Annotated in this window: 37 protein-coding genes; 17 read left to right on the plus strand and 20 right to left on the minus strand. The window is 41.2% G+C overall.

Annotated elements, in window-relative coordinates; translation table 11 throughout:
* The 6 genes from H5200_RS15945 to H5200_RS15970 form a co-directional block, all read left to right on the plus strand.
* Nucleotides 1-3,161: DUF4132 domain-containing protein (locus H5200_RS15945; protein ID WP_182761834.1), on the plus strand; the 3,161-nt coding region annotated here is incomplete at its 5' end.
* Nucleotides 3,162-3,245: 84 nt separating this feature from the next.
* The gene (locus H5200_RS15950; RefSeq protein ID WP_182761835.1) at nt 3,246-4,301 is read left to right on the plus strand and encodes an AAA family ATPase; all 1,056 of its coding nucleotides are present in this window, start codon (nt 3,246-3,248) and stop codon (nt 4,299-4,301) included.
* On the plus strand, nt 4,289-6,520 hold the full coding sequence (locus H5200_RS15955; RefSeq protein ID WP_182761836.1) for a DUF5682 family protein: 2,232 nt from the start codon (nt 4,289-4,291) through the stop codon (nt 6,518-6,520). Before H5200_RS15950 ends, H5200_RS15955 begins: the two co-directional genes overlap by 13 nt.
* Entirely contained in the window at nt 6,505-7,614 is a 1,110-nt protein-coding gene (locus H5200_RS15960) for a VWA domain-containing protein (RefSeq protein WP_182761837.1), read from the plus strand. Before H5200_RS15955 ends, H5200_RS15960 begins: the two co-directional genes overlap by 16 nt.
* Nucleotides 7,615-7,636: 22 nt before the next feature.
* Nucleotides 7,637-9,442, plus strand: coding sequence for a hypothetical protein (locus H5200_RS15965; RefSeq protein ID WP_182761838.1), 1,806 nt, complete (start codon nt 7,637-7,639; stop codon nt 9,440-9,442).
* Nucleotides 9,443-9,563: 121 nt separating this feature from the next.
* Nucleotides 9,564-9,716: a hypothetical protein gene (locus H5200_RS15970; protein WP_179959234.1), complete on the plus strand. Its 153-nt coding sequence runs from the start codon at nt 9,564-9,566 to the stop codon at nt 9,714-9,716.
* A 65-nt stretch (nt 9,717-9,781) separates the two neighbouring features.
* Here H5200_RS15970 and H5200_RS15975 read toward each other — a convergent pair whose 3' ends face one another.
* The 7 genes from H5200_RS15975 to H5200_RS16005 all read right to left on the minus strand — a co-directional run bounded on the left by H5200_RS15975 (nt 9,782) and on the right by H5200_RS16005 (nt 15,930).
* A complete protein-coding gene (locus H5200_RS15975) occupies nt 9,782-10,858 on the minus strand; it encodes a DKNYY domain-containing protein (RefSeq protein WP_182761839.1) in 1,077 nt (358 codons plus the stop codon).
* A gap of 78 nt (nt 10,859-10,936) precedes the next feature.
* Nucleotides 10,937-11,860: a histone deacetylase family protein gene (locus tag H5200_RS15980; protein WP_182717223.1), complete on the minus strand. Its 924-nt coding sequence runs from the start codon at nt 11,858-11,860 to the stop codon at nt 10,937-10,939.
* 72 nt (nt 11,861-11,932) lie between these two features.
* Nucleotides 11,933-13,477: a serine hydrolase gene (locus H5200_RS15985; RefSeq protein ID WP_182717224.1), complete on the minus strand. Its 1,545-nt coding sequence runs from the start codon at nt 13,475-13,477 to the stop codon at nt 11,933-11,935.
* A gap of 29 nt (nt 13,478-13,506) precedes the next feature.
* Nucleotides 13,507-14,001 carry a gamma-glutamylcyclotransferase family protein gene (locus H5200_RS15990; protein ID WP_145234768.1) on the minus strand — a complete coding sequence of 165 codons (495 nt, stop codon included), beginning with the start codon at nt 13,999-14,001 and terminating at the stop codon, nt 13,507-13,509.
* Nucleotides 14,002-14,035: 34 nt separating this feature from the next.
* Nucleotides 14,036-14,659, minus strand: coding sequence for a LysE family transporter (locus H5200_RS15995; RefSeq protein ID WP_182739846.1), 624 nt, complete (start codon nt 14,657-14,659; stop codon nt 14,036-14,038).
* Between the two features lie 2 nt (nt 14,660-14,661).
* A complete protein-coding gene (locus H5200_RS16000) occupies nt 14,662-15,444 on the minus strand; it encodes a hypothetical protein (RefSeq protein ID WP_182761840.1) in 783 nt (260 codons plus the stop codon).
* 15 nt (nt 15,445-15,459) lie between these two features.
* On the minus strand, nt 15,460-15,930 hold the full coding sequence (locus tag H5200_RS16005) for a CreA family protein (protein WP_182717226.1): 471 nt from the start codon (nt 15,928-15,930) through the stop codon (nt 15,460-15,462).
* A 104-nt stretch (nt 15,931-16,034) separates the two neighbouring features.
* On the opposite strand from H5200_RS16005, the gene H5200_RS16010 reads away from it, so the two are divergent.
* Both H5200_RS16010 and H5200_RS16015 read left to right on the plus strand, forming a co-directional pair.
* A complete protein-coding gene (locus H5200_RS16010) occupies nt 16,035-16,622 on the plus strand; it encodes an outer membrane beta-barrel protein (protein ID WP_182761841.1) in 588 nt (195 codons plus the stop codon).
* A gap of 17 nt (nt 16,623-16,639) precedes the next feature.
* On the plus strand, nt 16,640-16,969 hold the full coding sequence (locus tag H5200_RS16015; protein WP_182761842.1) for a 5-carboxymethyl-2-hydroxymuconate Delta-isomerase: 330 nt from the start codon (nt 16,640-16,642) through the stop codon (nt 16,967-16,969).
* A gap of 203 nt (nt 16,970-17,172) precedes the next feature.
* Here H5200_RS16015 and H5200_RS16020 read toward each other — a convergent pair whose 3' ends face one another.
* From H5200_RS16020 to zapE, 4 genes are all read right to left on the minus strand, one after another.
* Entirely contained in the window at nt 17,173-19,398 is a 2,226-nt protein-coding gene (locus tag H5200_RS16020) for a DEAD/DEAH box helicase (protein ID WP_182761843.1), read from the minus strand.
* The gene (locus H5200_RS16025; RefSeq protein ID WP_039488422.1) at nt 19,395-20,702 is read right to left on the minus strand and encodes an ATP-binding protein; all 1,308 of its coding nucleotides are present in this window, start codon (nt 20,700-20,702) and stop codon (nt 19,395-19,397) included. Before H5200_RS16025 ends, H5200_RS16020 begins: the two co-directional genes overlap by 4 nt.
* 2 nt (nt 20,703-20,704) lie before the next feature.
* On the minus strand, nt 20,705-23,137 hold the full coding sequence (locus tag H5200_RS16030) for a TerB N-terminal domain-containing protein (RefSeq protein ID WP_182761844.1): 2,433 nt from the start codon (nt 23,135-23,137) through the stop codon (nt 20,705-20,707).
* A 317-nt stretch (nt 23,138-23,454) separates the two neighbouring features.
* On the minus strand, nt 23,455-24,564 hold the full coding sequence (gene zapE, locus H5200_RS16035; protein ID WP_182761845.1) for a cell division protein ZapE: 1,110 nt from the start codon (nt 24,562-24,564) through the stop codon (nt 23,455-23,457).
* A gap of 58 nt (nt 24,565-24,622) precedes the next feature.
* Here zapE and rsuA point away from each other — a divergent pair, with 58 nt between their 5' ends.
* Nucleotides 24,623-25,321 (plus strand): 16S rRNA pseudouridine(516) synthase RsuA, encoded by a 699-nt coding sequence (gene rsuA, locus H5200_RS16040; protein WP_182718326.1) that lies wholly within the window; start codon nt 24,623-24,625, stop codon nt 25,319-25,321.
* Nucleotides 25,322-25,404: 83 nt separating this feature from the next.
* Entirely contained in the window at nt 25,405-27,075 is a 1,671-nt protein-coding gene (locus H5200_RS16045; protein WP_182739842.1) for a methyl-accepting chemotaxis protein, read from the plus strand.
* A gap of 66 nt (nt 27,076-27,141) precedes the next feature.
* Here H5200_RS16045 and H5200_RS16050 read toward each other — a convergent pair whose 3' ends face one another.
* Nucleotides 27,142-27,915: a YggN family protein gene (locus H5200_RS16050; protein ID WP_149983146.1), complete on the minus strand. Its 774-nt coding sequence runs from the start codon at nt 27,913-27,915 to the stop codon at nt 27,142-27,144.
* Between the two features lie 104 nt (nt 27,916-28,019).
* A complete protein-coding gene (locus H5200_RS16055) occupies nt 28,020-30,449 on the minus strand; it encodes a zinc-dependent metalloprotease (RefSeq protein WP_182761846.1) in 2,430 nt (809 codons plus the stop codon).
* Between the two features lie 161 nt (nt 30,450-30,610).
* On the opposite strand from H5200_RS16055, the gene H5200_RS16060 reads away from it, so the two are divergent.
* Nucleotides 30,611-31,579, plus strand: a complete 969-nt coding sequence (locus H5200_RS16060) for a class 1 fructose-bisphosphatase (RefSeq protein ID WP_145234740.1) — start codon at nt 30,611-30,613, stop codon at nt 31,577-31,579.
* Between the two features lie 153 nt (nt 31,580-31,732).
* Here H5200_RS16060 and H5200_RS16065 read toward each other — a convergent pair whose 3' ends face one another.
* The gene (locus H5200_RS16065) at nt 31,733-32,059 is read right to left on the minus strand and encodes a hypothetical protein (RefSeq protein ID WP_182761847.1); all 327 of its coding nucleotides are present in this window, start codon (nt 32,057-32,059) and stop codon (nt 31,733-31,735) included.
* Between the two features lie 57 nt (nt 32,060-32,116).
* Between H5200_RS16065 and H5200_RS16070 the strand changes: the two genes are divergently transcribed.
* The 3 genes from H5200_RS16070 to H5200_RS16080 all read left to right on the plus strand — a co-directional run bounded on the left by H5200_RS16070 (nt 32,117) and on the right by H5200_RS16080 (nt 36,637).
* Nucleotides 32,117-32,473: a DUF5522 domain-containing protein gene (locus H5200_RS16070; RefSeq protein WP_182761848.1), complete on the plus strand. Its 357-nt coding sequence runs from the start codon at nt 32,117-32,119 to the stop codon at nt 32,471-32,473.
* A gap of 170 nt (nt 32,474-32,643) precedes the next feature.
* The gene (locus H5200_RS16075; protein WP_182761849.1) at nt 32,644-35,028 is read left to right on the plus strand and encodes a TonB-dependent receptor; all 2,385 of its coding nucleotides are present in this window, start codon (nt 32,644-32,646) and stop codon (nt 35,026-35,028) included.
* A 64-nt stretch (nt 35,029-35,092) separates the two neighbouring features.
* Nucleotides 35,093-36,637: a tetratricopeptide repeat-containing sulfotransferase family protein gene (locus H5200_RS16080; RefSeq protein WP_259398499.1), complete on the plus strand. Its 1,545-nt coding sequence runs from the start codon at nt 35,093-35,095 to the stop codon at nt 36,635-36,637.
* On the opposite strand, the gene H5200_RS16085 is transcribed toward H5200_RS16080, so the two are convergent.
* Nucleotides 36,606-37,460: a sulfurtransferase gene (locus H5200_RS16085; RefSeq protein WP_182718334.1), complete on the minus strand. Its 855-nt coding sequence runs from the start codon at nt 37,458-37,460 to the stop codon at nt 36,606-36,608. The two genes, H5200_RS16080 and H5200_RS16085, sit on opposite strands and share 32 nt — an antisense overlap.
* A gap of 257 nt (nt 37,461-37,717) precedes the next feature.
* Here H5200_RS16085 and H5200_RS16090 point away from each other — a divergent pair, with 257 nt between their 5' ends.
* Nucleotides 37,718-38,728 carry a glycosyltransferase family 9 protein gene (locus tag H5200_RS16090; RefSeq protein ID WP_182718335.1) on the plus strand — a complete coding sequence of 337 codons (1,011 nt, stop codon included), beginning with the start codon at nt 37,718-37,720 and terminating at the stop codon, nt 38,726-38,728.
* Here H5200_RS16090 and H5200_RS16095 read toward each other — a convergent pair.
* The 5 genes from H5200_RS16095 to H5200_RS16115 form a co-directional block, all read right to left on the minus strand.
* A complete protein-coding gene (locus H5200_RS16095) occupies nt 38,725-39,144 on the minus strand; it encodes a group 1 truncated hemoglobin (RefSeq protein WP_182718336.1) in 420 nt (139 codons plus the stop codon). The two genes, H5200_RS16090 and H5200_RS16095, sit on opposite strands and share 4 nt — an antisense overlap.
* On the minus strand, nt 39,144-39,977 hold the full coding sequence (locus H5200_RS16100) for a DUF3034 family protein (protein ID WP_182761850.1): 834 nt from the start codon (nt 39,975-39,977) through the stop codon (nt 39,144-39,146). Before H5200_RS16100 ends, H5200_RS16095 begins: the two co-directional genes overlap by 1 nt.
* Nucleotides 39,964-42,276, minus strand: coding sequence for an EAL domain-containing protein (locus tag H5200_RS16105; protein ID WP_182761851.1), 2,313 nt, complete (start codon nt 42,274-42,276; stop codon nt 39,964-39,966). Before H5200_RS16105 ends, H5200_RS16100 begins: the two co-directional genes overlap by 14 nt.
* Complete coding sequence (locus H5200_RS16110; RefSeq protein ID WP_182761852.1) at nt 42,269-42,928, minus strand: methylamine utilization protein; 660 nt, start codon at nt 42,926-42,928, stop codon at nt 42,269-42,271. The genes H5200_RS16105 and H5200_RS16110 overlap by 8 nt, the downstream gene beginning before the upstream one ends.
* 163 nt (nt 42,929-43,091) lie before the next feature.
* A complete protein-coding gene (locus H5200_RS16115; RefSeq protein WP_182761853.1) occupies nt 43,092-44,198 on the minus strand; it encodes a phosphoribosylaminoimidazolesuccinocarboxamide synthase in 1,107 nt (368 codons plus the stop codon).
* Between the two features lie 184 nt (nt 44,199-44,382).
* Here H5200_RS16115 and H5200_RS16120 point away from each other — a divergent pair, with 184 nt between their 5' ends.
* Nucleotides 44,383-45,072 (plus strand): ABC transporter ATP-binding protein, encoded by a 690-nt coding sequence (locus H5200_RS16120; RefSeq protein ID WP_149983162.1) that lies wholly within the window; start codon nt 44,383-44,385, stop codon nt 45,070-45,072.
* The coding region (locus H5200_RS16125; protein ID WP_182761854.1) for an ABC transporter permease at nt 45,069-45,718 on the plus strand (650 nt) is incomplete at its 3' end. The genes H5200_RS16120 and H5200_RS16125, both read left to right, overlap by 4 nt.

Raw genomic sequence — 45,718 nt, forward strand, 5'->3', positions numbered from 1 at the left:
GCAACGAGCCTAATATCGATCAACAGCTACAACAACTTCATAGCGAAGGTCGTTACATTTTCTGTTGTCAACTGACGCAGTACTGTGAACTACCCAACACCTTACTACCGCTAGTAATGACATTAGCGGATGATTCCACCAGCAAAGTACGTCAGGCGGCGGCGCTTGCCTTCACACGCCTTGATACAGCAATGTGGGTCAACTACCTTAAAAAACACTATCAAAGTGCTAACACCACCACCCAAGCCCATTGGATTACGCTTATTAGCCGTTATGATGCAGCGCAACCACTTTTAACTCAATGGCTAAGTGAAACAAAAAGTAACGTGTTGCAGCAACAGATCACACAAGCACAGCATGACTATCAGCTGATACAAAAAAGTCAGTATTTTGATTGGCCACTGCCAAGCCTCCCCCCCCTTTCTATCAGCCATGATTTTCCAGAGCGTTGGCTTGATGTTTGCCAGCAAGTGTTAAGCACTGAAATAGCCAAAGCGGAACAAAAAATTGCAACGGCGCAGCAAGCACTTTTGGATTATCCGCAAAATTGTCACCAAAGGCAGCAACGTTTGGCATCTGATCGTGACGACTTACAAGGGCTGCGCTCACTTACGCCAGAACAACTTGCCCAAGCGCTTGCGCAACTACAGCAACGCCAAATACAAACACAGCCCGGCTACGATATTATTTATAGGCTAGTTGATAATAAATACGCAGCCCAAATTATTGGCGAAGCTAAACTGATGAACCAAAGTGATGCTCAACTAGTGCACTTTTTCCTATTAGCTACTGGTTTATTTTATGGGCTTTCAACGGTACTCGAAGAGCCTCACCCTAGTAAATTGATCCAACGTGATATCAAAGATATACGCCAGTTACAGCCAGTACTGCACCCTTTTGGTATTAGCCCTAGCGATTTAACTAATTACATCCTTGATATTAGACATGAACCTAGTGGCAGCCTCCCGATAGCTTTAGAGTCATTTGAAATATGGCCGCTATTTGCGCACTATCCACAAACGATGACGCTAGCACTTGATGGCCAACTGAGCAGCGCAACATTTAGTTCAAGTACCGACTCATGGATCATTGAGTCACTTCTCAATGATCGTATCGATAGCACGCGCATTACTGAACAAGCCTTGGCTTTATTAGCTGATTTTCCAGCGATACCCCCCTATTGGCTCGAACGCATATATCAACTCGCCTTTGATAATCGCAAGCACGTACGCAAGTTAGCGCAATACGCCGTGCAGCAGCATGAATTGCTCATTGAAAAAATAACGACAGGTTTAGCATCAAGCAATAAAGAAACCCGCAGCCTCACTGCACAGTGGTTAACTCACCTGCAACACCCTGATGCGAAGCCCGCACTGCAAGACGCGATCACCACAGAAAAAGATACCACTACTCGTAACCAATTATTGGATGCGCTACAACAATGCGGCGGTGATATTAGCTATTTCATCACCCCCGCTATTTTAGCTGAAGAAGCAGCTACAGGGCTCAAAAAAGCAGCCCCTAAACATATGGCCTGGCTACAACAAGCGATGTTACCCACCTGCCACTTTCGTCATGGCGACCCTGTGGAGCCAAGCATTATCTATTGGTGGTGTGTGTTAGCCGTAAAGCTTAAACAACCCCAAGGGAGCAACCTATTAAGGTTATATTTATCACTACTCGATGATGACAGTCAGGCTCGCCTAGGCCACTTTTTATTATCAGCTTTTATAAGTCAAGATACGCTTGCCCCTTCTGATCAACAGGCGCATGACTATGCGCAAGCGAATAAGCAACGCGAGTACAACAGGTACCAAGATTTAGCGCAATATGATTGGGGCCAAGAATACGCTACACGCACATTACTCGATGCTTACAATGCATGTTACAACTTATATAAATCTCAATTGCATGGCTCGGCTATTAAAGAAAAAGGCTTACTGGCATTAATCAATGGTGGTAATCCCCAAGCGTTGCTAGCACTGATCCAGCCGTATATGAAAAAACACTATCTGCGCCGTACACAAATAGAGGCGATGATCAGCGCTCTTGCCCACATTAACGATACGGTGATTATTCAATTTATGCTGTCGATAGCCCGCCAACATCGTACCCAATCAATACAAGCGTTGGCGCGCGAGTTAGTTGGCAAAATTGCAAAGCGTAACAGCTGGACGAATGATGAATTGGCAGATCGCACCATCCAAACCGCTGGCTTAGAGCATATACAAGATCCAACACCGTTTAGCTTTGGCAATCGCGCTTTACAACTGCAACTGAGCGACTCACTTAAGCTGCAACTACTAAACGAAGAAGGCAAGGTGATTAAATCGCTGCCACAACCACGCAAAGAGGATAGCGAAGAGCAGATCAACCAAACTAAAAAATGGTTTAGTGGTTGTAAAAAAGAGCTAAAGCAAGTGATTGAACAACAACATGCCCGCCTATATGCTGCCATGATCACCGAGCGTCACTGGCCTGTTGATGAGTGGCATGAATATTTGCACCAACATCCGGTGATGTTTCGCTTACTACAACGCACCTTATGGCAAGTACAACTTGATAATGATTGGCATACCTTTCGCCCGACTGAAGATGGTAGTTTAGTCGATGTAAATGATGACGAGGTTACGCTAATATCGGGTGCAAATATTCGTTTGCTCAGTGCTAATCAGCTTGATAAAGCCGCCCTTAAAGCATGGCAGCTACACTTAAAAGATTACAAAATAAAGCCACTTTTTGAGCAGCTCAAATCCGCTGATATTAGTGTTACACCTAAGCAAATTTCATTGGAGCATCATTTGGGCCTTATGAGTGATGCTTTTACTCTGCGCGGTTTACTAACCAAACTCGGTTACCAACGCGGTGAAACAGAAGATGGGGCGTTTTTTAATTACTACGAAAAATCATTTGAGCAGGTAGGACTTCGCATTCAATTTGAGTTTAGTGGTAACTATTTACCAGAGGAAAATGAACCCGTTGCCATTTATGGCTGCAAAATATTGCAGCAAATTCAAGGTTCTAGCACGCGTAATCGCTATAAAACGATACCACTTGCGCAAGCGCCAGCAAATCTACTCAACGCTATCGCACTGGATTATCAACATGTTGCAAAAAAATGCCATGCAGATCCTAATTGGCTATCAAAACTACCGTGGTAATAAAGTTATTTATACTTCGTTGTTTGCCCTGACTCCGGTAAAGAACGCTATATACAGTCAGAACTGTAGTAAAGGACGTACCTAATGAATGAACAGATTATTCGTGCTCGCGCCGAACAACGCTATCAAGTTGAATTAGCACAGCTCATTGCCACTGATAGTGGTGCTCACCCGAGCGGCTGGCAGCTTTCAGCAAGTGCCGTAAAACGCTTTATTTGTGGCGATAAACAGCACAATATCAGCCGTAAATATTATGGTGATGATGCACTTGTTGAACGTGCGATTGTCAGCCTAATGGGCAACAATGGCCTAATGATGGTTGGCGAACCAGGTACTGCAAAATCAATGTTGTCAGAGCTACTCGCGGCGGCGATAAGTGGCACCAGCGAGTTATTGATCCAAGGTACTGCGGGGACGACTGAGGAGCAAGTTAAATATAGTTGGAATTTTGCCATGCTGCTAGCCAATGGCCCAAGCTTTGATGCGCTACTAAAAAGTCCTATTTATACTGCTATGGAGCAAGGTAAATTAGTGCGTATTGAAGAGATCACTCGCTGCCCGCAGGAAATCCAAGATGTGCTTATTTCCTTAATGTCGGAAAAAACACTCACGATCCCAGAGCTGGGGATCGCCATTCAAGCCAAACCGGGATTTAATGTAATTGCCACCGCCAACTTACTCGACCGCGGCGTAAATGAGATGTCGAGCGCCCTTAAACGTCGCTTTAATTTTGAAACAGTGCCAGTACTTAATGATGTAAAACTAGAGCAAGAGCTTATTTTATCTCAGGTCAATGCCCGCTTTATTAACGAAGCACAGCAACCACAAATTAATGAAGAGTTAGTACAGTTATTAGTACAGGTATTTCATGACTTGCGTAACAACCTTGGTGCACAATCTTTAGATGCTACTTTATCAACTGCCGAAGCGGTCAATATTGTGCATTCTTGTGCCTTACATAGCCTCTATTGGCATCAACCCATGAGTGCTGAGCAGTTAGTACAACAGATGCACGGCACCTTGATTAAAGATAAACCCGATGACATTAAAAAATTGGCTCACTATCTTGATGCTGTTGTACGTGAACGCAAAGAGTGGCGTGCTTTTTTTGATGCAGGTAAAGCGTTGTGGATGAAATAACACCAGATAACAACGGCTTTAGCCAAGCATTAGCAAAGTTCAGCCAACGTTATTTACATGATGAAAAAGTACGTTGGTTACCTGTGCGTCATCACAGCCCTGCTTGTGCGCATTTTGCTTTAGCTCAATTAAACGCTTGGCAACCAGATGTTGTATTGATTGAAGCACCGCACAGTTTTGGGCAACACCTTGGCCTATTGCAAAACAAGCATGTGGTGCCACCGATTGCAGTTTATCAACAGCAAAGCTATTTTCCTTTCGCTGAAAATAGCCCTGAGTGGCAAGCACTGCGCTGGGCTGGCGACAACCACGTGCCAGTACAATTTATTGACTTAGACAGCACTGACGAGCAGCAAGAAGAACCACTTGATCGCTACAGCGATGCCCGTATTTTAAGCTCAAGCTATAGTCGTCAGCTACAACAAACCATGGGTTGCCGTGATGCCGATGAGCTTTGGCTGCGCTTATTTGAGCTACAAAATTTTGAAAGTGCGAATGATTTTTTTGAGCAAGTATTACTATTTTGTGCTGCTAGCCGCCTTTATTATGATCAAAAAAGTTTGCAGCAACTAGGCGATCTAGACCGCGAGAAACAAATGCGTGCCTGCATTCGCGCAGCTAGTCATGATTATCAACGCATCGCGGTAATGACCGGCGGTTTCCATACCAGTGCACTGTTTGATTACGAGCAAGAATCAACTTCTATTCGTAAAAGTACTGAGGATAGTTTTGTGATCCGTTACAGCGATTCTTTACTTGATGCTCATCAAGGCTACCAGGCGGGAATGCCCTACCCTGCGTTTTGCCGTTGGCTGTTTGAACAACGTTCATTATCAGCCTGTGATTGGCTACTGTATTTATTAGCACAAATGCCTAAGTTAACGCTGATAGCTAAACAAAATGTTTTTGAGCATCTAAGTCAGCTCTGTCAGTTGCGGGGAATTGTGCGCGCTGGTTGCTATGATCTACTCGATTCTTTAGGAAGTTGCCAATTTAAACAACAAAGTAGCTCGCGCGACTATCGACCTTGGCAGCAGCTGTTGCGTGGCGAAAACATGGGACAACTACCAGCAAATCAACGTAATTTGCCATTAGTCGATGATGTATTAGCCCATTGCAAACATGTACAGCTGACAATTGGTACAATTAATCGTAGCCATTTTTCTTTATATGAATTAACCGAGCGGCAACGCCAGCGCCGCCAACTATTGAGCCAATTACTATTTTTAGACATCGGCTTTTGCCAATACGAACAAAGCATGCATGCCTTTTATAATATTCATACAGCCGCAAAGCATGAGAGCTGGCGCTACCATTGGACCCCTTCAGTAGAAGTGGCATTAATTGAATTAAGTACTTTAGGCGGCACTCTCAAAACAGTTGTACAGCATCGCTTGGCGCAACAAAGTGAAAGCGATTTGCCACAAATGCTTGATAAATTAATACTGTCACTTCAATTAGGCATGCAATATCAATTTAACTCGGTTGCAATAACCCGTGAAATAAACGATTGCAGTACCATAAAAATACTATCAGATAGCTTCATTAAGTTATATCGCACCAGTAAGCACCCGCTTTTCAATGACTACCACCAGCAACTCGACGCATTAATTACACCGTTGTGGCGTCAATTAAGCTTTCACTTGCCCTCGTTAAATCAACTACCTGAAGATGAAGCGCTACAAGTACTGTTGTCATTACAAGCTATTGCACGCCAACAAATGGATGTACTTAAACAACCTTGGCGTGAGCGTTTACACTGGCTAATAGAACACAATGAACACACCCCTACCCTTTGGTTTGCGCTTAAAGCGTTGGCTGTAGACTTAGATGAGTTAGACCCTGCCTCTTTATTAAATGAACTACAACGCTATAGCGGCGACCGTTTCACTATTTTGCGCACACTGCTGACGGTTGTGCCCCATTGGCTCAATTATCAAAACGGGTTATTGCCACTGCTCAATCACAGTATTGAGCAACTCGATGATGAGCAGTTTGTTGAGCAGTTACCACAATTACGTGGGCTATTTTGCGATAAAGATGCACGGGAAATTGATGGTATTAGCCAGCAACTCGGTACACTTAATCAATGGCAACAGCAATTAAATTGGCTCAATGAAGATATCAGCGAGCATGATGTAAACCAAGCAATGTTATTAGATAAACAATTACAACAGCAACTGCTTGAACAAGGATTAAGTGCATGGACTACTCGCTAAAACAGCGCTGGCGTTTAGTATTAGGGCGCTATGCTGAATCACTTGATACCAGTTTATCAAGTGAGCAAAATCAACAAGACCAAGTCCTTGAGCAACTCTACCAACAGGGTTTAAAAGAGCGAGGTTTTCAAATATCGGGGGGCTTAGAAGCAAGCCAGCCATCGGTAGTACAGTGGCTCGATAACGCTGAAAAGCTGTTTCCTAAAAGTGTTAATGACACCTTGCAACATCAAGCATTAGAGCGCTTTAATCTTAAGCAGCTGTTAGAAGAACCACGAGTACTACAAAATATTTCACCCTCTATGGGGTTGTTAAAGCAATTAATGAGTATTTCAGCGCATACTAACCCTAAATTACAGCAGCAAGTGCAACAAATCATTACAACTGTAGTAGAGGATTTGCTAAAGCAATTACGACCACTGTTTAATAACAAGCTCAATGGTAAGCTAAATCGCCAAGCGCACAGTCCACAAAAACGACTTGCTAACTTAGATTGGCAAACAAGTATTCGCAAGAACCTTAAACACTTTGATGGCAAACGCGTGCTATTTGAGCGCATTTACTTTCATGCTCGCCAGCAACCACAATTGCCTTGGCACGTTGTTTTATGTATCGACCAATCAGGCTCTATGTCCAGTTCTATGGTGTATTCAGCGGTGATCGCTGGTATTTTAAAACAACTACCGTGTATTAAACTCTCGCTGGTGGTGTTTGATACACAAGTTGTTGATCTTTCCGAGCAAGCTGATGATCCCGTAAAAGTATTACTATCAACTCAGCTTGGTGGTGGCACTTTAATTGCTAAAGCATGGCAATACTGTGAGCAGCTAATCGAGACTCCTTCGCGTACCATTATTGCTACCGTGTCTGATTTTTGTGAAGGTGGTCCTGAGCAAGCAATGTTTCAACAAGCTCAGCATCTTATTGATAGTGGGGTGACAATGTTAGGCATGACCGCATTGAGCCCTGAATCAATACCTTTTTATGATACTAACGCAACAGCCAAACTTAGCCGTATGAAAATGCAGATTGCTTCATTAACGCCTGACCACTTTGCAAATTGGCTAGCATCCACGATGGGATTACAAAAATGAGCAGCATGAGCATAAAACAATAATGGATATCAGTATTTTTGAAACCCTCGCCAGTGCGGGGTTAGTCCGCAGAGCACAAAAAGCGCTCGATAAATCCAGCCCACATATAAGTGACGCTTCGCCAATTCAGTTTACATTCGAAGGTCAGCAAGGTGTACTGGATTTACATAATCCTAATAATAGCCAATGTGATTGCGCCGCAAATGGTATTTGTAAGCATATCATTGCAGCCAGCATATTTGCTTGGCAACAAGCGCCAGTATCTGCAGCAACGATTGAAGAAAATGAAGTGCCGCAAATCGATACTAATACGTTATTAGCCAGTGCTGGCAAAGTAAAAATACGCCAGCTTTATCGTCAAGTTCAGCGTCGTTGGCAAGCTGACATCGTGCAACAAGGAGCGCAGGTTTGCATTACTATCAAGGAGCACACGCTCCATTTTACTAACGTAACCACAATTAATGATATTATCTGCAATGAAGATAGCCAAGCATACGCACTACTGGGCGTTTACTTGTGGCTTGAGCAACAAGGTGAAATGCTGCAATGGCCCGACTGGTTGCAACAAGAACAACAGCAGCAAAAAACACTATTAAACCAAACACAAACGCAGCTTAAGCAGGCATGCTACGCTGAGCTCATTATGCTTGCAGGAGTACCCTTAGCGCAGCTGCGCAGTGAATCACTGCTCACTATTGAATTACTGCAGATCCCGATGGAAAAGGCAGGCTTTAACATTGCACCACTAAAACGTTTATGCGGCACACTCGCACGCTATCTTAGTGGTGAACATCTGCGTGACAAACGCACTGTTTTGCTTGAACTAGCACACGTTTTGGTGATGCTTGAACGCCAAGAGCAAACACAAACGCAAGATGCTGAACATATTTTTCCTCCACAGCAGTTGTTATGTTTAGGCGGTTATCCGTGGCGTCGTAGCAGTGGCGCACATGGATTGACGTTGGTTTTACAAGACGAATACGGCCGCTTTATTACGCTTGCCGAAAGTCGCACAACAACCGAGCAAACGCTTAACTATAGCCAAATCTGGCAAGCAACCCAATTACTTGAAGGTGCGCCTTCTGGCTGCAGTTGGTTTGGACAAACTCAGCGTATTTCAAACGCTCAGCTCAATGGTTGGCAACGTCTTCGCCAACTTAAAAAGACCTATGTTGAACCAAGCGAACAGCCACTAAAGCCACAGGCTATTAGTGATATAACCGAAATTGATTGGCAAAGCGACTATATATGCTTTGCTCCTAGTCATGTTCACCAACACACATTTGATGAAGCCACGCAATGCATGTTGCTCAGTTACCAAGATACGCAACGCAATACGCTCTTTTTTAGCCAGCCCTACACTAAGCTGACACACCATGCGATCAATAATATGATGCTATTTAAGCAGCAATTACCACAACTTATTGTGGCACGTATTGAGCGCGATAGTACGCAGTGGCAGCTACGTCCGATTGCTGTAAAACTGGATCGTTGGATTAATCTCTATTTTGATGATTTAACCGACAACAAAACAACTAATATATTTAGCAACTGGCTTGCAAAACAATCTCCACAGCCGCAACTGTCATCGCCAAGACGAGATAAAGTGCAGCAATTTTTGCTAAAAGTGCTCGATGAATTAGCGCAAAGCCATAGCATGCCTCAGCAATCACACAGTGAAATGGCGCAAAAATTAGGACTGCGCACGTTGAGCCATTTTTTAAGTAACTCTGGGCCAGAACATCGTTTAAAAGCAGCTTACTGCGCCGAGCAGCTACTACAGTTAAGCAGTCTTAAACCTGTAAAGTTCAATGAGCTGCAAAACTAAGTGCTGATTAAAGTTCAGCTATATTATGCATTTTTTTAGGGAGTATTATTGAGTATAACAGTAAGCACTTTCGCGCTGCCAAAACGGTACGCATGCTTGTAATTGGAGTCGGGAGATCCGCATGGGTTTTGCCCCTACACGATTAAAACTGAGTAATGGTGAGCAGATCATCGCTAACGGGGAGCTTAATTTTATCGATATAAACCAAGTTGATGCAACGCAAACAAACGTAGGCAAGTTACCAAAGAGTATGAATAAACTTCCTTCTGTTTAATCATTTTCAACAGCAAATTACCTCGTTCATCGCAACGCCCTAACAGGTCCTATATTTTTCTAAACTTAGCGCGTTGCAACAATCTCACCGCGAAAATAATAATGATATTTATCGTAAGCATCCGAATGAGTTTGTTCATCATATTGAGTGACTTTAAAGCTGTCAGCATCGACTTGTGTCATCGGCTTTGCCGACTTATATTGAGTTACGTAATAAACAGTCTCACCACTGCGATAGTAGTCGCGTTGAAAAATTTCAAAATTGCTGGGATCAGCCCCCATCAATACATGACTATCTTCACCATTTAAGTAAAAAATATGCTGATTATCGCTAGCAAAGTTCTCGTCTAATCGTGTAAAACTAGCGGTATCTACATCAATGTCAGTTAAGATGGCTATATTTGCGTAAAAGATATGTTGCAGGTCTTTACCGTAACTATCATCGATAGGTTTAAATGACTGCGCATCTATTTCAGGCACTGGCTCATCGTTATGGTAAATGACTTGTCGGCCTTTCCTTCCAGAGATATTCCAAAAGCTATAAGAATAGGCCTTATAACTTTTAGGATCAGCTCCTGCAACAATACGCTCGCCTTTAACCACTTGCGAATCATTAATCCAATAAAGATCAGTACCAATAATCTTAGCCTTTAGATTATCAGAGTTAACACCGCTAATGGCGTTACCACAATAGTAAAGGTGCTGTTTATCTTTGGCGTATAATGCAGCGTCATAGGTATTCAAATTGGCTAAACTGTAAGTAGTAAAGCTTTCAGCGTCAGCGTTTTCTATTAACTTAGCATTAAAGTAAACATGCTGGTCAACAACGCAATAACCCGCATTGGCAATACCCCGAAGCAGATTACTGATCATACCCGTATAGCCAAATATCACAAAGAAAAACCCAATAACAACAGCACTTATCAGCGCCATTTTATAACTATCAATACCAAAATAACTGCCGCCAAATAAACCAATAAGCAAAAATAATGGTACTGGAAAACTTAATATGAGTATGGCAGAGAACACTTTTTGCTTATTATTCATCGCGCCAGGGGCACCGAACATCATCGGCGACATCATCATCATGCTTCCCCAAAAGCACAGTGCCAACGTGACTAAGATATTAATTACTACAGACATTATCTTCCTTGTTTAATTAGTGGTATTGGTATCATACAACAACCAATATTTTTACTTAATTGTAGAATGAATATAAAGCTACTCTTCTGCTTGTGTAAACACTCTAATATGTTCTATAGCACTGCGCCCTAGCGCTGATAAATTATATCCTCCTTCTAAATAAGAGATAATCCCTCTACAGCCAGTACTTTTTACCATGTCACACAGCTGTTGTGTCAACCAGGCATAATCGGCCTCAACAAATTTGAGACTTGCCATATCATCTTCAAAATGCGCATCAAACCCTGCGCTGATAAACAATAACTCTGGCTTAAACTCTGTTAATTTAGGTAACCACTGTTGGTTATACAACGTTTTTAAATCATTGCCATCGCTGGCTATGGGCAACGGTGAATTAACCAATGTATCGTTATTTTCAACGGCGGTATTAGGGTAAAAAGGATGCTGAAATAATGAGCAAAGCAACACATTGTCATCATCGATAAAAATGTCTTGCGTGCCATTACCGTGGTGAACATCAAAATCGACAATCGCAATGCGCTTAATCCCTTTACTTTGCGCGTACTTCACCGAGATTGCTAAGTTATTAAACACACAAAAGCCGGCAGAGGTTGTACGGTTTGCATGATGACCCGGTGGCCGTACGGAGCAAAATGCGGCATCGAGATTATCCGCTAATATTTCATCGACGGCTAATAGCCCTGCCCCTACTGCCCGCTCAATTGCCAAAAATGACTCTGGGCATAACCAAGTGTCGCCATCAAGTGATACTAAACCTTGTTCCGGGAGGGTGTTTTCCACCAGCGATACAAGGGCCTCATCATGGGCTAATAAGTAATGCTCACGTAATGCTTTAGGCGCTTGCTTTTGCTGCACGGCAATATCCAAGCCACTGGCCAAAAGACGATCGGTAATAGCATCTAAGCGCTCAGGACACTCTGGATGATCCGCGATCATTTTGTGTTTACGGCAAAAAGGATGAGAAATAATCGCAGTACGCATAAATGCTCCAAATGAGTTAACGACTGTAACTATAACAAAGCCACCCTTTGGTGGCTTTGCGACTTTGGTTTACTATTTAGCTTGCAAATGAAGATTTCTAAAATCAAAACTGAAATCAGTCACCGCTGTTGATACTGCACGCATTGTCGCTTCATTCACACGATTTTTAGTGCTCATATCAAAGCTAATATACGCATCAGCTTCGAGTAGCTTTTCATCCCACTTGACGATAAATGTGTTGCCCGTGTAATGCTCAAGCTGCCCTTTTAAACGTTTAGTATGCGTGAAATCAATACGTAGCTTACCGTCCAGCTCTTCAATAATAACATCACCATACCAATCATCATGCAAAGTGCCGGTGTAGCTAATATTTGGTAACTGTGGTTGATAGTCTGCAGGAGCGTCCGGCTTAGCATTAGCATACGCTTTTTGCTTACCTTCAAAATGCTTTTTAGCCAACTCTGCTACCCAGTCTTTATCTTCAAGTTCAAGGGCGTCTTCAAGCACTTCATGAGTAATAGCAGAGAGCGCACCGAATGCTTGCTGATTAGATAAAATAACAATCCCGAGGTTTTTCTCAGGCAATAACGTCACCTGCGATACCATTCCTAAAATACCACCACCATGGCCTAATTTTTTAATACCGTGGTAGTCTTCAATGCTCCAACCTAAACCATAACCTCTAAATTGCTGATGATAAGCCTCATAAGCGCTTTTTGACGCCAGTGAGGTAATATGTGGATGCCACATTTGCTCTTGTTGTTTTTCACTAAACAACTGCTCGCCATTTGGCATTTTACCATGGGCTAATTGTGTACGTAGCCATTGGCTCATATCATTCACACTGGATGCAATCGCGCCGGCACCACGAAAATCCTCTAAGTAATTAACGAAAAATGGATGTAATTGACCATCCATAGGAATATGACCCGTTGCCCAGTTATTATTACTTTTTGGAATACGCGAAAAACCAGCGCGTGAGTTATCCATGTGCAAAGGCTGGAGAATATTCTTTTCAATATAATCATTCCAGCTCATACCTGAGACCCGCGCGACTACCTCGCCAGCGGTCACAAACATCAAGTTGTTATAAGCGTATGTGCTGCGAAAGCTACTAGCTGGTTTTAAATATTTAAGGCCTGCGAGAATTTCTTCGATTGATTTATCGGTGTCAGGCCAAATCATTAAATCCCCTTGGCCTAACCCTAAACCACTACGGTGACTTAATAAATCACGGATCGTCATTTCGCGGGTTACATAAGGGTCGTATAAACGAAATTCAGGAAGGTGATCAATTACCTTGTCATCCCAACTAAGCTTTTCTTCATCAACTAATTTTGCCAATGCCGCAACCGTAAATGCTTTAGTATTTGATGCAATACCAAATAAGGTGTCTTTATTCACCTTGCTACCAGTATCTAAGTTACTAACACCAAAGCCTTTAGCAAAAATAACCTTATCGTTTTCAACAATCGCCACGGCCATACCCGGCACATCAAAGCGCGCCATTGAATTTTCAATCACTTGATTGATGTGCTTGGTATCAATATCGGCATAGCTATTAAATGCACAGCCTGCTAATAAGGTGGCCGCAATCGCTAGTTTAGTTAATTTCATAACAATCCTTGGAGTTATCATTTTAGTTTTTATTTTTGATGTACAGCAAACTCAATGGCTGCACGCGCACTGTCACTATCTTGGCAGGTTGGCCGAGACTTTATGGCATCACTGTACGCATTTGGCACACCAGCTTCAAGCGCACCGCGATGAACGTGCTGCATATACCAATCGTAAGGCAGTATCTGCGCATCAGTGGTGTTGGCAATATAACAATGCGCCGCTACTTGTTGCCCATCAAGTAATGTTACTTGAATATCCACGCAGTCATAACGGGGCCCTTCGATGGCGTCTAAAATCGTTTTTTCTGCGTCATTGAGTTGATATACCACGCCATATACTTGCGCGTTCTTATCATTTGATGGGCGTACATTGCCTTTTCCTGAGCCATCAGTACTTACCATATCAAAGGTTAACTCGTAACCGGCTAGTATTGCCGTACCAATACGAGTAGCGTTTGGTAAACGCGCCAATAAACGACTCGACGACATATTTGAACCAAACGAAAAATTATATACAGCCATATTCACCTACTACAGATTTCTGTTAAAACAACACTTACACTACAATTCTTATTGCTAGAGCGATCAAAATCACGCCAATACCACGGTCAAACCAATAGCCACTTTTTTGAAAAAAACCGCGAACACTAGGCTTTGATAGCACCAAGGATAGAAACGAAAACCACGCCCACGTTGCCAATGCCATATACAGCCCATAGCCTGCTTGCACAATTAATGGCGTTGACTGGCTGATCACTAAAGTAAACAACGACATAAAAAATAACGTGGCTTTTGGGTTTAACGCATTGGTTAAAAAGCCGCGACGAAATGCAATCCAACTGGATTCAACACCTTGAGATTGAAGAACAGTTTCTTGCTGCGCTGGCGCCGGTCTAGCACTTCTAAGCGCTTGCACACCAATGTAGGCCAAGTATGCACCCGCTAAATATTTTAATGCCATAAATACGTTTGGCGATTGCGTTAATAAAACCGCAACCCCGAGTAAGCAATAACTAACATGTAATAAAATAGCCAGGCCTACCCCAAAGCTGGTCCACAATGCATTACGACGCCCCTGCTGAACACTTTGTTTAAGCACAATGGCAAAATCTGGGCCAGGGCTTGCTACAGCAAAAAAGTGTGCCAGTGCAATCAATAAAAACTCATCTAAATAAGCCACGATTACCCCGCTTTTTTATCATCAAGCGCTAACAACAACGGATTAGCAGTACTATTAACTAAGGCTTTTATTTCTTTTTGCGCCTTTTTGAATTGGCTGCGTAAGTGCGGCTTTAAATGCTTTTTAGAATCTTTATAGCCTTTAAAGTGGCAAATAAGGGCATGCATAAATAAGGTTTGCGGTTCACTAAGTGCAGCTTGCCTGTTCGCATAAGGGTTGTAACACGAGCCACAGCCCCCTTTAAACTGATACACCGTATTGCTCATCATTACCCCAAAACCTAAAAAACATGCCAGGGCATCGGCGGCTTGTGGTAAAAACTCTTTACCGCCTGGTGGTAACACGCCCACATGGTGGATCATAATTGTCGCTAAAGTACCGGCAAAGCTGGCCACTAAATCTTGTGGCTGATTAATTTGATTTGGATTAAATGACACATTAACCGTATGGCTTGGCGGCACAATTAATTGGCTATTATCACCACGTAACTGATTGCTAAAAGCAAAATGAGGAAATACTTGCGGCTGCAATTGCTGTGGCGCCACCAGCGTAATTGGCCAAGCTTGCAGCCCCGCATAGCCAACCACTCGCTCAAACACTTTACTGGCCATTTCTTCAATGCTTGAAACCGCATCGGGAAAGCATTGGTGGTTTGGCAAAACTAATTGCGAGTTATTAATGAAATAATCGCTGTCAAAATTTTCCACCGCCCACACAAAAGTATCAATCAGCCATTGCTGCTCTTGTTCATCTAATAAAGGTTTGCTTTTAAATAACGCTAACATAGTTTGCTCTTTTGCTTATTCTTGCTCTTGTGCCCATGCCCATGCTTGGGTGTTATACAATGGCACAGTGGATAACGCATGATGATGACTGCCGGTTGACTCTTTAGTTGAATACGACAGATATAACAGAGTTCGCGTTTGCGCATCATAAATTCGACGCACTTTTAATGATTTAAATAAAATACTTTTTGATGATTTAAATACCACCTCACCCGACTTACTACGATCAATCGCTTGTAATTGGTCGGCAGTAATTGGTCCTGTTTGGCGACACGAAATAGACATATCAGAAGGATCAGCAAAATCTAAGTTTGCTTCGATATGGCTAATATGACAGGTTACGCCTTTTACTAACGGGTCTTGCTGCGAGTTAACTTTAATATCTTTAGTGGTAAATAATCCCAAACTAACTGATGCAACATCATCAGAGCAGCCCGCTAAGGTGATCAATAAACCTGTCAATACGCCTATCATTATAGGTTTCATATATTACTTGCTCCATGTAGGGGTAAACGATTCGTGGCTTACATTTAATATTCAGCTATGTTTCAATACTAACTTAAATTAATCACAACAACGAGCACGACACCATGAAAAAAGTATTTGTTTTACTGTGCTTACTGTTAGTAAGTCAGAGTGCGTTAGCTGGTTACTCACTGAGTATTTATACTGGTAAAAGCTTTAATCAATCATTAGAAACTAAAAACGGTTTAGCAATAGAGCTCAAAGATAGTAACCATCTTGCTTTTAGTATTGATAGAACAATTGACTCAGCTCGCTATGGTTTTTACTTTTCAAACACCGAAAGTGACTTTCAATCCTCCCCTGATAAAAACGTTGAAATGCAGTATTTTATGTTTCAAAGTGCTGTTGAAGTCCCTTTAAGCAACCACATTAATAGTTATGTCGGCGCACAAATTGGTGCAAATTACATAAGTCCTAACTTCACCAGCTCTGATACTTTCTTTGCCAGCGGCCTGTATGGCGGTTTAGAATACTTATTTAGCGATCAAGCTCGCATCTTATTTGAAACTCGCTGGCTTGCAACGATCGTCAATAATGCCAGTAACGTTTCATGTGCATTACCAACAGACGAAAACAAGCAATGCTTGTGGCATTTTGATGGTGATGTACTCAATCAGTTTCAAACCAGCTTAGGTTTCACATATCGTTTTTAGGGGAGCAAATAGATAACATGCCACATATCATCATTGAACATTCTGAAGATTTACCGGTATTACCGCAGGTATTGGTTGAAAAAATTCATCAAGCAACGTTTAACAGTGGCTTGTTTGAATTAGCAACGATTAAAACTCGCGCTATAGCCTATACACATTATCAATTGGGCGATGGTAAGGAAGGTTTTATCCATATTGGCGCACACATTATGCAAGGACATACGATTAAACAAAAGCAACAACTCAGCGAGCAGTTGTTAGACTGTTTAAAAATATACTGCCGAGAATCAGACAGCTTAAGCGTTAACGTTCACGATATGGAACACGAAATTTACCGAAAGTGTTAAATATTTAAAGTAAATTTCAATCTCTAATCAATTTGCAATAACAGCACCATCTTCGAAAGAAGGTGGTCTTAAATTTATTGGTCGCGTCAGATAAAAGTGAATAAGTCTTAACTTGATCTGTCAGATTCGATTAACAGGACTCAATCAAATCTGACAGTCGCATATGTGCCATTTCCGGACATTGATGAATATAATGTGTGAAGTCATAATTTAACCTCTTTGGCTTGTTTAAATCTTGCCATGAGCAATTCTTTGACTAATACTCGGGCCTTCTCTACATCAAATGCTCTAGCGGCATACCCTTTTGCAAGAATTTCTTGAGGTAAATATTCATCAAACTTATCTATGGCTTTTTCTGCAATAGCATCAGCTAAATCAATTGCTGATATGGTTTGAGCATCTCGAAAGCTTTTAAGAGCCCCGATGACATCATCAATTAAGGTATTCTCAACTTCTATAATTCCTGCAAATGCACCTGCTCCAAACCCTTTGTGTATAAGTACTGCAACGAGTGTATTTACAACTTTATCGCCGGCCCAGGGCAAAACAACGGCTGTATTGCCATACTGTAAGAAATGCGTACTTTCAAGTTTTGCAGTTTTAAAAAAGTCAGCACCTTCTTTGAAAAGTGCTTGAGCAACTGCATCACCAAATTCAATTCTTTGTTCACCAACTTGAACTCTGTAGTCACCTTCTTCCAGTATTTTAAGCATTTCTTGTCTCACTACATCATGTACAGCCATCCCTGAACCACCAAATTTAGGTGGTTTCCCTCCTTTTGCATGCTGTACTGAAATCACTTTTTTGTCTGTATCGACTAGCTCAACCACCCAACGTTTACCCGCAAATACAATATGTTGGCCCTCTAAAATAAGGCTATCTACGGGTAATGTCCCTAGTGTTTTACTACCCGTTATAATTCTAAATTCTTCAGGGGTTTTAAAAACGGCATAAAACGTATAATGATTTGTTATTTTTTCACCCATAAAACCTAAAACCAGTTCACCACTACCTAACTGGGTAATAAGATCTACCTTACCCATATGAGATAGCAAATCTTTAAAATGTGTAACAGTAACTTGTTGGAATGGACCGTCTTTACAAAGTAATACGTAGATTTGATCTGCTCTTATCCCCCCCCATTGCGCGATGAGAGCTAAAACTTGATGAAGTAATGTTGAAAAGTGATAGAGCGAAGTGTCTGCTGGTTCGTACCACTTACTTGCAACCAATAAACGTATCATCGCTAGCGATTGAACCAATTCAAGCCGCAGTTTATCTACAATACTCGATTTTTCTGTAAGGTCAGCCTCAGTTATCAGCATTCGCAAAATACTAGCGCCACCACGCCTACCTGAACGACCCATGCGCTGCCGTAAACTTGCAATAGAATGCGGCGCAGTAACTTGCACGACAGAGTTAACCTTGCCTATATCAATGCCTAACTCCAAAGTCATAGTACACACTGCTGTAGTAGGCATTTGATCTTGCTGAAGCCGAGCTTCAAGTGTTTCTCGCATTTCTTTGGCTAACGAGCCGTGATGTGGAAAAAACTCGTTAGGCACAGTGTTAATCTCACACATCTCAGCAAGAGTGGTCGCAATGCTTTCAGTGCGACTTCTGCTGTTTGCAAACACTAAGTGGTTCCCACCACGGCAAAGGCCATATAAATCGTTACATACGCTTTGCTCCGCAGTAACCGCCTCATCTATTACTACAGCGCTTTCAATGTATCCCTTCACTTGCATTTTTAACGTTGATGAAGACTGCGTTTGCTTTATTATTTTACAAGACAACGATTTATTGGGTCTTAAAGACGCCGGGACACTTTCTAAGTCACCTAAAGTGGCACTTAAAGCGGTTCTGGGTATTGGTGCGTTTACACGGCCAAGCAGATGCTCTAAGCGGTGCAGTAAGCTCAACAAGTGATGGCCACGCTCAGTACCAATAAATGCGTGAAATTCGTCTATAACTATATGCTTTAAATTCTGAAAAGCAGATTTTACCCAGCCACTGTCTCTTATTAATAATGACTCTAGGGACTCTGGCGTTATTAACATGATGCCAGATGGATTTCGTTTCAGCTTATTTTTTCGACCTTGAGGGCTATCACCATGCCAAGGTGTAACTTGTATGTCTAACAAGTCTGACAAGCTTTCTAGCCTTCGATCTTGATCGTTTATTAACGCCTTTAGCGGGCTGATATATAAAATACCTACACCGCTTACTTGATCTGCGATACTACTTATTGCAGGTAAAAAAAATGCTTCGGTTTTTCCTGCGGCAGTAGAGGCACTAATAAGCACATCAGTCTTTCCTGAGAGGATAGGGTCAATTGCTAAACATTGTATCTCTCTGAGTCGATCCCAGCCTTGTTTAAAAATCCACTGCTGAATGCGAAAATCAAGCCTTTCGTGTGCATCAATCATAATTTAAAATCAGCTAGCTCATCGTCCTCAGATTCAATTTCTAACTCTACATCGGAAGGCTTCTCCTCTGCAATATCAACATTTTTAATTAAGCTGTCCCAAGAAATACTTGGGTTTTGATCAATCACGGCAAGCATATCCAAAAACGCCTTAATCGTATTTCTTGGCGTTCTGAAGTAAGCGTCTCCAATTGTTTTACTGCAATGGACTAAAAATGCTTTAAGGGACTCGTCAGGAACTAAATATAGCGATTCATCACCTGATGCGAAAACATGCCTAAGGTTTTTAAGTAATATGAATAATTCTTCTGGCGTTAAACTTGCCAAATGCAATGCTGGAGATGAGTAATCAATAACACCAGCTTGCTTTGCAAACGTATTGCCAGCTAAACGAGATTGCAGCGCCTCATAGCTATATAACCCTTTTCTTGGATCAAGTAAAAACTCGGGTGTACCACCGAGTAAAAACCCTAAGTACTCAGCCGATCCTTGTAAGCAGTCGTTGAGTATTCTTAGAATTTGCTCGTAATTTGATAATCGTGCTTGGGTGCTATTGAGTTTGTATAAATTTACCATTTCATCGAGGTTAACTAATAACCCTTCATAGCCAGCTTGCCTTACAAATAAACTCATAAGCTTTAGAGAGTCATAAAACGACGCATCTGAGATAATACTTCTTATACCAAGATCTTTGCGAGCATCTGTTTTTGTTGCATACTCTGCTCTTAACCATTTTACAGCGTTGTTCTTAAGTTGCTCGTTATCTGTTTCATGGCCAGTCCAGTATGCTTCTATAACTTTTGCAAAGTCGTAACCACCTACAAGCTCAGAGAGAGACGCGAGCCTTTCGTGGATCACTGTGGTTATTTCCTTGCTTGTATTATCTGCTTCTTTTCGTGCCTCGGTAATAAACTTTTCAACAACACTGGTCAATGCATTACCATCAGGCTTATTACGAGTAGACATGTTTCTCATTAACTCAGAATACAAGTTTCTGGCTTGTCCAGATGATGCATGAATACGACGGTCAGGAGATAGATCTGCATTAACAGTAACTAACTTGCGCTCTAATGCTATCGCTCTTACTACACTTAAAAAGAATGTTTTACCTGAGCCGTATTCGCCAATAATTAACCGAAAAGCAGAGCCGCCCTCTGTCACTCTGTCGATATCTTTAATGAGCGCTTTAAGCTCATTACCACGACCTACTTGTATATGTTGTATGCCGACTTTTGGGGTAACACCCGATTTAAGAGACTGTATAATTGCATCGCGCTCTTTTGATCTGATTTTTTTTGCTGCCATTGTTATAACTCCCTTATCTCTTCGACTATTTCTTCATCAATGTATATATCACCGTCATCATCAATTACTGGTGCATCCACTAAATCAAATGACCAGTCATTAATGGTTTCTATAGCACCATCGACCATTAATTTTAGCTCACTACACATTTGAGCTACCTCTTCGCGACCCCATTGCGCTTTAGCACATAGCTTTTCAAACAACTGGCTATGAGCCTGATCTAATCCTTCAACTTCGTTTGTCAGCTCTGAGACTTCAATATAATCGCTTTCATCTTCATCTGAGGTAAAGATCTTTTCCAGCATATTTTTAGCTTCTGTTGTTTGGCTTTCATGAAGGGCTAAGATTGCTTCATCTAAGCTAAACTCTGATGAATTTTGACTTTTTGGCGCAAGCTGATGACTACTTGTAGTAAGCTGATGAATATCACTCGTGACAGACTCTTTATTCAACCCTAAATTCGTGTAGAGCTTCTCGATTTGTTTTACTTCTTTGTTATCGACGTTGCCATCAGCGAGCGCAATAGACAGAATAAACCGCTTCACAAATTCTATTTCTGTTTCACCTAAATTATTAAGTCTATTTTTTAAACCCGCATTATCCGATGGGGTAACTAATCGCCATGTAAGATAAGCCTTTAAAGAACGCTTTTCTGTATCCGTTAATTTCTCATCATGAGCAATTAGCTTTTCTAGCTCAGAACTTTCTGACTCATCTACAACCCCATCTATGTTTGCAACCATCGCACCTAAGCGAAGTGCGACACCCACTTGGTTAAATACATGACTAGGGACAAACTCTTCCCCATGCCCTGGAGTAAATAAGACAAGTTTGCCATCTAATCTAGGTTTTGCATGGTGGTAACGTAAGTCAGGCGCAATACCTATATCAGCAAGGCTCGCTAAGTTATAAATGAGGTCACTTTCCTTTTTATTTATCGCTTTTGGTACTGGTAAGTCTGTTTGCAACCAAAATTCAGATACATTTGTTACCCCACCATTTTCTAAAATAATAGCCTGAGCCCACCTCTTAAACTTTTCAATTAATGGTGATGGTTGACTACTAGCAATAGCGCGAGGCAGTAACATCAGTGCAGCTAAGTCATCTCTACTAGTGCCTGCTTTACCTAAGTAACGGCTACAACTAGCTAGTTCCTCAGCGACTTTATCAGCAATAGGTATTAGCTTTTTAATAGGGGCTTTTAATATGCTCGGGTCTGGTAAACTATCTAGTAAAATTTTAACGCTAGGAAGACTACCGCTGGCAGAGAAGTACTCAGCGTTTAATTTAGTTTTATTGGGCTTAACTTGCATTCCCTCAGGGAATTTTTGCTTGTAGTAAAGTTTAAAAAGTGAATCAAACTCTAAATCGCAGCGCCTAGCTGCGGTTTTTAAATTGTATTGGTCTGTATTTTTGATCCATTCAAGTGCCAACTCATCATCCACTTTTTCTGTGGCAACGATTTGCTCTGAAAGACGTAATTTAAAAAGTAGTGAATGACGTGTCTTAGGTAATATGTGTTTTTTACTTTTAAAAAATTCAGGTTTTAGTAAATACATAAATTCTAAAAAGTTTGCTGAGTAACCAGCAAAAGAGCGATTTGAAGCAAACACCTTGTGTAAACGAAGTACTTCATTAAAAATATCCTCGAATTGTTCATCTGCAACTTTATTGTCTTTGTTGTTCACAACAACAAATCTTTCAAATCCATAAAAGTACAAAAATACGAATCCTATTGGGGTATTAGCTGCGCTTCTGTCGGTTGCTAACCAGTCGAGATAGGCACCTCTACATTGCCTAGAAAGCCTGCTATAACTTGGCCAGTAACCAAGCGAATCATCAGTGTAATAACCCAGCTGATGCCCTAAAGGTGTTGATGCAGGTAAAATGGAGTTTATTAGCGCAGGGTCTGGGTCATAACTTCTCATAGACTCCATTTGCTCACCTATGTATATCAACCCCATTAGCTTACGCTTTTGTATAATAGTTTCTTTATTCTTATCAAGCCATTGGGCTTTTCTTGTGCTTTTAATGCTTATATTTTGAGGGGCTGCGCTCTCAAAAATATTAAATGTGGCGAGCTCATCTTCAGAATATGTCGCACTATCAGCACTTTCTATAATTGGGGAAGGTGTATTAACAGCAGTGATGCGTGGCTTTGGAGTTGTCTCCTTTGAGGTTGCTAATTCATTAGTTTGTTCGTGTAATTCAACGCTTACTGATGCTTTATCAATTTTAATAGATTTTATTGGGCTGATTGCATCATTGGATAGAGCAGATATAGAAGACTTAGAGGCTGACGTATCATGAGTGCCTTTTATGTCCGAGCTTGGATTATCTAATACTCGAGGCTTTGCTTTATTTGAATTTGAGCGTGAACTGGTAATTAACCAAATTATCAATATAACAACTGCAATTATAAAAATGAATTCCATGTAACATCCCTTTAAAAATGGTTGGTACCATTTTGGTATTTAAAACTCCATCGGCTACTAACATATTACTAAAAAAATCAGAAATGTATAATATTGCTGCTAGCTAATTGCAATTATTCTTAATCAAACAATAAAATCGTCTTTAATAAAGCTTAATCCATAGCTAGTGACTGACTGCTCATCGCTCATAGCTGCCTGTCAGATTAAATCTAAACCTATTCGTCAAAACTGCAAAATCAGATATGAGCTACTACAGATAAAGAGAATGCAACTCTCACTTATAAGTAGATAGTAAAGGTTTATAATTAATAGAGTGACTACCAGTTTTGCATTTCTATTAGCCGAGATTCTGTACGAGCATATTCAAATGCTAACTTTTGACCTTGATATAAATCAGCAATGCCAACCTCGCTACTCAGTATCAATAACTTGCCACGGTCGTAAAATTCATCCACTAAAGCAATAAAGCGTCGCGCTTCATCGTCTAGTGTATGTTCTTTTAAATCTTGTTTTTCACGCTGATAGCTATCTTCAATACCATGCACTATTTGCTTACCTGTCGCCGCAGCGCCCATTACTGGTACATTACAAATATATACACGCTGATAGTACTTTGCTAAATGAATATAATCAGCGGTACTACGCGGGCCTGAGCACAACGCCATAAAATCAAACATAATGGCATTATTGCTGAGTCTTAAACACGCTAGTTTACGCCCGTAAATAGTAATATCAGTTGCTGTTTGTAAGTTATCTGCAAAAGCCAAAAAATCAGCGTCCAGTTCAGAGTTAGCCGAGCTGTTAAAATAATGAGTCGCGTGCTTTCCAAAACGAAATCGGTGGTCAACAGGACCTGTGACATTAATAATATGACAATGCGCTTTAATTAACGCTATGGTGGGTAAAAAGCGCGCACGCTGCAAGCCGTTATAATAAAGCTGCTCAGGTTGACAATTTGACGTAGCAACCAAAACGATGCCTTTGGCAAACAAGGCTTTAAATAACCCAGCCATGATCATAGCATCGCCAATATCAGAGACAAAAAACTCATCAAAACAAATTAGTCTCAGCGTTTCTGACCACTCATTGGCTATTTTATCCAGCGGGTTTTTAACCCCTTGCAACTGTCCTAGGCGAGTATGTACTTGAGCAATAAAATGATGGAAGTGTAGCCGTGTTTTTTGTTTAATAGCTACAGTCTCAAAAAACACATCCATTAGCATCGATTTACCCCGTCCAACAGGTCCATACAAATAAATGCCCTGCAAAGATACCGATTTTTGCCACCAATGATGCGGTTTATCAATGGCAATTGCGAGATTGTCTAGTGCATTTACCGCTGCTAATTGGGCATCATCAAATTGCAATTTACCGGTGGCTATTTGCTGTTGATAATATGCTAATATTTGTCCGCTGTGTACTGTCATGCGTTATCACGATCCGTTATACTCGCCGCCATTGTAGTCGACTAGAAGTGTGAACCCAATGAAATTCCCTTGCCGCCTAGATAAATTTATTAGCCATCTAGCAGAAACGCCACGCACCAAAGCGAGGGCAGGAATAAAGCGTAAAGATGCCAGCGTAAATGGCGAGGTGATCTGCGCTTATGATCATCCAATCACAGCAACTGATGACGTATTGTGGCAAGGTAAGCCGCTAGTTTTTTTAGGTAAACGTTATTATATGCTGAATAAACCGGTCGGTTATGTATGCGCTAACAGTGACGAGTTACACCCAACGGTATTTGATTTACTCGATGAACCTAACATGAGTGATTTTCATGTTGCAGGTCGGCTTGATCTCGATACGACTGGACTTGTGATCATTACCAATGATGGAGATTGGTCACATAAAATCACCTCCCCAAAACATAACAAATTCAAGACTTACCTAATTGAAACGCAAGAACCTCTAACGGATGATGCGCTGGAAAAACTGCGCCAAGGGGTGCAATTACACAACGAAAAAGAGCTAACCAGACCCGCAATTGCTGAGCAACTTGCCACATACCGTATGCGTTTGTCGATCTGCGAAGGTAAATATCATCAGGTTAAACGTATGCTCGCCGCAGTCGGTAATAAGGTAGTTGAATTACATAGAGAAAAAGTAGCAAATATCGAGCTTGATGAGACCCTTGCCAGCGGAGAATATCGACTCTTAAGCGCAGCAGAAATTTTACTTTAAATTACCTACAGTGGAAACTTGAGTAAAAATCACGTCTAATTCCGTTATTATTGTTAATTAAAGCTAACATCTAGCCGACAAACATGGTAGAAAATCATGGTCATAACAATAATAAGGGGCTCGATGTGCTGTCAGGTTTAGCATTAAGAACTAAAATAATCTTGTTCGCTGGAGCAATGTTTATAGCACTCAATGCTATAGCATTACTGGGCTTACAATCTCTTCGTCACGCTAGTGAAAACGATAATATTGCCCGTATCAATCAACTCATGAAAAGCACGACAAATATTGTCGAGCAATTTGAGTTACTTGCTAAAAATGGGCAACTAACCGAGCAACAAGCGCGTGACTTTGCCACGCAAATGTTGCGTGAAAACAAATACCACGACAGTGAATATGTCTACGTAGTGAATGATAAACTCGACTTTATTGCTACACCTCACGATCCGCAGCTACACAACACCAGTTTTAATGATTTCAAAGATGCCAGCGGTAACAGTATTGGTCGTATGGTTGAACAATTAGTCGGTAATCAAACCAACAAAATTATTACCTATCATTGGGATTCTGTCCGTGATGGTGAAACCGTTGACCTAACCTCTGTGGTGCAAAAAACCCCTTACTTTGGTTGGTATGTTGGTACCGGGATCAGCGAAAAAGAAGTTGATCAGCGTTACTGGAATACCGCTAAGTGGTTACTAGGCTTGTCACTACTTATTGCCCTTGCTTTAACTGCTGCAATTGCTCGCTTTGGTATTTCTTTAAGCAACGCGTTAGGCGGTGAAGTCACTGAGGTAATTGGTATTGTTAAGCAAGTTTCTCGTGGTAACTTAAATTCGCATATTCGTACTGACGCCCAACCTGAAAGCATTATTGCTGCCATGCACTATATGCAACAAGGGCTACGGGGTGTAGTTGGCAGTATTAAAGATGTTACTGATAGTCTAAAAAATCAGAGTTTAGATAACGAATCCCGCTCAACTGAGCTTGATAAACTGACCCGCAGCCTAAACGAAGAAACCCATATGGTCGCATCAGCTATCACTGAGCTAACAGCCTCTGCGCAAACAGTGGTTGAGCATGCCGAGCAAGCCGCCTTTTCAGTACAAGAAGCCGAAAGCCAAGGACAAAATGCCAGTCATTTAACTGCTGAGGCAGCAAATACCATAGCTCTTTTAGAGCAACAAATTGACAGCGCTGGTAATAACATCCAACTCCTTGATGATGAAGTAAATAATATTGCAAATGTGCTTACTGTTATTCAAAGTATTGCCGAGCAAACTAACCTGTTAGCACTCAATGCAGCCATTGAAGCTGCCCGTGCTGGTGAACAAGGAAGAGGCTTTGCGGTCGTTGCGGATGAAGTACGTCAACTAGCGCAGCGCACGCAAACTAGCACAGAAGAAATTCGTACTATGATCGGTAAATTACAATCCGCCACGAAAGATGCAAAAACTTCAGTTAACTTAAGTATTGCCACCAGTGAACAAACCGTAGCGAAATCTAAAGATGCCAGTGAAGAGTTGCAGCGTGTTGCTGCATCTTTGAGTGCCATCGCACAAATGAGCCATCAAATAGCCATTGCAGCTAAAGAGCAGCTCGATGCAGGGGAAGACACAGCAAGACGCATTGTGACCATCTCTGACACCGCCTCACAGACCGCAGACCTATCGCATCAAGCCCATGCTGCAACGGACTTGATAAAAGGACTGACGAGCGATTTAGAAGCTGAAACAGGCAAGTTTAGATCCTAGTAATTGGTTACCTAAAATTAAAAAGCCCGCGTTAATTACGCGGGCTTTTTAATTGAATTGATTAAGTTAAGATTTAATTTGTACTAAATCAAAATCAGCCATACTTGGTACTATCATTTGTAATCGTGATTCGGTGACATCAAGCGAGTTTAAACATTCACAGTATTCTGAGGCTTTTAACTCTAACTGTTGAGCTTTTTTCTGCAGTGACTTATCGATTTCTTTTGAAATAATATCCATGCGCTGTCCCATGTCATTAATACGATCTTCAATATTACCTTCGCGGGACTTAAATGCATCACCTAGAGAAACTAAAATAGCGCCGAGAGAGCCATGAACGGCAGAGTGAATTTTTTGACTGATCTCTTCGGTAAAAAAATCATCAATTTTAGATAGTGATTGTGGGGCAATAAAAAAGAAATCATCACCGCGTTTAAATTTATCCATTAAAGCGCGCTCAACATATTGCAGTTGCGTTTTTAGCACTTCCGACTCTTTGTCCGACATACCTTCAACAACTTGCTCTATCGCACTTAAGCCAAGATTAACACCGTCAGTTGCCAACTCTACCAACTCAGGCACCGTATCGCGAATACCCGCGCTAAACTGTTTTAACACTAGGGTTTCATCTGACGTTAGATCAATCCAATAGCCACGGATAAATAGTTGATTATCATTATTTATTTGTACGCGGGTTTGGCCCTTATCAACAATACGAATGACATCATCAGTGATGATCAAACCATGCCTTAGCTCTACTTCACACACGGCTTTAGCGCTGACATTAAGACTTGATAGTGCTATGGACATCGCCAATATCGAACGAGATAAAAACGCCATAAACACCTCAAAAAGACTAAAAATGGAAGGCGGCTAGGTTAACAAAAAACCAGTTTTATGCAAGAGAAACTAGGCCCTAGCTTCTAGGGCCTTGTAGTTAACATTTAAATTGGTGATCCTGGTGGAATTGGTAATGCAGTAAAATTTGTAGGCCAATTGCCGGTAGCCAGAAACTGTTTAATTTGATCGGCTAAGTATTGCTTAAACGCACTTTCACCAACATCAGCACTGCTAAGTAAAGACTCTTGCTGATACGCCTTACTCAGTTTTACTAAGTAATAACGCAACTGAGCTTGCACCTCTGGAGCAACTTTATCACTGGCGACTAAATCAGCAAACTGCTTTGCTGTTAATAACTGCACCCGCTGAGTGATTTTACCTGCCATGCCTTTTTTGCTCTGAATCAAAAACACCTGCTGATAAACTTTTGCAAGCAGTTCATCTAAGCTAAAAAATGCATTACTGCGCGCTTGTTGCTGTGCTAAACGATTTAATCGTTGGCTATTTAGCAATAACGCTAAACTATGTTGTGCAGCCACTTCGGGTAGCGCCATTGCATCTAAGGTTAAGCCAGTGCGGCCAACAATGCTTTCTCGACTTTTAGATTCGCCATAGGCCTTGGGTGGAATTAGCGCTAACACTGATTCTGGTAATACTAAATTGTCAGCATTTAGGGTCGCTAAGATGGCCTTTAAAGCGAGCTGTTGAGTTGCCTTTGCAACAACTTGTGCACCTTTTACCATACCTTGACCACGTACTTCGTAATCATAATCAACACCTGCAATCAGTTTTACAGCAGACTCGACCTGATAACGATGGAATAAATACAGCGGCACCAGCATCTCTTCTAGCTGAGATAGTGAGGTTCCTTCTTTGATATTGTTAATACCAAATTTAGCGAGTGCTTGTTGTCTTACGTCAAGCACTCTTAATAGCTCTTCACTTGGCGAACTGCCGTTATCCCATAAATGTGCTGTTGGATGCGCGCCACCTTGCGCTCGTGCATCACTATCAGAAATAAACTCCAGCCCTTTAGCTTGGTTATCCGCTAAAATTGCACTTAGTTCTGCATCTTCATCAAGGTTACGAAAATCACTGTAACCGTACTTTATAACTTGCGTATCCCACTGCCCCATACCTTGTGCATAACCTCGGCTCACATCGAGTTCACCTTGGTCATTAAAGCCCACTAGTGGGTGCGGATAATCCATCACCGAAGCACGATCAGCCACTGATGCAGAGAAATTATGCGCTATACCAAGTGTGTGACCAATTTCGTGAGCACTGAGCTGGCGAATACGATCAAGTGCCATTGCTTGTAACGTTTTTGCCACTTCATTACCTTTTAAATAAGGCGCTGCAAGTGCTTCAGCAATTAAAATATCTTGGCGCACACGCAGTGAGCCTAATGTAACGTGACCTTTTAAAATCTCACCTGTACGCGGATCGATCACCGAGCTGCCATAAGACCAACCGCGCGTTGCACGATGCACCCACTGGATCACGTTATAACGCACATCCATAGGATCGGCGTTATCTGGTAACACTTTAACAATAAATGCATTTTTATAACCCGCTTGAGAAAACGCATCATCCCACCATTTTGCGCCATCGAGTAACGCTGTTTTTACCGGCTCTGGTACACCAGGATCTAAATAATAAATAATCGGCTCAACGGGTTCGCTAATAGGTAAGCTTGGGTCTTTTTTCGCTAGACGATGACGCGGGATATAACGTACCAACATTGATTCACTTAATGGCGCGGCATAATCTTTATGTTCAATACTCCAATAACCTGATTGCGGATGAAACGCACGTGGCGTGTAATTATCATCAGGTAACTGTATTAAAGAGTGATGCATATGCACGGTTAATGCGTAAGGGTCAGCACTGACCTGACGAATATACTCACCCGGTTGAGTGCCATTAAATGTCAGCACAGCTTCAAGTTCAGTATTTTTCATAAACGCTTTTGAGCGATCCATATTTACTGCACTGCGACTTTCATCAAGGCTAAAATTGCCTTGTTTACGTGCAGCAAGCGTTCGACCCACACCATGTACATCGCTCAGTAAATAGGGCGTGTAATCAATCAATACAGCTTGCGGGCTTTGTGCAACCACTTTAAAACCCGCTAAAATACTTGATGCAAAGGCTTCTTGAATACTTTTTTGTTCGGCTTTATTGCTGGTATTTGCACGGTAGTAGGTATTAATAGCCCGTAACATCACTTTATCGCCAAAGCGCTCAAACTGTACAAGATGCGTATTGCCTAACTGGCCGCGATCAAGGCCAATATCGTTAGAGCCGACACCATAAGGCAAGCTTTGCTGTAATAAAAATTGCTGCTTGAGTTTATCAACTTTTAAATAAATTTTACCGTTTTGAGTGTCGTAATAAAAAGAGAAGTAGCCCGGAAAATGATTCATTTGTTCAGTAAAATCATTAATAGACTTAATTGCTGCGTGCGCTTGGGTTATCATAGTTAGCAACACAGTAAAGAGTATGTAACGTATCAATGGTATTTTTTGCATAATCTTATCTTTGTTATTCGCGTTTTAAATACGGTTAAGGTGTGTCCAGTATAGGATGTTGCACCTAAAATACAGTTATTTAAGACGAAATTCAGCGCTTGCTGTGATGATCCCTCTCACCCTATGATTATCATGGCCCATAACGTTATCAGGAAAATAGAATGCGTAGACTACCTCCGGTATTACTTGAAGACGGTTGCCCTAGAGAGTTAATCTCATTGATCAGAACGATTTTAGCGGCCTGTAAAGAAATTTCATTCCGCGTCGGCCAAGGTGCCCTGTCCGGTGTACTAGGTTCAACGCTTGATGAAAACATTCAAGGCGAAACACAAAAGAAACTCGATGTTCTGACCAACCAACTACTTAAAGATATTTTACTGGAGTCAGGCTACGTAAAAGCGATAGCCTCAGAAGAAGAAGACTACACCGTAGCTGGCAACCCAAATGCAGAATATATCGTTGCGTTTGACCCACTTGATGGCTCATCAAATACCGATATCAATTCACTGGTTGGTACTATTTTCTCAGTAATGAAAGCGCCTGAAGGCTCAGATCCTGCAGATCAAAGTATCTTTATGCAGCCGGGTAAAAGCCAAGTCGCTGCGGGATATGTATTATATGGCCCATCTACAGTGCTTGCATTAACGACTGGCAAAGGTACACGTTTCTTCACGCTAGATAAAACACACGGCAGCTTCTTATTAACTCAAGATTTTGCCCAAGTACCAGAAGAGACCAACGAATACGCCATCAATGCGTCAAATCAACGCCATTGGCAGCCTGCGATGCAAAACTACATAAATGACTTAATGGCTGGCGAAACAGGCCCACGAGCGCGTAACTTTAACATGCGCTGGATTGCCGCCATGGTCGGTGATGTTCATCGCGTGTTATGTCGCGGTGGTATTTTTACCTACCCAACCGACACTAAAGATCCAAACAAACCAAATAAGCTACGCCTACTTTACGAAGCAAACCCAATGGCTATGCTGATCGAGCAAGCCGGCGGCATCGCCTCAACTGGCACAGAACGTATTATGGATATTCAACCCGACGCTATCCACCAACGCGTAGCGGTGATTTTAGGTTCGAAAAACGAAGTAGAAACCTGCTTGGGATATCATAAGTAATAGACTTTAGGATAGAGGAGCTAGGTAAAAGGCTCTAGGAAAGTGATTTCCTCAGGTAACAATCACATCGTAGGCGCGGCTTTATGCCGCGTTTTTTATTTACAGCCATATCAAGGCGAAGTTAGCCGCAATATCCCTAGAACCAAGCCCCTACTAACTTGCTAATAATTCAACCAACTTCGCCACTTTACTCTTATCAAGCTCGCCCATTTGTTCGCTGTTGCTGAGGGCATAAATAATCCCTTCGACGGCGCTATAGTCGATGTCGGTTCTAGATTCTATAACATTCGCCCACAACTCCAGGTCGTCTAAATCAATCTCATCTGCTTGGCAGCGAGTGAGCACATCAAGAACAGTTGCAAGCGTCAATATATAAATTGGGCCTTGGTTACCTATTGTTGATGCAACAATGATACTTATGGCCTCGTCTTTGTATTTACCAAAAGTGACAAATTCTGCTAACGCTTGTGCTCTGTTCATTTTTAATTATCTGTTATCCTGTAACTGACTATTTCATTGAAGATTAAAATATATCTAATGACTATTTTAGCCTGCTCGCAATGCCAAGCTACTCTTAACTGCAATGTTGATGATATCAATGCCTGTTGGTGCAATGAGCTGCCTGCTATTTTACCGCTTGATAGCACAACCACCAGCTGTTTATGCAGAGATTGTATCTTGGCGAAAATGAACCAATTTCTAAATACTCTCTATAAACGCCCTCTCAAAGAACAACTTACTTTCGCAAAGCCTTTTCACAGTAACGATAATTTAATCGAACACCTCGATTATGAAATGCAAAATAGTTATATGGTATTCAGTCGTTGGTTTTTCTTAAAGCGCGGAAAGTGCTGTAAAAACAACTGTAAAAACTGTCCTTACAAAAACACTTAGATATTTATTCAAAATAACGGCATAAAAATACAAATAAAGCATGACGAAAAGAATAAAAATACACTATAATTGGATATAAATTCACTAAATATCCAATGTATTTTGTTTAAATAATCAACTTGGCTTGATTTTTAAGCATAAAATCACTGTAACTTATTCGGAAAATGAACATGAACACCTTTAGGCCAGCACTTCTTGCATCAGCTGTTTCTGCTATTTTATTTAATAGCCACCATCTTGCTGCTGCGCAGTCAACGACCCAAGCAGAAAAAGCAATTGAAACAATTCAAATTACCGCGACTCGTCGTGCGGGCTCAGTGCAAGAGGCACCACTTAATATTACCGCCCTTGATGGTGATGTGATCAAAGATCAAAACATTGGTGATCTTGAAGATGTGGCACGCTGGGTGCCAGGTTTAACTATTTCTGATCAAGGTGGCCGTGAAGGTTCACCAATTATTGTCCGTGGCTTAAATACCAATACTTCAGATCGTATTTCTGATGGTGGTACAGTTGCCACTTACGTGGGTGAGATTCCACTTAATATTGATTTACGTTTAACAGACGTAGACCGTGTTGAAGTGCTTATCGGTCCACAAGGTACATTATACGGAGCGGGAACATTAGGTGGTGCAATTCGTTACTTATTAAAACAACCTCAGCTCGATATTACCGAAGGCCAAGTCACTGGTGATGTGTTTAGCTTAAACGAAAGTGACGGCACTGGCGGTGAGTTGGGTTTAGTATTTAATACGCCGTTAATTGACGATGTATTGGCTATTCGCGCTAGCGTCAATTACTACACCAACCCAGGTTATATCGATTATAACTTCGTAGTACAAAACCCAGGCGTATCAAACCCAAACCCTGATTTTACCAACCCACAAGATGTCAGTGCTAACTTGCGCAGTGTCAGTGATGTAAATGATGAGCAAATTACCACAGGTCGTGTATCACTTCGCTGGCAAGCTAATGAAGCTGTAGAGGCAACGCTAAACTATTTTTATCAAAAACAAGAAAATGGCGGTAATTCTACATCGCAATATAATTCATTAAGTGACAGCAGTGGCCTACAAGGGATGGTTGGCCAGTATGAAAATGCCGCGCGGATACTTGAGCCTGGTGAAGAAGAAAACGACTTATTAAGCTTGGAAATTAAAGCGGATTTAGGTTTTGCTGAACTTGTATCTGCCTCTGGTTGGTCAAGCTATGAGCAATCTGGACAACGTGATCAAACTGATTTGCTTTACGACATATGGACTGGTTATGCAGAATTTCCAGCGTTTGTTGCGCAAACCTTGGATACATCAAAACGTGATAGTTTCACTCAAGAAATTCGTTTAGTGTCTAACTCTGATAGTGCTTTTAACTGGATTGTCGGTGGTTACTACAACAAGCTTGAAACTCACTCAGACGATCGCGAATACACACCCGGTTTAACTGAGTTTTGGGGCGATGATATTCCTAATCTACAACAAGATCTCGAGTATATTTTAGTCAGTGACTCTGAAACCACTGAAAAAGCACTATTTGGTGAAGTAGGTTATGCGTTTACCGATCAATTCAATGTAACCCTTGGTGCGCGTTTTTACGAATATGATGTATCCACTACTTCAGGCTCAGCCACACCGTTGTATTCAGGTGATTTTTCATCATTAGATCAACTTGCAATGGTGAATACGAGCGCCAGTGATAACGGTAACTTATTTAAATTTAACGCTAATTACACTTTTGAAACTGGTGTACTAGCCTATTTTACCGTTAGTGAAGGCTTTAGGATTGGTGGTGGCAACGGCCTAGCTCCTTGCCCTGATGTGTTACCTGAACAACAAATTGTCTGTGCTCTACCAAATGAAATTGGTTATGAACCTGATACCACTGTAAATTATGAACTTGGTTTTAAATCGAGCTGGTTTAAAAACCGCCTACACTTTAACGCGGCATTATTTAATGTTGATTGGAAAGACGCGCAAATCGGTAGCACAACCGTAAATGGTCAGGAGTTGATTACCTCAAATGCAGCTACTGCTAACTCTAAAGGGGTTGAAGTTTCAAGCCGTGCAATCATCGCGGATAACTGGACTGCTTATGCCACATACGCTTATGCCAAAGCGCAATTAACTGAAGATTCTCCTGATGTATTTGGTGCAGGAGTACAAGGCGGTGAAGATGGCGACCGCTTGCCAGGTGCGCCTGAGCATCAATTCTCGTTTGGTCTGCGTTACGAACAAGATGTATTAGATAATAAACTTTTAAGCGTAAATTACGGTATAACAGCACAGAGCGATACGATCACTAAAATTGGCTTAAAAGCTGATGGTGAAACGCTTGCAGGCTATGCCTTGAGTAACTTATCTGCCAAGCTAACCGGTGATATGTGGTCGGCCACTCTCTATGTTGATAACTTATTCGATAAGTACGCGTTCACCTCTGTACGTCGAGATAAGTCTTGGATTGATTCGAAAGAACTTCCTGAACTACAACGTGTGTATGGTCACTACACTACAACACCGCGTACTATCGGCATGAAGTTTACGTATAACTTTGAACTGTAATAACGGTTATCTATAAATTAAAAAAGCCTTGGTGTTTTACGCCAAGGCTTTTATGCTTATTGCCATGCTGACATCGATACAAAAAAACCTACAACAACAAATTGAGCACGCTATTAATCATAGCAAGCTTAATGACGCGCATTTATTACTGATCAGTAATATTAAAAACACACCAGATGATCACTTTAGCTATTTTTTGCTGGCGCAAGTAAATGTTGCAGCAAATGATATAAGCAAAGCAAATAAACTCTTAAACAAAGCGATTAGTATTACGCCCCTACCTTTATATTTTGCTCACTCAGCCAAGTTTGCCGTACTGCGCGGGCAGCTGTTAGATGCGCAGCAATATATAACTGAAGCAATAAAACATCCATATTATGAAGTTATTGAATGCGATTTAATTGCTAATGTACTGACTCGTTTAGGCCATTATCCACTGGCGCTCGAGTGGCAATTACGGGCCTATCAACAAGCCCCTAACAATCCGCAAATAAGTTATAACTTAGCTGTGGCCTATAAAATCATGGGGCAATTGAATGATGCTATACAGCTACTGCGTACACTTACAGAGTTACATCCGCAGCATCTTCAAGCTCACTACTCGCTCGCTGAACTTAACAATAACAAGCAGGCTAAGCAGCATTTACAACAGCTGTTAACTTTAACCGAATACGCTAAAACGCCGATGCAGCAACAATTTCTGCACCATGCGATTGCACTCAATTACGAGCACTGCGCTGATTATAAGCAAGCCTTTGCCCACTTTACTACAAGTAAGCAAGCGATCTGTCAGCATGTAAAATATGATGCGCAAGCTCACAAAGCATTTTGCCAGCAACTAATAACCTTAAGTCACGAGTATACGCCGCCCTTAAGCGACAGCGATTTTACCCCGATATTTATTGTTGGTATGCCGCGCTCAGGGACTACTTTGCTAGAAAAAATAATGAATCAATCAGATTTGGTGCAAGGTGTTGGTGAACTCAATGATATTGCCCAGCTTTGCCAAGGTAATAATGCTCAGGCATTAAATAGCGTGGTGCTCAATGATGCATATAAAAATGCTGCGTTAATGGCGCAGTTGAGTCAGTATAAACAGCGTATTAGTCAACTAGTAGCACCACAGCTACGCAGCTGCGACAAACAGCCATTTAATTTTTACTATATCGATTTAATTTTAGCGGCTTTCCCGAAGGCTAAAATCATTTGCATGCAACGAGGCCGAAAAGCTAGCTGTATAGCTAATTACCGCCAACTGTACAGCCCAGCCAGTGCGTTTCATCACTATAGCTATAACCTGCAAGACATCGATAGTTTTTATCAAGATTACAGCTCTTTGATAAATCATTTTGCAGCAAAACACCCGGATAATGTGATGATTATGCAATACGAAACATTAGTATCAGAGCCAATCACAAGCACGCAACAGCTCTATGATTTTTGTGATTTACCTTGGCAAGTTAAGTGTCTGGATTTTCATAAACAACATAGCCCGTCGGCAACAGCAAGCAAAGTACAAGTACGCCAGCCTCTCAATAAAAAAGCCATTGATTACTGGCAGCACTACGGATTTGCGTTTAACGCGAAGGACAGGGACCCGTTTCGATAGGTAGTTCGTCTCGGCCGCCCCACTCACTCCATGAGCCGTCATAAACATGCAGATTTTCATATCCACACTCATCGGCAAATAACGCCAAGATACATGCAGTAACGCCGGAGCCACAACTAAATTGCAAGGTAGTTTGCAGATCTGCTTGATCGCCAAGTACAGCCTCGAAAGCAGCTTTAATGTCAACGAATGGTTTTGCTTCGCCATCATCCAATAATTCAACAAAAGGTAAAGCGCGGCTATTAGGAATATGGCCGCTGCGCATCCCAGCTCTCGGCTCTGCCATTTCACCTAAATAACGCTGATAACCTCGTGCATCAAGTAGTACGGTATGTTCATCATCTATGCCCTGAAAGACTGCAGCCGCATCAATAAAGTAACCAACTCGCGGTTTGGCAACAAAGTTACCTTTATGATAATGGCGACTATATTCAATTTGCGTTAAATAACCCAACGACTGCCACTTAGCAAGGCCACCACTGAGTACTTTGACATTATCAAAGCCCATGGCTTTAAACATCCACCAACCTCTTGCAGCACTAAATAAGCCTTGGTCTTCGTAGATGATAACTAAGGAATCTTTATCAACCCCCATTAACTGCATCTGCTGAGTAAATTGCTCCGCACTGCACATGGTATGCGGTAGCGGATTGTCTTGATCGGCTAATTGCTTTTTAAAGTCAAAACGCTGTGCATTTGGCAACTTAGCCTGCGGTTTATACTCACCCAGCTTACCTGGGCGCACCATGCCAGCATCAAAGATAACCAGCTTTGGGTCGTTTAAGTGCTCGTTTAGCCATTGGCAAGTTACTATGTTTTTCATTGTGTTCCTTTACTTCTGTTACATATTACTAAGCCTTCTCTACCAGAGCCTATTATTAAAATAGTTACGGTACATTTTGCACAATAATTTTGCCAGCTTCTATATACACTGTAAATTACTTAAATTATCAAGAATAAACTAAAAAATATTTTTTCTACAATTATATACATTTATACTAGGCATTATATTGCAAACAATGTGATACAAAGATGATTTTAAAATATCTTAATATTGACAGTTCTAAAGGCTAAACTTAGATGAAAAAAAATAATCAACAAATAGTAAGCAGCCAAATAGCAGGCAATATTTTAGTAGTACTACCAAAATTTATTGGTGATGCAGTCAATTGCACACCGGCTTTACAACTACTTAAAGACCTTTATCCAACTAAAAGCATTATCTTATTTGTTAGACCTCACTTAGCTGAGATGTTTAAACGCGAGACTGACTACTGTGTTATCGTGGATGAACGCTTTGATAATAACAAACCCATCTCTATGTGGGCACAAGCAAAAATACTCAAAAATGCTAACATTGAGCTTGCAGTAATTATGCGCAACTCATTGTCTGAAGCAATACTTTGCTTTTTAGCAAGTATCAAATACCGAGTAGGTTATGCAAAAAATGGTCGCTCACCACTGTTAACACACAAACTGAAATTAGACGAAAATCACCACTATATATTTCGCTACTGCCGACTTGTGAATGAGCCACATGGTAATCCGTTTAGCTCTATACCAAAAACAGCAATCGTAAAAGAGCCGAGCCTGTTAATCCCTAAACAGAACAAAAAATCTATCGGGGTTTATTTTGGCGGAAAAAATAAAGGCTTGCGTCATTACCCTAATGAGCTTTCATTTGTTGCAATGGTTGATATAGCTAAAAATATTGACTGCACATTTTATATTTTTGGTGATAACGGTGAGCTTGAAGATACCCAACAATTACAGGAGCGGCTAAACCAGCAAAAAATTGACTCTGTCGTCCTTGCTGGGAAAACCTCGATTATTACTATGATAGACGCTATCGGTGAGCTTGATTTATTACTGACAATCGATTCTGGTCCCATGCATATTGCAGCTGCATTCAATATTCCTTTTGTTGCTGTTGTGGGCTTAGGAACTTCGCCATGGAGTGTTGTGGCACCCAAAGTAACTAATGCCATTACGTTAATTGCAAATGGCGATCAGCTACTTGAAAAAGATATTATTAACGAAATAAAGCCACATCACGTCAGTGAAGCTGCTTTAAAGTTACTGGATCACTAAATCTTAATAATTTCAGCTCTCAGTGGTGCCATTTTCGCGAGTATTTTATTTTGCACTGTATGACTAATATTTTGTTCATTCATGGCATTGATTAACAAATCAACCACATGATTAAAGTCAGCCTCCGTGATGTGCATGCCAGTATGAATATCAACCATACTATCACGCGTGTACTCACAGGGCCCATCAGTTAATACACACAAATGATTAATAAAGCCTTCGCGGAAATGGCTAATATTTGCATGCTCAAAGTAATGAATAATTTGTTCGTCATTACCGATTTGATTAATGAAACTATCAACCAGTCTTTGTAGCCCTGCTTTACCATCAAGTTGCTGATAAAACGTTAGATTTGAAGCCGATGAACAACCAGCTAAGCTGGCTATTAACACTATCGTTGTTAGTATTTTTTCCATTACCAATATCCTGTTACCGATAAGTACCAACCGGTTTGGTCTTTTGCTCCAGCAATACTACCTAAATCAAGGTATGCGGCAGTGACACTTACGTATTTATTTGGCATCCAAGCAACAAATACATCTTGCCAATCTTGCTCACCCAATCCGAGATTATTTGATTTTTGACGATACTCTATTCCAACAGCAACTTCTCGACTAAGAAAAATGGCAGTACTAGCTTCAAATAAGAGTTTTTCATTGCTATTCGCTCCACCGTATCCAAGTAAGCCAAGCTGATTTGCTTCACTATAACGCGTGGTAACATTCCAAAACCAGTTATAACCTGCAATGGCCCCTAAATGTAACTTGCTTGCAGCAAGGTAGATATCAGTACCGGAGGTGTCATTAGCCCCTACTAATGTCGCGACTGCGCCATCATCAAGGGATTTGTATTGTACTCCCAGCGAAAGTTGAGGCCAGTCACTATAAACAATATCACCATAGAGCCTAATCTTAACACCGGTGATCTCTTGTTCTATCTCGGTATTTAGCGCCGGCACAGCAAAGTTTTGCTGTGCATAGCTAAGCTCAACGCGATTAAACAAGTTAACTTGGGCACCGCATACATCTAAGCTGTAATCGGTAACATCAGCCCGACTACAAAAGCCATTAATAGAAAACTCATCTTCGCTGGCATAACCCGCAAGCTGCGCCCAAGGCACGATACCACCACCACCACTACCTTCTACTTGCGATACTCCAGGCGTTGCTAGCAGCTTGCCTTTTGAGGCAAAGCTATTAAATGCAGATAATGCGATAACAGCTAAAAATAATAATTTAAGCTTTTTCATTATACTGCTCCAACCATTGCTCAAACGCATCGGCTTTGAGTGGACGACTTAGATAATACCCTTGCACATGATCACACTGCATTTTTTGTAACAGCTCTAGCGATCCTAATGTTTCAACCCCTTCGGCTACGACAGAGAAGCCAAGCTGATGACCTAAGGTAATTGTGGATTCAACAATAAACTGATCCTTTTCAGATTCATCAAGTTTAAGAATAAAACATTTATCTAATTTCAGCTCGTCAATAGGTAACATTTTCAAGCGCCCTAGCGATGTTTGCCCAACCCCATAATCATCAAGAGATATTTTGACACCGATCGCTTTAAGATTATCCAGCGCGTGAATGCCCTTTTCTTCATTTTCAATCATATCGCGCTCTGTTAATTCAATCGTGATAAGCGCAGGTGCAACTGAAAACTGTTTTAAAGTACGAATTAAATTGGAGTGAAAGCCGGGGTAAGCGATATCTTGGGCTGAAACATTAATCGCAGCTTGCATATAAATGCCTTGCTGTTGCCAAAGTCCGACCTGTGCTATCACTGTTTTTACCACCCAACCGGTAAGGTCAACAATCAATCCCGATTGCTCAGCTAGATCAATAAATAGCTCCGGCGATACCCAACTACCATCCTTGCGTTGCCAACGAATGAGCGATTCCACTTTATTGATTTGTTGTGTAGCGATATGTAGTTTAGGCTGATAGGTCATAAACAGTTGACCATCATCATCATGAATCGCTTGCTTGAGCTCATCGATCATGATGAGCCTTTCAAGATGTGCTTCATCTTCTCCGGGCAGGTAGTAATGAATATTTTCATGAGCACTGGCGGCACTATCCACAGCAATCAATACCCGACGCATTAAATCATCCGCTTGTAACCCTTGCGAAGGATACTCCACCACACCAGCACTAAAGCGTAAGTTGATTTTAAGCTTTTGAATAGTATAACCCGCTTGTAACTGAGCCATTAATCCGACTATACCACTTTTAAGATTACGCCCCGCACTACTAGGAAAAGCGGTTAAAAATTCATCCCCACCAATACGTGCATGTAAACCACCAAACTCATCTGAAAACTCAGCAATACGTAAAGCTACAGCTTTTAAGCAGTCATCGCCAATACGAGCTCCTAGCTTATCGTTAATATGCCTAAGGCCACGAATATCAATTGCCACTAAGGTATATTCTTGGTCTTGTTGAAGATTTTCGCTCAACACTTCCAGCATTGCAGAACGATTATAAAAACCAGTTAAAGAATCATGCTTTGCAGCAAAGCTAATTTGTTGTTCACGCTCTTTAATATCATTACCCATGTTTTTAAAAGCATCTATTAATGTAGCTATTTCATTGCTTTGCTTTTTGCTCATCGCGTCAACACTGTAGTTTCCTCGGGCAAACTGCCGCGCTAAAGTCACTAATTGTGATAATGGCATGGTTAAGTTTTTGGCCAATAAACTACTGGTAATAACACCGATAAAAATCGTTAAAGACGCAAGAATGACTAGCGTGTAAAACAATCGCTCAAATTCACTGTAACTCTGCGTTAGATCAGCACTCAGTAATACATTAACGGGATGATCGTCAAGGGAAGGTAGGTGTACATCGCGATTGCGATATACCAGTTGTTCACCAAAAATTCGTTGCGTGGTTGTTTTATGAAAATATTCAGTCGGAATAAACGGCGTCGGGCGCTCTAACAAAGAGCTTTTAACCAAATTATCGCTGTTAGCAATAAAGCTTACATCCATACCGGTTAAGTTTTTTAGCTCAACCGCAACCTCATCATCAATTTTAAAGCCGACTAAACTGTGCGCGATAGTACGTGGGGCTTTAATAGGTAATAAAATAACCTGATATAGCTCATTATTTAGCACAACAAAGCTAGATTGCTCGGTATTGTTGAGCAACTCACTCATTAACGCTTGTAAATTATTATCAAAGTCTTGTTGTCGATTAGTTGATACCAACTTACCTGATAAGTCCAATAACAACATTAAATCAGCATTAATTCGCTGACTATGATTATACAATACGCTACTAATCGTATTTGCATCCTTAGTGGCAACCGCTTGTTTAAAACCAAAATCAGCAGTCAATACTTTTGCAGCTGTGAGCAATAAACTTTCTTTCGACGCTAAGTACTGCTTATAGACATTTTCAGCCACATTAATATCTTGGGTGACCTTTTTTTCATTAAATTGACTAGTCGACCACCAGAAACTAAATAAGCTCATAACTGTAGTTAATAACACTAAGCCTACACATAAAATAGTTATGCGATTTTTTAAACTATTAGTCATTCCCACCCTTAAACTTACTACCAAAAGTATTACGTGGCTTAGGCTCAGTTGTTTGCAGTGTTACTTGTAAACTATGAGGCGAATTTACAGCTAACGTTAGCGACTGCTTTTCTTCAAGTGTGTTCTTTTGTAAAGAATGCCAAAGAGTTAGCTGTACTGGCAAAGTTAGGCCACTTAGTTGCACATTTCCACGCTCATCACTTTGATAAACATCAGCGCTTTTTGCAACATAAATATACCCTAGCATAGAGTCATGTATATTACAGCCAAGTACCACAACCCCTTGATTTTCAAATGTAATCGGATTTTCTGGTTGCCCTGAATATAACTTTAACTGAAATGGTTTAGCTTCAGAGAAAGAATACACGTGGTGGCGAATATTATCGCTATTAGGAAAGTTCACTTGCTGCCCTTGATGAGCAATCAAAAGTGTTGGTGAAAACTGCTTATCTACTTGATCCATTATCAGTACAGGTAACTGTTGCGATAATTTTTTATTGCTTTCGCTAGCAATTTCTACAACTGCATTGGTGAGAGGCTGCCCATATTGATCAACGATATTGAGCGTAACATCTTGTGCATAACCTATACTTGCAAGCGCCATTGCGAAAAGAGTTATAACGCTTTTTGTTACCATTACTTGCAATCTCATTTGGTCATCCCCTGCTGTGCGAACACTAACATATGAGTATCTCTAATTAATCTTAGGTTAAGTTAATTAGAGACTGACTCTAAATGCAAGAATAAAAGCCCAGTAACTATAAATAATAGTAAAACTCTAAACTTTTAAATTGGAGCAAGTTAATTACTAATGATTAAAGCTTGGAAATCAATCCATATTGCTGATCCAAAAGAGCAATCACCTCAGCACGAGGATCGGCAGGAATAGTAACATTGTAGCCAACAATTTTACTGGCAATACCCACATATGTTTCTGACACTGATAACATAACCGACTCAGGTAAAATGTAATCTTTTGCTAGTTGCTCACGTTCAGGCATACGATCTTTATTCAGCAATACATCACTATCAGGCACATTATTAATTAATAACTGACGAAATCCTTCTTTAGAGTTCTCAACAATTTTGCCATCTTGATAAGCTAATTCATCCCAAATACGTGATGAGTCTGGCGTGCCTACCTCATCAATATAAATTAGTTTATTAGTACCATTTAAGTCTTCCACATAACCAAACTCAAATTTAGTATCAACGAATATTTGACCTAATTTAGCCAGCTCAGCGCTAATTAAGGTAAAACCTTCAACAAGAAGTTTTTCGTATTGCGTAACATCATCTTCAGACTTAAAGTTAAACACAGTTAAGTTATTAGTGATATTGTCACGAGTAATATTTACATCATCCACAGCAGGAATATCTGCAACGCCAGTAATAATACCTTTCGTTGATGGCGTAATTAACACATCATCTAACTGCTGATTAGCGGTTAAGCCTTCAGGTAATTCTAAACCACAAAAATTACGAACACCTTTGCTGTAATCACGCCACATGCTGCCAGTTATATATTGACGAGCAATTGCCTCTACTTTCACAGTACTGGCTTTACGAACAATCCATACATACGGATGTGGAATATCAACAATATGATTTCCCGCCAGACCTGCTTGATCAAATAGCTTAAACCAATGCGATGCAACAGTATTTAACGCAATACCTTTGCCTGGTACACCATTTAGGCCATTTTCACCTTGCCAAATACAATCAAAGGCAGAGATACGATCGGAAATTACCATAATAGCCAGCTCAGTACCTTTAGGTACTTGATAGCCTTTTTCGCTGATCAAACGTGCGCTGTCTTCGTCTGTTAACCAATAAACTGAACGTACTTTGCCACTGTGAACGGGGCCCTTAGTGCGTATTGGTAAGTCATCGTTTACGTCTAAAACTTTATAGCTAGTCATGCTATCTCCGAGTATATGGCACGCCCTGTAAGGGCGATTGTATGGGTATGGGGTTATAAGCCGCTAATAATAATCGAGACCGGGGGAAATCACAATTAAAGCACTATGTGATTTAACGCAGTTTAGTTGGTATTTTATTATACACGTTATAAGATAACATCAAAATCCAGTAGTAATTTACGTGATGATTAATATACAGCAGCTAAGTTTTAAATGGCAAAAACAACAAGTCAAACCCACTTTAGCAATTGCAACACTTAGCATTGCTAAAGGCGAACATGTGTTTTTACATGGCCCTAGCGGCTGTGGTAAATCCACTTTATTATCGTTACTTGCAGGCATTAACCGCCCTACATCAGGCCAACTGAGTATTTTAGGCTGTGAACTGGGTCAATTAAGTAAAAGTAAATGCGATAAGTTTCGCGCTGAGCATATTGGGTATATCTTTCAAAATTTTAATTTACTTCCTTACCTATCACCGATTGATAATGTCACATTAGGTTGCCAATTTTCAAAACCACGGCAAAAAAAAGCATTAATCAATAGTCCAACCCTTAATCAAGAGGCCTCAAGGCTATTAAATGCACTGGGCTTAGACGAGCAATTACATCAACAAAATGTCGCTAGTTTGAGTATTGGCCAGCAACAGCGAGTCGCGGCGGCGCGCGCCTTTATTGGCAGCCCAGAATTGATAATTGCCGATGAGCCAACGTCTGCTCTTGATGCAAACAATCGCCAGTCCTTTATCAACTTACTTTTTACACAAGCAAACGAAGCGAATAGCACCTTACTTTTTGTCAGCCATGATACAAGCTTACAACCGCTTTTTAATCGCAACATTGATTTACTGTCGCTACAGGAGCAAGGTAAATGATCCTCTTAAAACTTGCTATTAGTAGCTTATATAATCGCCGCGCCAGTGCATTCTTAACTCTGTTTACTATTGCTGTTAGTGTCATGTTATTGCTGAGTATTGAGCGAGTGCGGGTTGATGCCAAAAGTAGTTTTAGTAATACCATTTCTGGTACTGATCTAATTGTTGGCGCTCGTACCGGAGATATACAGCTGTTATTGTCTTCGGTTTTTCGCATTGGTCATGCTAATAATGGCGTTGGCTGGCAAAGCTACCAATATATAAAACAGCAACGCGGCGTCAACTGGACCATTCCGCTATCACTAGGGGACAGCCATAAAGGCCAAGCGGTACTGGGCACTTCTGCTGATTATTTTCAACATTATAAATTTGCTAAAAAGCAGCAGCTTAGTTTTAGCCAAGGCCGCGCCTTCGCCCATTTAAATGAAGTTGTACTGGGCGCGCAGGTAGCAGCAAAGCTAGGCTATTCGCTGGGTGATAGTATCGTTATTTCACACGGTATGGGTAATACCAGCTTTCATCATCATGATGATAATCCCTTCACTGTGGTGGGCATTTTAGATGCGACAGGCACGCCAGTTGATAAAACCCTACATATTCCATTAGCGGCTATTGAACTGATCCACAGCGGTAACCACACCAGCCA

It is taken from the genome of Pseudoalteromonas sp. SG43-7 (assembly GCF_014164295.1).
Lineage (GTDB): Bacteria > Pseudomonadota > Gammaproteobacteria > Enterobacterales > Alteromonadaceae > Pseudoalteromonas > Pseudoalteromonas rhizosphaerae.

Bases quoted from the DNA above. Each gene is read 5' to 3' on its own strand.
- H5200_RS16045 (WP_182739842.1), top strand. From the start codon at position 25,405: ATGGTAGAAAATCATGGTCATAACAATAATAAGGGGCTCGATGTGCTG.
- H5200_RS16090 (WP_182718335.1), top strand. From the start codon at position 37,718: ATGAAAAAAAATAATCAACAAATAGTAAGCAGCCAAATAGCAGGCAAT.
- H5200_RS16120 (WP_149983162.1), top strand. From the start codon at position 44,383: ATGATTAATATACAGCAGCTAAGTTTTAAATGGCAAAAACAACAAGTC.
- H5200_RS16060 (WP_145234740.1), top strand. From the start codon at position 30,611: ATGCGTAGACTACCTCCGGTATTACTTGAAGACGGTTGCCCTAGAGAG.
- H5200_RS15950 (WP_182761835.1), top strand. From the start codon at position 3,246: ATGAATGAACAGATTATTCGTGCTCGCGCCGAACAACGCTATCAAGTT.
- H5200_RS16070 (WP_182761848.1), top strand. From the start codon at position 32,117: ATGACTATTTTAGCCTGCTCGCAATGCCAAGCTACTCTTAACTGCAAT.
- H5200_RS16030 (WP_182761844.1), bottom strand. From the start codon at position 23,137: ATGGAATTCATTTTTATAATTGCAGTTGTTATATTGATAATTTGGTTA.
- H5200_RS16065 (WP_182761847.1), bottom strand. From the start codon at position 32,059: ATGAACAGAGCACAAGCGTTAGCAGAATTTGTCACTTTTGGTAAATAC.
- H5200_RS16075 (WP_182761849.1), top strand. From the start codon at position 32,644: ATGAACACCTTTAGGCCAGCACTTCTTGCATCAGCTGTTTCTGCTATT.
- H5200_RS15975 (WP_182761839.1), bottom strand. From the start codon at position 10,858: ATGTCTGTAGTAATTAATATCTTAGTCACGTTGGCACTGTGCTTTTGG.
- H5200_RS16005 (WP_182717226.1), bottom strand. From the start codon at position 15,930: ATGAAACCTATAATGATAGGCGTATTGACAGGTTTATTGATCACCTTA.
- H5200_RS15960 (WP_182761837.1), top strand. From the start codon at position 6,505: ATGGACTACTCGCTAAAACAGCGCTGGCGTTTAGTATTAGGGCGCTAT.
- H5200_RS16020 (WP_182761843.1), bottom strand. From the start codon at position 19,398: ATGATTGATGCACACGAAAGGCTTGATTTTCGCATTCAGCAGTGGATT.
- H5200_RS16105 (WP_182761851.1), bottom strand. From the start codon at position 42,276: ATGACTAATAGTTTAAAAAATCGCATAACTATTTTATGTGTAGGCTTA.
- H5200_RS16110 (WP_182761852.1), bottom strand. From the start codon at position 42,928: ATGAGATTGCAAGTAATGGTAACAAAAAGCGTTATAACTCTTTTCGCA.
- H5200_RS16080 (WP_259398499.1), top strand. From the start codon at position 35,093: ATGCTGACATCGATACAAAAAAACCTACAACAACAAATTGAGCACGCT.
- H5200_RS15985 (WP_182717224.1), bottom strand. From the start codon at position 13,477: ATGAAATTAACTAAACTAGCGATTGCGGCCACCTTATTAGCAGGCTGT.
- H5200_RS15965 (WP_182761838.1), top strand. From the start codon at position 7,637: ATGGATATCAGTATTTTTGAAACCCTCGCCAGTGCGGGGTTAGTCCGC.
- H5200_RS16055 (WP_182761846.1), bottom strand. From the start codon at position 30,449: ATGCAAAAAATACCATTGATACGTTACATACTCTTTACTGTGTTGCTA.
- H5200_RS16100 (WP_182761850.1), bottom strand. From the start codon at position 39,977: ATGAAAAAGCTTAAATTATTATTTTTAGCTGTTATCGCATTATCTGCA.
- H5200_RS16115 (WP_182761853.1), bottom strand. From the start codon at position 44,198: ATGACTAGCTATAAAGTTTTAGACGTAAACGATGACTTACCAATACGC.
- H5200_RS15980 (WP_182717223.1), bottom strand. From the start codon at position 11,860: ATGCGTACTGCGATTATTTCTCATCCTTTTTGCCGTAAACACAAAATG.
- H5200_RS16085 (WP_182718334.1), bottom strand. From the start codon at position 37,460: ATGAAAAACATAGTAACTTGCCAATGGCTAAACGAGCACTTAAACGAC.
- rsuA (WP_182718326.1), top strand. From the start codon at position 24,623: ATGAAATTCCCTTGCCGCCTAGATAAATTTATTAGCCATCTAGCAGAA.
- H5200_RS16000 (WP_182761840.1), bottom strand. From the start codon at position 15,444: ATGTTAGCGTTATTTAAAAGCAAACCTTTATTAGATGAACAAGAGCAG.
- H5200_RS16015 (WP_182761842.1), top strand. From the start codon at position 16,640: ATGCCACATATCATCATTGAACATTCTGAAGATTTACCGGTATTACCG.
- H5200_RS16025 (WP_039488422.1), bottom strand. From the start codon at position 20,702: ATGGCAGCAAAAAAAATCAGATCAAAAGAGCGCGATGCAATTATACAG.
- H5200_RS15970 (WP_179959234.1), top strand. From the start codon at position 9,564: ATGGGTTTTGCCCCTACACGATTAAAACTGAGTAATGGTGAGCAGATC.
- H5200_RS16010 (WP_182761841.1), top strand. From the start codon at position 16,035: ATGAAAAAAGTATTTGTTTTACTGTGCTTACTGTTAGTAAGTCAGAGT.
- H5200_RS16095 (WP_182718336.1), bottom strand. From the start codon at position 39,144: ATGGAAAAAATACTAACAACGATAGTGTTAATAGCCAGCTTAGCTGGT.
- H5200_RS16050 (WP_149983146.1), bottom strand. From the start codon at position 27,915: ATGGCGTTTTTATCTCGTTCGATATTGGCGATGTCCATAGCACTATCA.
- H5200_RS15990 (WP_145234768.1), bottom strand. From the start codon at position 14,001: ATGGCTGTATATAATTTTTCGTTTGGTTCAAATATGTCGTCGAGTCGT.
- zapE (WP_182761845.1), bottom strand. From the start codon at position 24,564: ATGACAGTACACAGCGGACAAATATTAGCATATTATCAACAGCAAATA.